Source organism: Sphingobium cupriresistens LL01, assembly GCF_001046645.1.
Taxonomy (GTDB): domain Bacteria; phylum Pseudomonadota; class Alphaproteobacteria; order Sphingomonadales; family Sphingomonadaceae; genus Sphingobium; species Sphingobium cupriresistens.
The window spans coordinates 267698-323108 of sequence record NZ_KQ130435.1 but is presented as its reverse complement, the minus strand read 5'-3'; the positions used below and the strand labels follow the sequence as shown (position 1 = coordinate 323108).

The 55411-nt window shown below is 63.4% G+C and carries 58 protein-coding genes and 4 pseudogenes (1 of these 62 only partly in view); 27 read left to right on the top strand and 35 right to left on the bottom strand.

Annotation, left to right across the window (positions count from 1 at the left end; all coding sequences use genetic code 11):
• The 3 genes from V473_RS14585 to V473_RS14575 form a co-directional block, all read left to right on the top strand.
• A protein-coding gene (locus V473_RS14585; protein WP_066606394.1) for an SDR family NAD(P)-dependent oxidoreductase crosses the window boundary here: on the top strand, window positions 1–128 show its final stretch. It extends 619 nt beyond the left edge of the window; only the last 128 of its 747 coding nucleotides appear in the window; its start codon lies off the left edge, out of view; it ends in the stop codon at window positions 126–128.
• A gap of 22 nt (window positions 129–150) precedes the next feature.
• A complete protein-coding gene (locus V473_RS14580; RefSeq protein WP_066606391.1) occupies window positions 151–921 on the top strand; it encodes an enoyl-CoA hydratase-related protein in 771 nt (256 codons plus the stop codon).
• A 101-nt stretch (window positions 922–1022) separates the two neighbouring features.
• Window positions 1023–1793, top strand: a complete 771-nt coding sequence (locus V473_RS14575; RefSeq protein WP_066607434.1) for an SDR family NAD(P)-dependent oxidoreductase — start codon at window positions 1023–1025, stop codon at window positions 1791–1793.
• A gap of 27 nt (window positions 1794–1820) precedes the next feature.
• Here V473_RS14575 and bktB read toward each other — a convergent pair whose 3' ends face one another.
• From bktB to V473_RS14555, 4 genes are all read right to left on the bottom strand, one after another.
• Window positions 1821–3002 (bottom strand): beta-ketothiolase BktB, encoded by a 1182-nt coding sequence (gene bktB / locus V473_RS14570; RefSeq protein ID WP_066606388.1) that lies wholly within the window; start codon window positions 3000–3002, stop codon window positions 1821–1823.
• Window positions 3003–3126: 124 nt separating this feature from the next.
• Complete coding sequence (locus V473_RS14565; RefSeq protein WP_066606385.1) at window positions 3127–4761, bottom strand: flavin-containing monooxygenase; 1635 nt, start codon at window positions 4759–4761, stop codon at window positions 3127–3129.
• A gap of 141 nt (window positions 4762–4902) precedes the next feature.
• Window positions 4903–7200, bottom strand: a complete 2298-nt coding sequence (locus tag V473_RS14560; protein ID WP_244884429.1) for a TonB-dependent receptor — start codon at window positions 7198–7200, stop codon at window positions 4903–4905.
• 473 nt (window positions 7201–7673) lie between these two features.
• On the bottom strand, window positions 7674–8147 hold the full coding sequence (locus tag V473_RS14555; protein WP_066606381.1) for an Lrp/AsnC family transcriptional regulator: 474 nt from the start codon (window positions 8145–8147) through the stop codon (window positions 7674–7676).
• Between the two features lie 106 nt (window positions 8148–8253).
• On the opposite strand from V473_RS14555, the gene V473_RS14550 reads away from it, so the two are divergent.
• The 8 genes from V473_RS14550 to V473_RS14515 all read left to right on the top strand — a co-directional run bounded on the left by V473_RS14550 (window position 8254) and on the right by V473_RS14515 (window position 14251).
• Window positions 8254–9210 carry a DMT family transporter gene (locus V473_RS14550; protein ID WP_201785537.1) on the top strand — a complete coding sequence of 319 codons (957 nt, stop codon included), beginning with the start codon at window positions 8254–8256 and terminating at the stop codon, window positions 9208–9210.
• 44 nt (window positions 9211–9254) lie between these two features.
• A complete protein-coding gene (gene crcB, locus V473_RS14545; protein ID WP_066606377.1) occupies window positions 9255–9641 on the top strand; it encodes a fluoride efflux transporter CrcB in 387 nt (128 codons plus the stop codon).
• Complete coding sequence (locus V473_RS14540) at window positions 9638–11095, top strand: RluA family pseudouridine synthase (RefSeq protein ID WP_066606374.1); 1458 nt, start codon at window positions 9638–9640, stop codon at window positions 11093–11095. Before crcB ends, V473_RS14540 begins: the two co-directional genes overlap by 4 nt.
• The gene (locus tag V473_RS14535; protein ID WP_066606372.1) at window positions 11092–11709 is read left to right on the top strand and encodes an FMN-binding negative transcriptional regulator; all 618 of its coding nucleotides are present in this window, start codon (window positions 11092–11094) and stop codon (window positions 11707–11709) included. Before V473_RS14540 ends, V473_RS14535 begins: the two co-directional genes overlap by 4 nt.
• Window positions 11706–12365, top strand: a complete 660-nt coding sequence (locus tag V473_RS14530; RefSeq protein WP_066606370.1) for an HAD-IA family hydrolase — start codon at window positions 11706–11708, stop codon at window positions 12363–12365. The genes V473_RS14535 and V473_RS14530 overlap by 4 nt, the downstream gene beginning before the upstream one ends.
• Window positions 12362–12625 carry a hypothetical protein gene (locus V473_RS14525; RefSeq protein WP_066606363.1) on the top strand — a complete coding sequence of 88 codons (264 nt, stop codon included), beginning with the start codon at window positions 12362–12364 and terminating at the stop codon, window positions 12623–12625. Before V473_RS14530 ends, V473_RS14525 begins: the two co-directional genes overlap by 4 nt.
• Window positions 12622–13317, top strand: a complete 696-nt coding sequence (locus V473_RS14520; RefSeq protein WP_066606361.1) for an ATP12 family chaperone protein — start codon at window positions 12622–12624, stop codon at window positions 13315–13317. Before V473_RS14525 ends, V473_RS14520 begins: the two co-directional genes overlap by 4 nt.
• A gap of 100 nt (window positions 13318–13417) precedes the next feature.
• Complete coding sequence (locus tag V473_RS14515; RefSeq protein ID WP_066606360.1) at window positions 13418–14251, top strand: hypothetical protein; 834 nt, start codon at window positions 13418–13420, stop codon at window positions 14249–14251.
• A gap of 77 nt (window positions 14252–14328) precedes the next feature.
• Here V473_RS14515 and V473_RS14510 read toward each other — a convergent pair whose 3' ends face one another.
• From V473_RS14510 to V473_RS14500, 3 genes are read right to left on the bottom strand one after another with little or no spacing between them, the layout of a single operon-like run.
• Window positions 14329–15015 carry a murein L,D-transpeptidase catalytic domain family protein gene (locus tag V473_RS14510; protein ID WP_066606359.1) on the bottom strand — a complete coding sequence of 229 codons (687 nt, stop codon included), beginning with the start codon at window positions 15013–15015 and terminating at the stop codon, window positions 14329–14331.
• A gap of 52 nt (window positions 15016–15067) precedes the next feature.
• Window positions 15068–15382: a hypothetical protein gene (locus V473_RS14505; protein WP_066606358.1), complete on the bottom strand. Its 315-nt coding sequence runs from the start codon at window positions 15380–15382 to the stop codon at window positions 15068–15070.
• A gap of 4 nt (window positions 15383–15386) precedes the next feature.
• Window positions 15387–16835 carry a L,D-transpeptidase family protein gene (locus V473_RS14500; protein WP_066606356.1) on the bottom strand — a complete coding sequence of 483 codons (1449 nt, stop codon included), beginning with the start codon at window positions 16833–16835 and terminating at the stop codon, window positions 15387–15389.
• Window positions 16836–16891: 56 nt separating this feature from the next.
• Between V473_RS14500 and V473_RS14495 the strand changes: the two genes are divergently transcribed.
• A complete protein-coding gene (locus V473_RS14495) occupies window positions 16892–17788 on the top strand; it encodes a histone deacetylase family protein (RefSeq protein WP_066606354.1) in 897 nt (298 codons plus the stop codon).
• Here V473_RS14495 and V473_RS14490 read toward each other — a convergent pair.
• From V473_RS14490 to hisB, 8 genes are all read right to left on the bottom strand, one after another.
• Complete coding sequence (locus V473_RS14490) at window positions 17785–18360, bottom strand: hypothetical protein (protein WP_201785527.1); 576 nt, start codon at window positions 18358–18360, stop codon at window positions 17785–17787. The genes V473_RS14495 and V473_RS14490 overlap by 4 nt on opposite strands.
• 73 nt (window positions 18361–18433) lie before the next feature.
• Window positions 18434–18754 carry a phosphoribosyl-ATP diphosphatase gene (locus tag V473_RS14485; protein WP_066607425.1) on the bottom strand — a complete coding sequence of 107 codons (321 nt, stop codon included), beginning with the start codon at window positions 18752–18754 and terminating at the stop codon, window positions 18434–18436.
• Between the two features lie 39 nt (window positions 18755–18793).
• Window positions 18794–19057: a PEP-CTERM sorting domain-containing protein gene (locus V473_RS14480; RefSeq protein WP_066606351.1), complete on the bottom strand. Its 264-nt coding sequence runs from the start codon at window positions 19055–19057 to the stop codon at window positions 18794–18796.
• 160 nt (window positions 19058–19217) lie between these two features.
• On the bottom strand, window positions 19218–19982 hold the full coding sequence (gene hisF / locus V473_RS14475) for an imidazole glycerol phosphate synthase subunit HisF (RefSeq protein WP_066606349.1): 765 nt from the start codon (window positions 19980–19982) through the stop codon (window positions 19218–19220).
• A gap of 37 nt (window positions 19983–20019) precedes the next feature.
• Entirely contained in the window at window positions 20020–20757 is a 738-nt protein-coding gene (gene hisA, locus V473_RS14470; protein ID WP_066606346.1) for a 1-(5-phosphoribosyl)-5-[(5-phosphoribosylamino)methylideneamino]imidazole-4-carboxamide isomerase, read from the bottom strand.
• A gap of 96 nt (window positions 20758–20853) precedes the next feature.
• On the bottom strand, window positions 20854–21465 hold the full coding sequence (gene hisH / locus V473_RS14465; protein ID WP_066606343.1) for an imidazole glycerol phosphate synthase subunit HisH: 612 nt from the start codon (window positions 21463–21465) through the stop codon (window positions 20854–20856).
• The gene (locus V473_RS14460; RefSeq protein WP_066606340.1) at window positions 21462–21752 is read right to left on the bottom strand and encodes a YciI family protein; all 291 of its coding nucleotides are present in this window, start codon (window positions 21750–21752) and stop codon (window positions 21462–21464) included. The genes hisH and V473_RS14460 overlap by 4 nt, the downstream gene beginning before the upstream one ends.
• Window positions 21753–21775: 23 nt before the next feature.
• A complete protein-coding gene (gene hisB, locus V473_RS14455) occupies window positions 21776–22363 on the bottom strand; it encodes an imidazoleglycerol-phosphate dehydratase HisB (protein ID WP_066606338.1) in 588 nt (195 codons plus the stop codon).
• A gap of 109 nt (window positions 22364–22472) precedes the next feature.
• Here hisB and V473_RS14450 point away from each other — a divergent pair, with 109 nt between their 5' ends.
• The 3 genes from V473_RS14450 to V473_RS14440 all read left to right on the top strand — a co-directional run bounded on the left by V473_RS14450 (window position 22473) and on the right by V473_RS14440 (window position 24837).
• Entirely contained in the window at window positions 22473–22949 is a 477-nt protein-coding gene (locus V473_RS14450) for an SspB family protein (RefSeq protein WP_066606334.1), read from the top strand.
• 105 nt (window positions 22950–23054) lie between these two features.
• Window positions 23055–24443 carry a class II fumarate hydratase gene (gene fumC, locus V473_RS14445; protein ID WP_066606331.1) on the top strand — a complete coding sequence of 463 codons (1389 nt, stop codon included), beginning with the start codon at window positions 23055–23057 and terminating at the stop codon, window positions 24441–24443.
• A gap of 49 nt (window positions 24444–24492) precedes the next feature.
• The gene (locus V473_RS14440; RefSeq protein ID WP_066606329.1) at window positions 24493–24837 is read left to right on the top strand and encodes a hypothetical protein; all 345 of its coding nucleotides are present in this window, start codon (window positions 24493–24495) and stop codon (window positions 24835–24837) included.
• On the opposite strand, the gene V473_RS14435 is transcribed toward V473_RS14440, so the two are convergent.
• Window positions 24834–25403, bottom strand: a complete 570-nt coding sequence (locus tag V473_RS14435; RefSeq protein ID WP_066606327.1) for a DUF2585 domain-containing protein — start codon at window positions 25401–25403, stop codon at window positions 24834–24836. The two genes, V473_RS14440 and V473_RS14435, sit on opposite strands and share 4 nt — an antisense overlap.
• Before the next feature lie 54 nt (window positions 25404–25457).
• On the opposite strand from V473_RS14435, the gene gmk reads away from it, so the two are divergent.
• Entirely contained in the window at window positions 25458–26123 is a 666-nt protein-coding gene (gene gmk / locus V473_RS14430) for a guanylate kinase (protein ID WP_066606324.1), read from the top strand.
• Here the strand turns inward: gmk and V473_RS14425 are convergent.
• From V473_RS14425 to V473_RS14395, 7 genes are all read right to left on the bottom strand, one after another.
• On the bottom strand, window positions 26120–27196 hold the full coding sequence (locus V473_RS14425) for a class I SAM-dependent methyltransferase (protein ID WP_066606321.1): 1077 nt from the start codon (window positions 27194–27196) through the stop codon (window positions 26120–26122). The two genes, gmk and V473_RS14425, sit on opposite strands and share 4 nt — an antisense overlap.
• Window positions 27186–28052, bottom strand: coding sequence for a prolipoprotein diacylglyceryl transferase (gene lgt / locus V473_RS14420; RefSeq protein ID WP_066606319.1), 867 nt, complete (start codon window positions 28050–28052; stop codon window positions 27186–27188). The genes V473_RS14425 and lgt overlap by 11 nt, the downstream gene beginning before the upstream one ends.
• Before the next feature lie 489 nt (window positions 28053–28541).
• Window positions 28542–30182, bottom strand: a complete 1641-nt coding sequence (locus V473_RS14415; protein ID WP_066606316.1) for a recombinase family protein — start codon at window positions 30180–30182, stop codon at window positions 28542–28544.
• 29 nt (window positions 30183–30211) lie between these two features.
• On the bottom strand, window positions 30212–30553 hold the full coding sequence (locus tag V473_RS14410) for an HVO_A0114 family putative DNA-binding protein (protein WP_056683795.1): 342 nt from the start codon (window positions 30551–30553) through the stop codon (window positions 30212–30214).
• The gene (locus V473_RS14405) at window positions 30550–30834 is read right to left on the bottom strand and encodes a toxin-antitoxin system TumE family protein (protein ID WP_066606313.1); all 285 of its coding nucleotides are present in this window, start codon (window positions 30832–30834) and stop codon (window positions 30550–30552) included. The genes V473_RS14410 and V473_RS14405 overlap by 4 nt, the downstream gene beginning before the upstream one ends.
• A 44-nt stretch (window positions 30835–30878) precedes the next feature.
• A complete protein-coding gene (locus V473_RS14400) occupies window positions 30879–31076 on the bottom strand; it encodes a hypothetical protein (protein ID WP_066606307.1) in 198 nt (65 codons plus the stop codon).
• Window positions 31063–31302 (bottom strand): helix-turn-helix transcriptional regulator, encoded by a 240-nt coding sequence (locus V473_RS14395; protein ID WP_066606304.1) that lies wholly within the window; start codon window positions 31300–31302, stop codon window positions 31063–31065. Before V473_RS14395 ends, V473_RS14400 begins: the two co-directional genes overlap by 14 nt.
• Before the next feature lie 1544 nt (window positions 31303–32846).
• On the opposite strand from V473_RS14395, the gene V473_RS14390 reads away from it, so the two are divergent.
• From V473_RS14390 to V473_RS14370, 5 genes are all read left to right on the top strand, one after another.
• Window positions 32847–34613 carry a ParB/RepB/Spo0J family partition protein gene (locus V473_RS14390; RefSeq protein ID WP_066606300.1) on the top strand — a complete coding sequence of 589 codons (1767 nt, stop codon included), beginning with the start codon at window positions 32847–32849 and terminating at the stop codon, window positions 34611–34613.
• Between the two features lie 463 nt (window positions 34614–35076).
• Complete coding sequence (locus tag V473_RS24260) at window positions 35077–36285, top strand: hypothetical protein (protein ID WP_176482667.1); 1209 nt, start codon at window positions 35077–35079, stop codon at window positions 36283–36285.
• Window positions 36282–37205, top strand: coding sequence for a HEPN domain-containing protein (locus V473_RS14380; protein ID WP_066606297.1), 924 nt, complete (start codon window positions 36282–36284; stop codon window positions 37203–37205). Before V473_RS24260 ends, V473_RS14380 begins: the two co-directional genes overlap by 4 nt.
• Window positions 37198–37776 carry an RNA polymerase sigma factor gene (locus V473_RS14375; protein ID WP_082679147.1) on the top strand — a complete coding sequence of 193 codons (579 nt, stop codon included), beginning with the start codon at window positions 37198–37200 and terminating at the stop codon, window positions 37774–37776. The genes V473_RS14380 and V473_RS14375 overlap by 8 nt, the downstream gene beginning before the upstream one ends.
• A 428-nt stretch (window positions 37777–38204) precedes the next feature.
• A complete protein-coding gene (locus tag V473_RS14370; protein ID WP_066606292.1) occupies window positions 38205–39401 on the top strand; it encodes an IS256 family transposase in 1197 nt (398 codons plus the stop codon).
• 575 nt (window positions 39402–39976) lie between these two features.
• Here V473_RS14370 and V473_RS23645 read toward each other — a convergent pair.
• Together V473_RS23645 and V473_RS23000 are read right to left on the bottom strand one after the other, a co-directional pair.
• Complete coding sequence (locus tag V473_RS23645) at window positions 39977–40249, bottom strand: hypothetical protein (protein ID WP_141249454.1); 273 nt, start codon at window positions 40247–40249, stop codon at window positions 39977–39979.
• A 689-nt stretch (window positions 40250–40938) separates the two neighbouring features.
• Window positions 40939–41262, bottom strand: coding sequence for a PilZ domain-containing protein (locus V473_RS23000; RefSeq protein ID WP_082679146.1), 324 nt, complete (start codon window positions 41260–41262; stop codon window positions 40939–40941).
• 329 nt (window positions 41263–41591) lie between these two features.
• Between V473_RS23000 and V473_RS14360 the strand changes: the two genes are divergently transcribed.
• Window positions 41592–41780 carry a hypothetical protein gene (locus V473_RS14360; RefSeq protein WP_066606286.1) on the top strand — a complete coding sequence of 63 codons (189 nt, stop codon included), beginning with the start codon at window positions 41592–41594 and terminating at the stop codon, window positions 41778–41780.
• Between the two features lie 210 nt (window positions 41781–41990).
• Here the strand turns inward: V473_RS14360 and V473_RS14355 are convergent, their stop codons facing one another.
• Together V473_RS14355 and V473_RS14350 are read right to left on the bottom strand one after the other, a co-directional pair.
• Window positions 41991–42239: a conjugal transfer protein TraD gene (locus tag V473_RS14355; RefSeq protein ID WP_066606284.1), complete on the bottom strand. Its 249-nt coding sequence runs from the start codon at window positions 42237–42239 to the stop codon at window positions 41991–41993.
• A gap of 22 nt (window positions 42240–42261) precedes the next feature.
• Window positions 42262–42567, bottom strand: a complete 306-nt coding sequence (locus tag V473_RS14350) for a conjugal transfer protein TraD (RefSeq protein WP_066606283.1) — start codon at window positions 42565–42567, stop codon at window positions 42262–42264.
• A gap of 173 nt (window positions 42568–42740) precedes the next feature.
• Here V473_RS14350 and traA point away from each other — a divergent pair, with 173 nt between their 5' ends.
• Window positions 42741–45677 (top strand): Ti-type conjugative transfer relaxase TraA, encoded by a 2937-nt coding sequence (traA, locus tag V473_RS14345; protein ID WP_066606281.1) that lies wholly within the window; start codon window positions 42741–42743, stop codon window positions 45675–45677.
• Window positions 45678–45694: 17 nt separating this feature from the next.
• Window positions 45695–46453 carry a DUF6118 family protein gene (locus V473_RS14340; RefSeq protein WP_066606278.1) on the top strand — a complete coding sequence of 253 codons (759 nt, stop codon included), beginning with the start codon at window positions 45695–45697 and terminating at the stop codon, window positions 46451–46453.
• 203 nt (window positions 46454–46656) lie between these two features.
• Here the strand turns inward: V473_RS14340 and V473_RS22995 are convergent.
• Window positions 46657–47153: pseudogene (locus V473_RS22995) on the bottom strand (IS3 family transposase); the annotation flags it as partial.
• A gap of 83 nt (window positions 47154–47236) precedes the next feature.
• On the opposite strand from V473_RS22995, the gene V473_RS22990 reads away from it, so the two are divergent.
• Window positions 47237–47997, top strand: a protein-coding gene (locus V473_RS22990) for an IS5 family transposase (protein WP_148648417.1) whose coding sequence is annotated in 2 segments (ribosomal slippage) — window positions 47237–47570 and window positions 47570–47997 — 762 coding nt in all. Because the reading frame shifts where the segments join, the coding sequence is not laid out codon by codon here.
• Window positions 47998–48020: 23 nt separating this feature from the next.
• Here the strand turns inward: V473_RS22990 and V473_RS14325 are convergent.
• Window positions 48021–49130: an IS630 family transposase gene (locus V473_RS14325; protein WP_066607423.1), complete on the bottom strand. Its 1110-nt coding sequence runs from the start codon at window positions 49128–49130 to the stop codon at window positions 48021–48023.
• Between the two features lie 145 nt (window positions 49131–49275).
• Between V473_RS14325 and V473_RS14320 the strand changes: the two are divergent.
• Window positions 49276–49586: pseudogene (locus V473_RS14320) on the top strand (ATP-binding protein); the annotation flags it as partial.
• Window positions 49587–49763: 177 nt separating this feature from the next.
• A pseudogene (locus tag V473_RS24430) lies at window positions 49764–49895 on the top strand (IS630 family transposase); the annotation flags it as partial.
• 206 nt (window positions 49896–50101) lie between these two features.
• On the opposite strand, the gene V473_RS14315 reads toward V473_RS24430, so the two are convergent.
• From V473_RS14315 to V473_RS14290, 6 genes and pseudogenes are all read right to left on the bottom strand, one after another.
• Window positions 50102–50392 carry a GIY-YIG nuclease family protein gene (locus V473_RS14315; RefSeq protein WP_244884428.1) on the bottom strand — a complete coding sequence of 97 codons (291 nt, stop codon included), beginning with the start codon at window positions 50390–50392 and terminating at the stop codon, window positions 50102–50104.
• 117 nt (window positions 50393–50509) lie between these two features.
• Window positions 50510–51031 carry a sterol desaturase family protein gene (locus tag V473_RS14310; protein WP_066606268.1) on the bottom strand — a complete coding sequence of 174 codons (522 nt, stop codon included), beginning with the start codon at window positions 51029–51031 and terminating at the stop codon, window positions 50510–50512.
• Window positions 51032–51113: 82 nt separating this feature from the next.
• On the bottom strand, window positions 51114–52373 hold the full coding sequence (locus tag V473_RS14305) for a mechanosensitive ion channel family protein (RefSeq protein WP_066607422.1): 1260 nt from the start codon (window positions 52371–52373) through the stop codon (window positions 51114–51116).
• 15 nt (window positions 52374–52388) lie between these two features.
• Window positions 52389–53618, bottom strand: a complete 1230-nt coding sequence (gene metC, locus V473_RS14300) for a cystathionine beta-lyase (protein ID WP_066606265.1) — start codon at window positions 53616–53618, stop codon at window positions 52389–52391.
• A pseudogene (locus tag V473_RS14295) lies at window positions 53615–54459 on the bottom strand (sulfurtransferase). The gene metC and the pseudogene V473_RS14295 overlap by 4 nt, the downstream one beginning before the upstream one ends.
• Window positions 54460–54531: 72 nt before the next feature.
• A partial coding sequence (locus V473_RS14290) for a hypothetical protein (protein WP_244884427.1) occupies window positions 54532–55411 on the bottom strand: 880 nt, incomplete at its 5' end.

Below are 55411 nucleotides of genomic sequence, written 5' to 3'. Positions count from 1 at the left end.
AAATTCCGCTCGGGCGGATCGCCGAGCCGATCGAGGTGTCGAACCTCGTTCTGTTCCTGGCGTCCGATGAATCCTCCTACATCACCGGGGCCGAACATTTGGTCGATGCCGGCATGTTGGCGCACTAAGCGACAGACGGAGCCAAAACCCATGGCATCGATCGCGTTTGAGGTGCGGGGAAAGCTGGCGGAGGTCCGCCTCAATCGGCCTGCGGTCCTCAACGCCATCAACGCCGAGATGGACCGGGCGTTGGTCCAGGCATGGGCGCGGATCGATAGCGATCCCGATATTCGCGTCGCGATCCTGACTGGGGCGGGGGATCGGGCCTTTTGCGCAGGCGCGGATATGGCGGACCCGCCCGCTGGGGAGGACGGGCTGTCGTTCGGCGGCGGGCTGACGGGTATTGGCGGACGCCTCGTGCCGTTGCAAAAGCCTCTGATCGCCGTGGTGCACGGCCATGTCCTTGGCCTGGGCTTTGAAATGGCGATGTGCGCCGACATCCTGATCGCGGCCGACGACACGCAATTCCGCCTGCCAGAGGCGCGGGCGGGGGTCATCGACCATTGCGGCGTCGTGCATCGCGCCATCCGCCAACTGCCCCATCATGTGGCGATGGCGATGATCATCGCGAGCGAACCGCTCGACGCGGCCCGCGCTCTGCATTTCGGCCTGGTCAACGAAACCGCGCCAATGGCGGATCTTGCCGCAACGACTGAACGATGGACCCAGAAGATCCTCGCCTGCGCGCCCCTGGTATCCCAAGGCGGGAAGCAAGCCGCGCTGCTTGGTTTGGACCATGGCCTGAACGCGGCGCTCGATCGCCGCTATCCGCTGATCGATGCCTATGCGGCGACGGCCGACTGTGCCGAAGCCGCGTCGGCCTGGAAGGAAAGGCGCACGCCCAAATGGCAAGGCCGGTGAAAGTCAGCCACCCATGCGCCGCGTATGATCTTTAGTCGCGGGACATGATCCCGACAGAAAATCAGGTGCAGCCCAGCTGCGTGGAGAAAGGTACTACTGTCATGGAATTGCACGGCAAGAAGATCATCGTGACCGGCGCGGCGCAAGGTATCGGGGCATCCGCCCTGCGCGCCTATGTGGCGGCCGGCGCGCATGTCGCGGCGTTGGACATCGATGGGGCGCAGGGGGAGGCGATTGCCGCCGCCGCGACTGCCAAAGGGCCAGGGTCCGCCTTCTTTATCGCCTGCGATGTGGGTGATCGTGCCCAAGTGGACGCGGCCTTCGATGCGGCTGCCGTGCGTTTGGGTGGCCTTGACGTGCTGGCGCATATCGCGGGCGTCCATCGTCACGCCCCCACCCACGATGTCCCTGACGAAACGCTGGCCTGGCTTTTCAACGTCAATGTGAACGGCACCATCTATACCAATGGCGCCGCCTATCGGCACATGCCGGACGGCGGCTCGATCATCAATTTCGGGTCTGAATCCGGGCTGACCGCCGAAATCAACAATGCCGTCTATGGCGCGTCGAAGGCGGCGGTTCACGCCTGGACGCGCAGCGTCGCGCGCGAATGGGGCAAGCGCAATATCCGCATGAATGCGGTGCTGCCCTACATAGTAACGCCCATGTACGCGCGCTTTCGCGAGGCCCTGTCTCCGGAAGACCTGGCCGCGCATGACAAGGCGACCGCCGAACAGATCCCGCTGGGCGGAAAATTCGGTGACGCGGACACGGATCTCGCGCCCGTCCTGCTATTCCTGGCCAGCGATGGCGCCCGCTTCATCACCGGGCAACTCATCCCTGTCGATGGCGGGCTGATTTCCGTTCGGTGATCTGGACGGGCATCGCCAGCGGATAGGCTATCCCATCCGCTCGATGACCATGGCGATGCCCTGTCCGCCGCCGATGCACATGGTGATCAGACCGTATCGGCCTCCGATCCGCTCCAGTTCGTAGATCGCCTTGACGGTCAATATCGCCCCGGTCGCGCCAACCGGATGGCCCAGGGCTACGCCGGACCCGTTCGGATTGACCTTTTCTGCATCAAATCCCAGGACCTTGGCGACGGCGCAGGCCTGGGCCGCAAAGGCTTCGTTGGATTCGATGACATCCATCTGCTCAAGCGCAAGGCCCGCGCGCGCCAGGGCGATGGGAACCGCCTTGACCGGGCCGATGCCCATACGGTCCGGCTGCACGCCGGCATGACCCCAACTGACGATTCGGGCCAGCGGTTTCAGATTGGCCGCGTCCACCGCCGCCTGCGACGCCAGGACCAGGGCGGCCGCGCCGTCGTTGATCCCCGATGCGTTGCCAGCGGTGACGGAGCCATCCTTCTTGAAGGCGGGCTTCAGCCCGGCAAGCTGTTCCACGCTGGCATCGGCGCGCACATGCTCGTCGGTATCGAACAGTCTCGTCCCTTTCCGATCCTTGACCGCGATCGGCAGGATTTGCGACGAAAAGCGCCCTTCCTTTTGAGCCCGCGCCGCCCTTTGGTGGCTCTCGACGGCCAGACGGTCCTGATCCGCGCGCGAAATGTCGTGATCGGCAGCCACATTTTCGGCGGTCACGCCCATATGAATGCCTTCGAAGGGATCGCTCAGCACCGCAATGAGCGCATCGACCATTTTGATGTCGCCCATCTTCTGCCCAAAACGGGCCGCCGCGACATGGTGCGGGGAACGGGTCATGGACTCCGCGCCACCGGCGACGGCGAAATCGCATTCGTCCAGCGCCAGCATCTGCGCGGCGGAGATGATCGCCTGGACACCCGAACCGCACAGGCGGTTCAGCGTAAGGGCGGGCACCTCGATCGGAATGCCTGCGTCGACCGCCGCGACCCGCGCCAGATAGGCGTCCTTGGGTTCGCTGGGGATGACATTGCCCATGACGACATGACCGATCTGATCGGCGGCGATGCCCGACCGTGCAATGGCTTCGGCGATGACCGCAGCGCCCAGTTTCGCTGGCGGATAGTCTTTAAGACTGCCGCCAAAGTCGCCTATCGCAGTACGAACGCCCGCCAGAATATATACAGATGTCATAGCCGCTCCTTGAACCGGGTAACGCAATACAGGCTGCCAATATCGCCTGATCGGTCGTGTTCGCTATCGCCGGGTGGATAGCTGTCGATGCGGCCTATGCGCAAGTCGCGACCGTCGCCGGGCATCACGCCAGTTCGAACCCCTCATAGCCGCCATAGGCGACCTCCTCGCATCGCTTGCGATATTCCGGGCCACCGCCGACATAGACCAGAGTGCGGCGCACGGTGGTCCCATCGGGCTTTTGCGTCACCTTGACCCACCACGCATTGGTGTCGGCCATCAGCGTCCTGGCAAAATCGGCATATACCGCGTCGGTCCACTGTTTTTCGGCCGCCTGCGTCGGTTGCGCATAGCTATAATTGCCAGCCTTCATGTAACAAAGCATCTGCGTGACCCATTCAGCCTGAAGCGCGCCGCACACCCCGACATTACAAAATGCCGAGCCATTATGCGGTCCAACCAGCGTATAGAAGTTGGGAAAGCCGCGCGCCTGTAAGCCTAGATAGGTTGACGGGCCATCGACCCAGGCGTCGATCAGTCGCACACCGTCATGGCCCCGGATGTCGATCCGGTCGAGCGATCCGGTGATGCCATCGAACCCGGTCGCAAAGATGATGACGTCCAGATCGTAAATCTCTTCGCCGATCTTCGCGCCTTGCGCCACGAATTCGTCGATCGGCGTCGTCTTTATATCGACCAGATGGACGTTGGGCTGGTTGTAGGTTTCATAATAGTTGGTTTCCATCGGCACGCGCTTCGCGCCGAATGGATGATCGACCGGTATCAGCTTTTCGGCGACCTCTGGATCATCGACCCGCTGCCTGATTTTGCCGGCGACGAAATCCGCCAGGATTTTATTCGATTCCTTGCTTAGCAGCAGGTCGCGGAAGGTGCTTAGCCAGATTCCGTATCCAGGCTTGTCGTAAAGAGCCTCGAAAAATGCGTTTCGCTCCTTTTCCGGCACTTCGGATGTTTTGCGCGTATCGCGATGATAGGGGAAGGCGGTTGGCGTCGTCTTGACATATTCGAGGATGGTGGGGAAACGAGCCTTGATCAGGTCCATCTCCTCCTCGCCCAGCGCCGAATTGCCAAGTGGAGTGCACCAATTGGGCGTGCGCTGGAACACGAACAGATCCTGCGCGGTTTCCGCGACGATGGGGATGATCTGGACGCCGGTGGCGCCGGTGCCGATCACGCCCACGCGCTTGCCTGCAAAGTCGATATTCCTGGGCTTGCCGTCTGCATCCGTGGGCCAGCGCGACGAATGGAAAGCCTCGCCCTGGAACAGGTCCAGCCCTTTGTAATCGGGCATGGCGGATGCCGATAGCGGGCCGGTGGCCGATATCAGATAACGGCAGGTCAGGCAGGCGCCGTCGTCCAGCCTGATATCCCAGACATTGTCCGCTTCATTATAATGGGCCGATACGACCTTGGTCTTGAACTTGTACAGCCGCCTTATATCCATCCTGTCGGCCGCAGCGTTGACGTACCGCAGCATTTCGGGCTGGCCTGCGAAATTCTCGCTCCACCGCCATTCGGGGATGATGCCTTTCAGCGCGAAATAGCCATAGGCATAGCTTTCGGTATCGAGCCGGCAGCCCGGATAGCGGTTCCAATACCAGGTGCCCCCGACATCCTCGGCCGCATCGACGCCCAGCACGCTCATCCCATTCTGGTCGAGCAGATATGTTTGATAGATGCCGGTGACGCCCGCACCGATCACGACTGCGTCATAATCGGGGTTGATAATTGTCGGCATGTCCTGTGTCTTTCCTGACGCGATGCGCCTGTCCCGAACGGGAATAGACTATATGTCGCGCGCTTTGATGGGGTCAGCGGCGCCTGGAAGCTTAGAGGGGGGACAGGGACAAGACATGCCTGCCCCCCTTCAGATTGCGCCTTAGAAGCGGTAGGTCACTTCCGCGCCAAAGGTTTGGGGTTCACCCCAGATGGCCGTGTTGAAGCCGCCGCTGCCGCCTTCGACATAGCCCGAATTATAGTAGAATTCGTCGAGCAGGTTCTTGGCGTAGGCCGCGACCGAGAATTTGCTGCCCATGACGTCGTTCCAACTCAACCGAACATCGACGGTCGCATAGCCAGGCAATTTGGTGCGCGGCGTAATCGAGCCTTCGTTGTTCGAAAAATGGGTCGATGTCTGGCCGAACACATCGGTGCGCAGCTTCACCTTTCCGACGTCTTCCGACAGGGGCATGGTGATTTCGGCAAAGACAGAACCCGCCCATTTGGGCGCGTCGGCATAGGTGTCGAAGGGAATTATCGGCCCGCCCAGCGGCGCGAGGTCAACGATATTCTTGGTGAATTTCGCGTCGGTATAGGCGCCCGAAATGCCCAGTTCCAGCCAGGCGCTGGGTTTTACATTGGCGTCGAACTCGACGCCCTGGATGCGCTTTTCGGGCACGTTTACGGTGAACGCCGACGGGCCTGCGCCCAGATCGACGAACAGCGAATGCTGCGCATCCTTCACGATCTGGCGATAGATGGCCAGATTGATCCGGGTCGGCATGGCGCCGATATAGTCGTTGAACTTATAGCCCAGTTCGAAATCATAGGTATTTTCATTGTCGAAGAAATTGGCGTTGTTGAACGGGCCGACCGCGCCGTTGAAGCCGCCGGCGCGGAAGCTGCCGCGCTGCGCGAAATAGACCATGTTGCCCGAATTGATCTGATACTGGATATTGAACGTCCAGCTCGGATCATGGAGCTTGGCTTCCTGCTTGAATGGCGTGGAGCCGTTCAAATTGAAGAGGCTTCCTGCCTTTTGGCGAAGGCTCACCGTCTCCCAGCTATAGCGTCCGCCAGCGGTTACGCTCAGCTTGTCCGTCACCGCATAGGTCAGCTGGCCAAACACCGCCTTCGATTCGTTCCCGACTTCGTAATTATAAGCGATGTCGGCCAGCGGCGTCGGCAATTCCGCGCCGACGATGACCGGAATATATTCCTGCTTCGTCGTGTCGGAATAGAAGACGCCTAGGATATATTCGAGGCCGCCCGTTTTTCCTTGAAGTTGCAGTTCGTTCGAAATCCGCTCTGTGCTGAATTCCTCGCCGCCCGGAGGGCCGTTGCCCAGGCCGGATCGATTGTAGAGGCTCAGCGAGCCGAAGGGCGAACCGGTCAGAATACCTGGCGTGCGCGCGAAGGCGTCGGCATAGTTGAAGATGTTCTTCAGCACGACATCGTCGCCGATTTCCGCCTCGACAGTGTTGGTGATGAACGCGGTGTGAGCCTTGTGCGGCAGGTCATAGCTTAGCCAGACCTTATAGGGATTCGCCTGCTGCCAGGCCAGATAGCCCGCTACGGCGCCCGGCCATGTGCCGTCGCCCCGTGGCCCATCGCCGATCAAGGGAGCAAAAGGGCTGTTCACGCCATAAAGGGTATCGAGCGTGCTGTTGAGGACATAGCCGTTATTGACCTCTCCCGCCATATGATAGGAATAGAGACCGCCAGCGCCTTCCGATCCGCCGAAGTCGCTGTACTGCGCGACCGTCGTCATCTTGAAACCGTCCCTCGGTTCCAGGACGACCGTGATACGGCCTGACAGCGAATCCGTGTCGCCCAGCGTGTTGCCGGTCTTGATATTGCGGATATAGCCGTCCTGCTTGTTGTAATCGCCGGCGACACGAACCTTGATCATGTCGGATACTGGAATGTCCACGGCGCCCTGCACCTGGATATAATTACGCTGACCACCCTTGATAGTCAGGAACCCGCCAAAGTCGTCACCCGGCTTCGCCGTTTCGTACAAAATCGCGCCGCCCGTCGCATTGCGACCGAACAAAGTGCCCTGCGGTCCTTTGAGGACCTGCACAGAATTGAAGTCGAAAAAGGCCGTCGATGTGTTGCCTTCGGTCGCCGGCGCTTCGTTGATATAGGTCAGAACCGCGGGGCTTGAGCCGGAAAAGGGATCGAGTGTCTGGCCACGCAGGGTGAAGTTGAGTTGGTTGGAGTTCTGACCGCTCTTGACCACCAGTCCGGGAACTAGCGCCGCGAGATCCTGTTCGCTTGCCACATTGCGCGACTGAAGCGTGTCGGCATTGAAAGCCGACACGGCCACCGGAACCTTGGAAAGGGATTGTTCCCGCCTCTGGGCGGTAACAACGATGTCGGCCGGCGAAGCAATTTTTTCATTGCTCTGACTATCGTCCGCCGCCTGCGGGGCATCCTGGCCCAATGCGGGCATCGCAGCCAAAAGCCCAATAGTGGCAATGCCGCAAGCCAATTGTTGCTTCACATTCATAACACTCTCCCATCTTGGCGTGCCCCTGCAGGCATCTTTGAGAACATTAGACTAACTATGATTAGGCAAATGTCAATCGGGAACGCAGGTATTGCAACTGGTCGAACGCAAAAGGTTGCGACGGTAAGATGAGACTGGTTAAATCGCCGTATTTATATATGAATTACAGATAGATAGATTGTTTGGCGAACGTGAGGGTTTCACGTAAAATTCAGATTGTTTTGAGGCATTTTCAAAATTTCAAAACAAACTAAAATTAGGGTGAATTTGTGCCGCAAGGCGCCGGCGATTCTAATTCGCACGCGCACTCGCCACTCTGCGGCGTTCAGCGCGCGCATGTGCCGGCCGAATGCTATATGATTGAAGGCATATGTCTGGCGCGCCATGCGCAGGAATGGGAGGTCCAGCCTCCACCATCACGGAATCACCAACTCCATACCCGCCTTTACCCGATCAAGCGCGAGAAAGCTGTGGAAGCTGGCAATATAGTCCGTGTCCGACAGCAGCCGCCGGGTGGTCGCGTCGTAATGACGCATGTCCGGTGACACGATCAGCAGGATGAAGCTGCAGCCGCCCGTTACATAATAGCATTGCTGCACCGCCGGGTCGGCGCGGAACAAGGCCTTGGCGCGATCGACCGTGGCGGAGCGTTCGTCAGTCAGATGGACCTCCACGATCGCGGTGATGTCCAGGCTTACCGCGTCGGGATCGACGATCGCGGCGTTGCGGGCGATGATGCCGTCCTTTTCCATGGCGGCGATGCGGCGCTGGACCGCTGCGGTGGACAGGTTCACCGCCTGCGCGATGGCGCGCTGCGGCGTGCGATTATCCTGCTGGATGATTCGCAGGATCGCGCGGTCGAACGGGTCGGGAAGGCGAATATCGGGCATAAGCGAGTAATTGTTGCATTTCTGGGGCTAATCAAGAGCATTTTTCCCGCCGTCATGATGATAATGTTCGCAGCCGATACGGGGTCGGACGGAAAGATGGACGATGATGACAAGGGAATCAGGCGGGGCGATGCTGGCGGGCATCGCGTGCGGCGTGGGCGCGGGCGCTCTATGGGGGCTGGTGTTCCTGGCGCCCGAAGTGGTGCGCGGCTTCACCCCGTTGCAGCAGGCGGTCGGTCGCTATCTGGCCTTTGGCGCGCTCTCGCTGATCCTGGTCGCGCCGCGCTGGCGGATGCTGGCCGCGCGGATGACGCCGCGCCTATTGTGGGCGCTGGCCTGGCTCGCGCTGGCCGGCAACCTCTTTTACTATGTGCTGCTGGTGAGCGCGGTGCAGATGGGCGGCGTCGCCATGACATCGCTGGTGGTCGGTTTCCTGCCGGTGGCGGTGACGATCGTCGGTAGCCGGCAGGCGGGCGCGGTGCCTTTGCGCCAGCTCGCGCCCTCGCTGCTGCTGTGCGTCGCGGGCGCGCTGTGCATCGGCTGGCAGGCGGTGGTGATGCCCGGACCGGGGCCGGTGGCGACGCGGCTGCTGGGCTTCGCCTGCGCGGTCGGGGCGCTGATCTCCTGGACCGCCTTCGCCATCGGCAATAATCACTGGCTGCGGCGGCAGGACGACATGCCGGCGCAGGACTGGAACCTGCTGATCGGGCTGGCGACCGGGTGCCAGGCGCTGCTGTTCCTGCCGGTCGTGTTGTGGCTGGGCCTGGGGCGGCATGATGCCGCGGCCTGGACGCAGTTTACTACTGTCTCGGTCGCTGTCGCGCTGCTGGCTTCGATCGTCGGCAATGCGTTGTGGAACCGGGCGAGCCGGTTGTTGCCGCTAACCATGGTGGGGCAGATGATCCTGTTCGAAACCGCCTTTGCTTTGCTCTACGGCTTTGCGTGGGAAGCGCGCTGGCCGACCGGGCTGGAGAGCGCAGCGTTCCTGCTGGTGGTGCTGAGTGTCGTCAGTTGCATCGCGGCGCATCGGCGGCCGGTGGCAGGGCTTGTCACAACCGCCTGATTGCGCGCTTTCCCCTTTGACGGATTCGCTATAGGGCGCTTTGCATGACCAATATGTTTCTTGTGATGGGCGGGGGCGCCGTGGGCGCCGCCTTGCGCTATCAATTGGGGCGCTTCGCCGGGCAGATGGCGCCCGGTACGGCCTGGCCCTGGGGCACTTTCGCCGCCAATCTGATCGGCGGTTTCGCCATGGGGCTGCTCGCCGGATGGCTGGCGCGCGGGGGCAGCGTGTCGGGCGAACCGATCCGGCTGTTGCTGGGCGTGGGCGTGCTGGGCGGCTTCACCACCTTTTCCGCGTTCAGCCTGGAAACCATGCTGATGATCCAGCGCGGCGATATCCTGCTGGCGAGCGGCTATGCGCTGGCGTCTGTGATCGGCGCAGTCGTGGCGCTGGGCGTGGGCCTGGCCGTGATGCGGAGTGTCGTGGCATGAAGGGGCGTCCTCCCGCCAGGCCCGGCGCGGGCGCGACCGGCGGCAAGGGGCCGCGCGACGGCAAGCCTGCGGGCCGTTCCGCCAGCGGCAAGCCGTCGGACAAGCGCTTCGGCGACAAGAAGCCGGGTGATAAAAAGCCCGCTGACCGCAAGTTCGACCGGAAATCCGCCGACGGCAAACCCGGCGCGCCCGGCCGCGCCCGTGGGGGCGCGAAGGCGGCAAGTGCGCGCAAGGGGGACGGCGGCAAGCCGCCGTTCAAGCCCCGTGCGAAAGCTGCTGCGCCCGCCGCAGCCAAGGCCGCACCGGCCGCCGCCAAGCCCGCCGCCGCCAAGAGTAGCGCCGCCAAGGGCGTGTCGCTAGACGTCCGCCAGTTCCGCGTGGCCGCCGACGATGACGGCATCCGCCTCGACCGCTGGTTCCAGCGGCATCTGCCCGATGTCGGCTTCAATATCGTGTCGCGCTGGTCGCGCACCGGCCAGTTGCGGGTCGATGGCGCGCGCGCCGCGCCGGGCGACCGTATCGTAGAGGGGCAGACGATCCGCGTCCCCCCCGCCGAAGCGCGGCCCGATATGCCCGAAAAGGCGAAGCGCGTCCGCGTCATCGACCTGACGCCCGACGAGATCGCCTATGCGCAGGAGATGGTGATCCATCGCGATGCGCAGGCCATCGTCATCAACAAGCCGCCGGGGCTGGCCACGCAGGGCGGGACCAAGACCGACGAGCATGTCGACAAGCTGCTCGACGCGCTGCTGTTCGATTCCGAATCGCGCCCCAAGCTGGTCCACCGGCTGGACAAGGACACGTCGGGCGCGCTGCTGCTGGCGCGGACCAGCCGGTCGGCCGCGCATTTCGCCAAAGCCTTTTCCAGCCGCACCGCGCGCAAGGTCTATTGGGCGCTGGTGATCGGCGTGCCGTCGATCAATGACGGCATGATCGAACTGCCGCTCGCCAAGCAGCCAGGCACCGGCGGCGAGAAGATGCATGTGGACGAGGAAGAGGGGATGCCCGCCCGCACGCGCTATCGCGTGATCGAACGGGCCGGCAACCGCGCCGCCTGGGTCGAGCTGCAACCCTATACCGGCCGAACGCACCAGTTGCGCGTCCATTTGGCGGCGATCGGCCACCCGATCGTGGGCGACGGCAAATATGGCGGCAAGGATAGCTTCCTGACCGGCAGCATCAGTCGCAAAATGCACCTTCATGCGCGGCGCATCCGCGTGGATCATCCCGATGGCGGGCGGGTGGACGTGATGGCGGACCTGCCGACCCATTTCGCCAACAGCCTGGAGGATCTGGGCTTCGACCTCTCCTTGGGCGACATGCCGCTGGACGACGAGATCGACCGGACCCCGACCCGCGAGGACGAAAAGAAGTTCGCGCGCCAGCATGCCAAGCAGGTGCGCAAGGATCGCAAGGGCGAGCGCCGGTCGCGGGGTGGCGGCCGCGGCGAATGACGCCGGGGGCGCCCTATCGCTGGACGGATGAGGCGGCGATCCGGGATTTCGTGGGACAGTCGGGTTTTGGCCTGCTCTGCGTCGCTGCGCCCGACAGGATGCATGTGGTGCATCTGCCTGTCGTCTGGCTGGACGATCGGCGGATCGGCCTGCACATCCATCGCGCCAATCCGATCGTGCGGCATCTGGATGGAGCGGACGCACTGATCGTCGTCGCCGGGCCGCATGGCTATGTCAGCCCGGACTGGTATGGCCTGCCCGACAAGGTGCCAACCTGGAATTACCAGTCGGTCGAGCTGCGCGGGACCATGGCGCGGCTGGATCGGGCGGCGACGATCGCGCAGATCGATGCGCTGAGCGATGAACAGGAGCGGCGGCTGGCGCCCAAACCGGTGTGGACCCGCGACAAGATGGGGGCGGGACAGTTCGAGCGGTTGCTGACGGGGCTGGTCGGATTCGCCATGCAGGTGGAATCGCTGCACGGCACCGCCAAGCTGGGGCAGGACAAGCCGGAGGCGGCGCGGATCGGCGTGGCCGATGCGCTAGACGCCGGTGGCAATGCGGCGCTGGCGGCGCTGATGCGGGCGACTCTGGGCGAAGGGGACGCGGCATGAGCAATCGCCTGGTCGTCTTCGATTGCGACGGCACGCTGGTCGACAGCCAGCACAGCATCTGCACCGCCATGACCCGCGCCTTCGAGGATGTGCAACTGCCGCCGCCCGAACGGCTGGCGATCCTGTCGGCGGTGGGCCTGTCGCTGCCGGTCGCGATGGCGCGGCTGCTGCCCGATGCGGAGGCGGATTTCCACGATCATCTGGCCGATCGCTACAAGCTGGCGTTCCAGGCGATGCGGCGCGAGCAGGGGGTGCAGGAACCGCTCTATCCCGGCATCGCCGATCTGGTGGCGGAGCTTGACGCGGCGGGATGGCTGCTGGGGGTGGCGACCGGCAAGTCGGACCGCGGCCTCAACCTGTGCCTCGCCCATCACGGTATCATCGACCGGTTCGTGACGCTGCAGACCGCCGATCGCCACCCGTCCAAGCCGCATCCCTCGATGCTGATGACCGCGATGGCGGAGGCGGGGGCAGAGCCGGAAACCACGGTGATGATCGGCGACACCAGTTTCGACATCGCCATGGGGCTGGCCGCAGGCGTGCGCAGCATCGGCGTGGCATGGGGCTATCACCTGCCGGGGGAACTGGTCGCAGCGGGCGCCCATGCGGTGGCGATGGACAGCGCGGAATTACGCGGTCATATCGGCGCGCCATGACCGATCTTCCTCCAGAGACACCGCCCAAGACCAACGCCGATTCGATCGCCCGCCAGCGCCATTTCGCCATTGGCCTGTTCCGCCTGTCGGGCGCCTTTATCGTCATGTTCGGCTTCGTGGCCATCATGCAGCGCTTTTCCTGGGTGCAGGGTGACAGCGCCAAGGCGTTCGGCGCGATCATGGTCGTCACTGGCCTGTTCCAGTTCATCGTCGTGCCGCGCCTGTTGCTGGCGCTGTTCCGTCAGAAGCCGCCGCAATGAAGCGTTTCTACAAGGATGTGACCGTCGTGGCCGACGGTGGCGGCTTCGCGATCCAGCTGGACGGCCGCGCGGTCCGCACCCCCGCGCGCGCGCCGTTGGCGCTGCCCACGCCCGCGCTGGCCGATGCGGTCGCGCAGGAATGGCGCGCGCAGGGCGAGACGGTCGACCCCGCCCTCATGCCGATGACCGGCCTTGCCAATGCGGCGATAGACCATGTCGCGCCAAAGCCTGCGGCGTTCGCCGAAGGGATCGCGCAATATGCGCAAACCGACCTGCTCTGCTATCGCGCCGATGGGCCGGAAGCGCTGGTCGCGCGGCAGGCGGCCGCGTGGGAGCCGCTGCTCGACTGGGCGCGGGCGCGCTATGACGTGACCTTTGCGGTGACGCAAGGGATCATCCCGGTGCCGCAGCCGCCTGAAACGCTCGCCCGGCTAGGCGCGGCGGTAGCCGCCTGCGACGCCTTCACGCTGGTCGGGCTGTCAACTTTGGTGTCGCTCAGTGGATCGCTGGTTTGCGGATTGTCGATCGTAGAAGGCGGGCATGACCTTGATCGGGTGTGGCAGGCCGCCGAAATCGATGAGGCATGGCAGGTCGAACTATGGGGCGAAGACGCGCTGGCCGCCTCAGCTGGCGCACGGCGCACCGCTGATTTTTCCATGGCCGGAGCCTTTTGCGCGATGAGCCGCAAATAAGGCGGTAGGAACCCAAGCACGTATTCGTTCATTCTATGGATGGCGAGGGCGCATTGCGTCCATCCGACAACCTGTTTCAACGATCAAGGAGACCCAGACGTTGGCCTCAACGTTCCGCAACACCGCTTTGACCGCTCTTTTGACGCTGTCCGCGCCGCTGGCCCTGGCCGCTCCCGCGCTGGCGCAGCAGGCGCCGGCCGAAACGACGCCCCCGGCAGCGGATGCCGCGCCCCCGGCCGACGCCGCCCCTGCAATCGAGGGCGCAGCAGCGCCCGCCGCTCAGGCCGCTCCCGCCGCGCGTGAAATGACCCCCGCCGAAATCGCCGCCTTCAACAAGGCCGTGACCGACTTCACCGCGGGGCAGGCTGCGCAGCAAAAGGGTGATAATGCCGGGGCGGTGGCCAAATATGATGCCGCGATCCCCGCGATCCGCACTGCGGTGGAGGCCGATCCTGCGAAGATCGACAATGTCAATTTCCTCGCCAATGCGCTCTATGCCGACGCTGCCGCCTATGGCGTGTTGGGCCAGATGGACAAGGTGATGGCGCTCTACGGCGAATCGCTGCCCCACTGGCGCAAGGTGGTGGAAACCAAGCCCGCCGACGCCGCCAGCCGCAACATATTGGCCGGCATCCTCATCCAGATGGGCAATAAGGAATTACGCGACCATGACCGCGCCGGGGCCGACCCCTATTATGAAGAAGCGCTGGCCCTGGCGCGCAAGTCGGTGACGGAGCAGCCGACTGACGCGGTGAGCAAGAATGTGCTGCTGTCCGCGCTCATCGGCGCCAGCCAGACCTCCACGGAAGAAGGGCTGCGTGAAGAAGCGATCAGCATGGGCAAGGCGATGATGGCCGACGGCACCATCGACGCGATGAACAAGCCCTCGATCGAAACGATGACGGGACCTGCGGCGCCGGCTCCTGCACAATAAGTGTTGGTCGTATGACGCGACGGAAGGGCCGGGGCGATGCTTCGGCCTTTTTCGTGCGCCGCGCGCAAGCAGACCCGTCAACCGTTACCGATCTTGTCCGCGTAGAGCATCCGGCCCGGTCCCAACATGCCTAGCACCTGCGGCACCAGATGGGGGGCGACAGCGAAACAGCCTTCGGAACGGCCGCATTTGCCCCAGGCGGCAACATGATCCTCGCTTACATAGTCCGCGCCATGGATAACGATGGCGCGCGGTTCGGCGTTATTATTCTGCGGGTCGAGGCCCAGCAGGCGCATCGACCGGCCATGTTGGCCGAAATACATCTCGCCCGTCTTGAATGCGCCGGACGAGCTGGCGAGCGAATTAAATTCGTTCGAAAAACTATGCAGCCAGCCGGAATGTTCGGGGTCCGATCCGCGACCGTGCGATACCAGATAGCTGCTGGTCTGTCCGCCGATCAAATCGACGATATGCATCCGCGGATTTTTCGATGGGGCGTCGAAATCCACGATCGCCAGTCGATCGCGCAACGCGAAGGCGTTGGCATGACGATCGAGCGCCGCCCTGGCGCGTTCCAGCAGCGCGGAATAGGGCTTTTGCGCCACCGTGCGCGGGGTTGCAGGTACGGTGGGCGCTGGCGGAACCGCAGCGGGGCTGATCGGTTCAGGCCCTGTCGAGGACAGAGCGGCGCGACCGATGCTGTCCGACAAAAACGAAAAGGCGAGTCCGCTTAAAGCGAACTTCGTAAAATTGCGGCGATCCATGACCGTCCTATAGCAAAGCGGACGCCCCGGTCCAAGACCGGGGCGCATGAGTTTACTCGCCCGTTTTGCTCGCTTCATCCGCAGGCTGGCTCTGTTCGCCGCCTTCGGGCAGGCGCGACGTCATGCCGGACGCCTCGGCATCATCCTGAATCTGCTGCAGTTCCGACACCGAGGGCGGCGGCGCAGCCGGAGTCGCGTCAACGTCATTCTGCGGTTCGGGCAGTGGCGCTTCGGGTTCCTCCACAATCACATTTTCGACCGGCGGCTCGACCAGATTGTTGGTGACAGTCGGGGCTTCTTCTTCCTTCTTGCCGCAGGCGGAGAGGAGGAGGGCGCCGGCAAGGGCGGCAAGTACGAATGTGCGCATGGGATCAATCCTTCGATGCGATTGCGGGAGAGGGGGCTGCTGTGGGATCGACGCGGCGGCTGGATGCCTCGATCTTCTGCGCGAGCAGCTTGTCCCAGCCATAGGGATCGGCGCGGAAGCTGACCGTGCCTTCATTGTTGGCGAAGGCCGTCCAGTAGAGCAGATAGACAGCAACCTGACTGGGCAGGGACACGCGCTGGGTCTTGCCTTCGTCGATCAGCGTCTGGATCTGGCCGTTCAGATCGGGATCGGCAGCGACCATCAGTTCGGCCAGCGCCACCGGCTTTTCCAGGCGGATGCAGCCATGGCTGGCGAGCCGGTCGTAGCTGGAGAATTTCCCGCGTGAGGGCGTGTCGTGCAGATAGACGGCGAAGGGATTGTTGAAGTCGAACTTCAAGCGGCCCAGCGCGCTGTTCGGCCCGGCCGGCTGGACGATGCGTTCGCCCCCTTCGGGCGTCTTGACGATCTTGTAGCCCTGCCGCGCGAGCGCGGCTCGCCCCTTGGGGAAGAGTTCCCGCTTGGCGATCGACATCGGCACGTTCCAGGGCGGATTGACCACGATCGAATGGATGCTGGAGGTCAGCATCGGCGTCTGGTTGGTCGGGCTGCCGGTGACGGCCCGCATCGAACTGACCGGCTGGTCGCCTTCGAACACGGTCAGCACGGCGGCGGCGATGTTCACCTGCACGCGGTTGACCGGCAGGCTGCGCGGCATCCAGCGCCAGCGCTCCATATTCGCCATGATCGCGGCGATTCGATCGTCCACCCCGACGTTGAGCGCTTCCAGCGTGCGTGCGCCGAGCGTGCCGGTGGGTTCCAGGCCATAGCGGCGCTGGGCGCGCTGGATCACGTCGACCAGTTTTTCGTTCGGCGTGACGGCCGGGTCTTCCAGCGCGATGCGGGCGCGCACCACGTCGGGCGGGGTGGAGGCGGTCAGCGTCGGCCAGCCGCCCTTGTCGCGGATCGCCTCATATCGGGCGAGGCCCTTGCGCAGCGTGTCATAGCCCGACCAGGGCGGGGTGAGACTGGCGGACCACTGCGCCAGCCGATCTTCACCGACTGCCTTGGCAAGGCCGGGACGCGGATCGAAGGCGGCCGGGCGGAGCGCCCAGACCTGAAGGAAATCGGCCGTATCGACCCGGCCGGTGTTCAGCGCCTTGGCGCGGTCGAGCAGGGCGTTGACCAGCGCGTCGCCGCTCAGCGGGCCGCTTGCCTTCTGCCGCGCCATCAGACCCTGCGCGGCGCCGGTCCTCAGCCAGTCATTGGCCCAGGCCTCCTGCGCTGGCGACAGCGCCGGGATCGGCACGGGCGGCGGCGGAACCGGGATGGGCTGGACGGTCGGCGCAGGCAGCGTGGGCGCGACGATGGGCGGCGGGGTTTGCGCGACGGCGGGGGAAGACGCTACGCCAAGCAGCGCCAGCAGCGGGATACGGATCAGGTTGGGACGGTTCATGCTGGACCAGATAGCGCAAAGCCGTCACGGTTCAAATCGCGATAGCGGAAAAGATCATGCTGCACGTTGTTCACCATCCTGCCTATGTCTCCCCTGCAACAGATGGCGGCCGCTTTCGTTTCGACAAATATGGCCTGGTGATGGATGCGCTGCGCGAAAGTGGCGTGAATTTCCAAACGGTTGAACCTGTGTCGATGCCGCGCGCCTGGATCGAGGCGGTGCATGACCCGGCCTATGTGGCGGAAGTCATGACCCTGACGGTCCCGCCCGGAAAGACGCGGCGGATCGGCTTTGCGGTGACGGAACGGGTGATGCGCCGGTCGATGCTGTCGCCGGGCGGCACCTGGGCGGCGGCGAAGCTGGCGATGGTGCATGGCTATGCCGCCAACGCCGCGGGGGGCAGTCATCATGCGCTGCGCGATACCGGGGCTGGCTATTGCGTGTTCAATGATCTGGCGATCGCCGCCAACCGGCTGATTGCGGAGGGGGATGCGGCGCGCATTCTGATCCTCGACCTCGACGTGCATCAGGGGGACGGCACCGCGTCGCTGCTGGCGGGGCGGGGCGACATTTTCACCCTGTCGATCCATGCGGAAAAGAATTTCCCCGTCAGGAAGGCGCGATCGACGCTCGACATCGGGCTGGAGGACGGAACTGGCGATGACGCCTATCTTATGGTGCTGACGGATGTGCTGCCGCGCGTGCTGGACGATTTCGCGCCTGACCTTATCCTCTATCAGGCCGGTGTCGATCCGCACGGGGAGGATCGGCTGGGCCGGTTGGCGCTGAGCGACGCCGGGCTGGAAGCGCGTGACCGCTTCGTGATGCGGCAGGCGCGCGCGCGCGGCGTGCCGCTCGCCAGTACCATGGGCGGCGGCTATGGCGAGGACCGGATGGCGATCGCCCGCCGCCACGCCGCCTGCATGATCCGTCTGGCTGAAGAAGCGGCTTAGTGGAAGGCGCCGGGATCGGCCACGGCCGCCTCGGCGTTCGTCTCCATCAGCTTGGCCGCGATCAGGCCGGCGAGCGCCAGCGCCACGAAATCGCTGAAGGCGAGGTAGAGAATATAGCCCCAGGGCGCATGATTGAACACCGCCTGGCCGATATGCAGCCATAGCACGGCGCCCAGCGCAAAGAGGATGGTCGCACGCGCCCGGTCCGCAAAGCCGGTCGTCACGAAACGCAGCGCCAGAGCGATCACCACGCCGACGACCAGCGACAGGATCAAGCCGCCGATAAGCGCGCCGCTGTCCATCACCGGGAAGCCGCCTTCATTGTAAAAGATCTGCGCGACTGGCCCCTTGCCGTAAAGGATGGTGCCCTGCGCCGTCGCAGGATCGGGGATCACATAGACGCCGGTGCCGGTGGGGGTCAGCGCCTGCGCCATTGCGGCCTGCAAATTGGCGCTGGCCTGTTCGTCTGTACGGCTGAGCGCCAGCGCCGACAAGGGCGTGCCCCAGAAGATGAAGCCAGTGATGAACATGGAAAGGCCGCCCAACAGGCCGCCGATCAGAGCGCGAACCATAATGCATCCCCCTTTTCCGATATGAAGCTGACGCATCAACGCAGGGCGGGCAACATCTTTCCCGTCCTGGCGGTCAGTCCTTGGGTCGCGCGGCCTTTTCGGCGATGCCCGACAGGCCTTCGCGCCGATCCAGTTCGTCCATCACCGCGTCGAGCGGTATGTCGAGATCGGCCAGCAGCATCATCAGGTGGAACAGCAGGTCGGCGCTTTCGCCGATCACGCCCGCGCGATCGTCCGCCATCGCGGCAATGACCGTTTCGACCGCTTCCTCGCCGACCTTCTGCGCGATTTTGGCGCGGCCTTTGGTGGTCAGCTTGGCGACATAGGAGGCCGACGGGTCGGCGTTCCGTCGTTGGCGGATGGTCTGTTCCAAAGTATGAAGGGTCGCGCGCATGGGCTGCATCAAGCTTTTCGCGCGCGACCCGTCAATCACTTATTTACGCTTGCGGCCAGCAAGGAACATTCGGCCGGCCAATACGGCCGCGCCCATGCCGAACAGCGCCATCTGTTCCGGTTCCGGCACCGGCGTGGGCGTGCCGCCCGACGAGCCGCCGGTGGAGCCGCCCGTGCCGCCGCCGGTGGACGAGCCGCCGCACTTGCCGAACCAGCACCAGAAGCTGGCATTGGCGGGCGCTGGTACGGCAGCGCCCATGAGGCCGGCAGCGCCGGCCATCAGAAGCATCTTAGGAATTTTCATGTCAAATCACCCCGTTTGCGTCAAACCTGTGATGGTGGAACGCGACCCGGAGATGGTTAAGCAGAGTTCATGCCATGCAGCAGAAATCTCGGCATTTCAGCGGTGCGCCATAGTTAACGGCGATTGCGAAAACATGGTTGCTGTAAAGTGGATCGACGCTTCACGCCGACCGCACCGGCACGCCCGCCGCCGCGAGCGCGTGATGGGCCTCAGCGATCGTATGTTGGCCGAAATGGAAGATGGACGCGGCCAGCACCGCGCTGGCATGGCCCTGCACCACACCCTCGACCAGATGGTCGAGCGTGCCGACCCCGCCGCTGGCGATCACCGGAATCGATACCGCGTCGGCGATGGCGCGGGTCAGCGCCAGGTCGTAGCCCGCCTTGGTGCCATCTCCATCCATCGAGGTGACGAGCAGTTCGCCCGCCCCCAGGTCCGCCAGGCGCAGGGCGTGTTCCAATGCGTCGATGCCGGTCGGCTGGCGACCGCCATGGGTGAAGATTTCCCACCGGCCTTCGCTCACTTTACGCGCATCGACGGACCCGACGATGCACTGGCTACCGAAGCGGTCGGCGATGTCGGCTACCAGTTCGGGGCGGGCGACCGCCGCGCTGTTGACCGCGACCTTGTCCGCGCCCGCCAGCAGCAGCGCGCGCGCATCGTCCGGCGTGCGCACCCCGCCGCCCACGGTGACGGGCATGAAGCAGACTTCGGCGGTGCGGCGCACCACGTCGAGGATGGTGCCGCGCGCTTCATGGGTGGCGGTGATGTCGAGGAAGCAGAGTTCGTCCGCCCCGGCCGCGTCATAAAGCTTCGCCTGCTCGACCGGATCGCCGGCATCCTTCAGATCGACGAAATTGACGCCCTTGACCACGCGCCCATTGGCGACGTCGAGGCAGGGGATGACGCGGGTGCGGACGGTCATGCGACTGGTTTCCAATGCCCGTGGGATGTCACGTTACTCACGCCGCCGCCTTGGCGACCGCCAGCGCGGTCTTGAGGTCCAGCCGCCCGTCATAGAGGGCGCGGCCGGTGATGACGCCTTCGATCCCTTCGTCGGCATGGAGGCTGAGGATGCGGATGTCCGCGATCCCCGCCACGCCGCCGCTGGCGATCACCGGAATGTCGGTGGCGCGGGCGAGATCGACGGTCGCGTCAATATTGCAGCCCTTGAGCATCCCGTCGCGGCCGACATCGGTGAAGAGCAGCGATGCGACGCCGGCATCCTCGAACCGACGGGCCAGGTCGATCACTTCCATATCGCTCTTTTCCGCCCAGCCGTCGGTCGCGACGAAGCCGTCGCGCGCATCGACCGCGACGACGATGCCACCGGGAAAGTCGCGCGCCGCCGCCTTGACGAAGGCGGGGTCTTTGAGCGCTGCGGTACCGATCACGATGCGCGAGACGCCGAGGTCGAACCAGCGCTCCACCGCTTCGCGATTACGGATGCCGCCGCCCAACTGGACATGGCCGGGAAAGGCTTCGACGATCTTCTCGACCGCCTGCGCATTGACGGCATGGCCGGCGAAGCTGCCGTCGAGGTCCACGACATGGAGATGCTGCGCGCCCGCTTGCGCGAACAGCAGCGCTTGCGCGGCGGGATCGTCGCCATAGACGGTGGCGCGGTCCATATCCCCCTCGGCGAGGCGGACGACCTGGCCGTTCTTCAGGTCGATGGCGGGAAAGACGATCAGGGACATTATGCGACTTCCAAAATTCCGGTCGGTTCGAGCTTGTCGAGAACCTGTTGCGCGAGGGTTCTCGACAGGCTCGAACCGAACGGATGTTGCATTATATCACGGCTTCCAATCCAGAAACCGCGCCATAAAGGCCAGCCCGTAACGCTGGCTTTTTTCGGGGTGGAACTGGCAGCCGATGATGGTGTCGCGCGCGACTGCGGCGACGAGAGGCCCGCCATGGTCGGTCGTCGCGGCGACATGGGCGGGATCGGCGGCCTCATAATGATAGCTGTGCAGGAAATAGGCCTCGCCCGCCTCGATGAGCGGCGGCGCGCCGTTCAGCACCACATCGTTCCAGCCCATATGCGGCACCTTGACGGCGGCGTCGGCTGGTTCGATCAGACGGACGGTGCCGGGAATCCAGCCCAGCCCCTCATGTCGGCCGAACTCCTCGCCCGCATCGGCCAGCAATTGCATGCCCACGCATACGCCCAGGAACGGCGCGCCGCGCCCGTTCACCGCCTCGTTCATGGCGTCGACCATGCCGGGGATCGCGACCAGCGCATCGCGGCAGGCGCGGAAGGCGCCCACGCCCGGCAGGACGATGCGATCGGCCCTGGCCACGACATCGGCGTCGGCGGTGATGGCGACATCGTGCGCGCCGGCCTTGCGCAGAGCATTATGGACCGAATGGAGATTGCCCGCGCCATAGTCGATCAGGGCGATCATGCGAGCAGGCTCTCCAGAGTGACGCCCGCCGCCGCGCGCACCGGGTTGAATGCGATCACCTCAGCCGTAGCGGCGCCGTTGACGACGAAGGGATCGGTCGCGGCCTTCGCCTCGATCGCCGCGCGATCGCCACGGGCCAGCAATATACCGCCGGTTCGCGGCTCACGGCGGCCGGCCAGAAGCAGCCAGCCATCGGCAATGCCGCGGTCCAGCCAGGCCCGATGATCCGCCAGATGGCCGTCCAGAATATCGGCCGGAGCCGTGTAGGTCAGCGATATGATGAACATGGGTCCGGCCTTTCGTTGCGCTGTTACAACATGCCCTTGGTCGAGGGAATCGCGTCCGCCTTGCGCGGGTCGATCTCCACCGCCTGGCGCAGCGCGCGGGCCAGACCCTTGAACGCGCTTTCGACGATATGATGGTTGTTGCTGCCATAGAGCAGCTCGATATGCAGCGTGATGCCGGCTGCCTGGGCGAAGCTGTGGAAGAAATGCTCCACCATCTCCGTGTCCCATTCGCCGACCTTGGTGACGGTGAAGGGCAGCTTGCACACCAGCCAGGGGCGACCCGAAATGTCGAGCGCAACGCGGCTCAGCGTCTCGTCCATCGGCGAATAGACCGATCCGTAGCGGCTGATCCCGCGCTTGTCGCCCAGCGCCTTCCCCAGCGCCTCGCCGATCGCGATCGCGGTATCCTCGGTCGTATGATGCTGGTCGATATGCAGGTCGCCGACCGTCTTGACGGTCATGTCGATCAGCGAATGGCGCGACAACTGCTCGATCATATGGTCGAGGAAGCCGATGCCCGTCGACACCGTATAGAGGCCAGTACCGTCGAGGTTGACGGTGACGTCGATCTGGGTTTCCGCCGTGTTGCGGTGAATCTCGGCCGTGCGCATGGCCGCCCTATAGCGCGTAGCGCCCGTCATGCAATCTGCCATGCAATCTGGGCGTGCAATCCGCCTGCGGGGGTTGACCGCCTGTTTCGGGCCGTTAGGACATTGCGCCATGAGTGAAGATCTGCCCGACAGCCTGATTCCCTATGACGAAATCGTGCAGGAGGCCCTGCGTGCAGTCGTCGGCCGCGTGCTGGGCGAGGTGCAGCAGTCCGGCGGCCTGCCGGGCGCGCATCATTTCTACATCACCTTCAAGACGAACGCGCCGGGCGTCGACATCCCCAAACATCTGGTGGAGCGCTTCCCGGACGAGATGACGATCGTCCTCCAGAATAAATATTGGGACCTGAAGGTCAGCGACCATCATTTCGAAGTCAGCCTGACCTTCAACCAGGTCGCGGCCCACCTCAACATTCCCTTCAGCGCGATCACCGCCTTCGTCGATCCGGCCGTCAATTTCGCGCTCCAGTTCCAGGTCGCGGCGGACGAATTGCCGCAGCCGCACGAGGAGGCGGAAAATGACGGCCCGCAGGTGACGGCCGAAGATGGCTCCAACGTGGTGACGGTGGACTTCGGGAAGAAGAAGTAGAGCTGTCCGTCCGCGGGGCATGTCGCGCCGTTGGTCATTGGAATTTTGCAGCCCTGCCTTACATGACAGTCTCTTGAGATTCTTTCTCAAAAGGAGACTATCTGCATGTCCGCCACTACCCGCACCGAAACCGACAGCATCGGCGCCATAGAGGTGCCTGCCGCCGCCTATTGGGGGGCGCAGACGCAGCGGAGCATCGAGAATTTCCCCTACGGCGACACCGAACGGATGCCGCTCGGCATCGTCCATGCGCAGGCGATCGTGAAGCAGGCGGCGGCGCGGGTGAACGGGACGCATGGGCTGGACGCCAGCCTCGTCGCCGCGATCGAGGATGCGGCGCAGCAGATCGTGTCGGGCGCGCTGGACGACCAGTTTCCGCTCGTCATCTGGCAGACCGGGTCGGGCACCCAGACCAACATGAACGTGAACGAGGTGATCGCGGGTTTCGCTAATGAGCAACTGGCGGGCACGCGCGGCGGCAAGAGCCCGGTCCATCCCAACGACCATGTGAATATGAGCCAGTCGTCCAACGACAGCTTTCCGACCGCGCTGCATGTCGCAACCGTGATGGCGACGCGCGACCGGCTGATCCCCGCGCTCGAAAAGCTAACGGCGGCGCTGACCGCCAAGGCGCAGGCCTGGAGCCATATCGTCAAGATCGGCCGCACCCATACGCAGGATGCGACGCCCCTGACGCTGGGCCAGGAATTTTCCGGCTATGCCGCGCAACTGGTCAGCGGCCGCGCGCGGATCGAGGGGGCGCTCAACGGCAATATCCGCAAGCTGGCGATCGGCGGCACGGCCGTCGGCACCGGCCTCAACGCGCCCCAAGGTTGGGCCGAGGATATGGTCGCGGCGATCAGCGATATCGCGGGCGCCCCGTTCGAAAGCGCGCCCAACAAGTTCGAGCAGCTCGCCGCCAAGGATGGGCTGGTCTTCTTTGCGGGCGCCTTGAGCACGCTGGCGGTGTCGCTGACGAAGATCGCCAACGACATCCGCTTCCTGGGATCGGGGCCGCGATCGGGTCTGGGCGAACTGGACCTGCCCGCCAATGAGCCGGGCAGTTCGATCATGCCCGGCAAGGTCAACCCGACCCAGTGCGAATCGCTGACCATGGTCGCGGCACAGGTGATCGGCAATGCGCAGGCCGTGACGATCGGCGGGATGCAGGGCCATTTCGAACTCAACGTGTTCATGCCGCTGATCGGCGCTAATGTGTTGCGCTCCATCCATCTGCTGAGCGTCGGCATGGAGAGTTTCGCGGAGCGCTGCGTCGAGGGTTTGGTCGCGAATGAAGCGCGGATCGCCGAGCTGGTCGATCGGTCGTTGATGCTGGTGACCGCGCTGGCCCCGGAGATCGGCTATGACAATGCCGCCGCCATCGCCAAGCACGCCCATAAGACGGGGCAGACGCTGAAAGAGGCAGGGCTGAAACTGGGGTTGGTGGACGAGACGACCTTCGACCGGCTGGTGCGGCCGGAAAATATGGTCTGATCCAGATCAACATGGCGGAACCGGCGGGCATCCGGTACATTAACCCTGTATGAAGAAAAAAGCCCTCACCCCCTCCGCCCCGTTGGTGACGATCCGTCCGCCCAAAAAGGCGGGCCTGCTGCGAAAAGCGGCGCGGGTCGGTGCCACGGTGGTCGCTGCGCGGGTCGCGGCGGCGACGGGCAAGAAGGGCGTGTTCGGCCTGATCGCGGGCGCAGGCGCCAAGCGCATCATCATGCGCTACCCCGCCGGCGCGCTGTTCGTGACAGGCGCCTATATGGCGGGCAAGCTGTATGAGGCCAAGCGCGAGGCGGAGCGTAAAAAGAACCTCAAACTGCTGCCCGACAAGAGCGGCGAGCCTATTCCGATCGAAAGCGCGCGCAAGGCCAAGGCCTAAAGCGCCGCCTGCCATTCGCGCACCGCGTCGATGGGCCAGGTCAGCATCAGGACGTTGAGCGTCAGATTGTCGCGGATCACCGCCAGCGCCAGCAATTCCAGCACGATCGCGAGCATGACCGTCACCCAAGTTGGCGCGCGGGCAGCGAACAGGAAGCCAAGCGTCATCATGCCGATATCGCTCATCGAATTCAGGATGGTGTCGCCGGAATAGCCGAGCGCGATCGTCGCGGCGCGATAGCGGTCGATGATGATCGGCGAATTTTCCAATATCTCCCATGCCGATTCGATCAGCACGGCCAGCGCCAGCCGAGGCCCGATCGGCCGGCGTTTCAGCAACAGGTGTGCGCCCGCGTAGAACAGGAAGCCGTGGATCACATGGCTGAGGCTGTACCAGTCGGCGATATGCTGGCTGTTGCCGCTGTCGAGCGCGCCGTGCCACAATTCGACATAGCCGCAGGTGCAGATGGGGGGGCGGCGCATCAGGAACAGGATGACGCAAGCGGCCAGTGCGATCAGGGCGGCGGCGATGAGGCCGCGCCGGTTGATCCTTTGTGTGCGTCGCATCGTCTCTCCCCAGCCCCCTCTTGCAAAATCGCGTTTCAGGCGTCACTAGCGGCCATGGCCGACACCCTTCCTTCAGAGACTCCCGATTTCAAGCGGCGGGGCGTTCTTTTCGTCCTTTCCTCCCCCTCCGGCGCGGGCAAATCCACCATTGCGCGCAAACTGCTGGCGGCCGAACCGGACCTGTCCATGTCGGTATCGGCGACCACGCGGCCGATGCGGCCGGGGGAGATCGAGGGCAAGGATTATCATTTCGTCGATCTGCAAGAGTTCCGCCGGATGACGAGCGACCATGAGTTTCTGGAATGGGCGCATGTGTTCGGCCAGCGTTACGGCACGCCACGTGGCCCGGTCGAGGCGATGTTGAAGGCTGGCCAGGACGTATTGTTCGACATCGACTGGCAGGGTGCGCAGCAATTGCACCAGATTGCCGGCGGCGACGTCGTCCGCATCTTCATCCTGCCGCCGTCCATGGAGGAGCTGGAGCGTCGCCTGCGCGGGCGGGCGACCGACAGCGAGGCGGTGATCGAGGGTCGCATGGCGCGCGCCGCGGGCGAGATCGCGCATTGGGACGGCTATGATTATGTGCTGTGCAATGTCGATGCCGAGGACTGCTTTGCACGGGTCCAGACGATCCTGCACGCCGAACGGATGAAGCGCAGCCGACAGACCGGCCTGATCGGCTTCATCCGCAAGCTGGGCCGTTACCACCAGGACGATTAAACCCGATCAAACCCGGCCGGGTCCGCCCAGTCGGGATGAGTCCAGGTCATCGCCTTGAACAAGCTGCCCATTTCCGCTTCGTCGGTCAGGCGGTGGCGGGCGGCGCCTATCTCCGCGGCGCGGGTGGGGGCGGTGCGGGCGAGCTGGTCGGCGCGGGCGTCGATGCCGAGCTGGCGCAGATAATCGCCCTGGCCGACCGGGCCATGGACACGCAGGCCCGCCTGGCGCGCCATATTGCCCAGCACGGTGAAATCGACATGGGTGGTCAGGTCCACTTCGCCCGGATCGGTGAAAGGATCGGCGAACTGGTGTCCCTTCACCGCCTGGAGGGTGTCGCCCAGCGCCGGGCCTTCATGGCCATAGTCGATGATGATGACGGCGCCGCCCTGCTTGGCGATGCGGTGGGCCAGCGCATAGGCGATGCCGGCGCCCACGATCGGCGATTCGAGGATCGCGCCTTCTGGGGCTTCCACGGCGAGCGGCGGCAGGCCCGATTCGATACGACGATAGCCGGGGACGGGCAGGAAGCGGCCCTCCGCCTCCCGGCTGACGACGACGCGCTCGCGCCATTCGTCCCCGACGCGGATGCACTGGCGGACGGGCAGGGCATCGAAAAATTCATTGGCGACGACCAGCAGCGGGCCGGTGTCGGGCAGGCTGTCGATGCTGTCATGGTGGACGGCATGGGGCAGCAGGGCCAGCTGGCGGCCGCGCAGCGCCGGGCTGGTTTCGACCAGATGCACTTTGGGCGCGAGCGCCGCCCGCTCCATCGCCCGCAGCGCGTCGGCCGCCAGGGTGCCGCGGCCCGGCCCCAGCTCGGCATAGACGGCTTCGGGGCGGCGGCCCGATCGCATCCAGACGTCGGCCAGCGCCAGGCCGACCAGCTCGCCGAACATCTGGCTGATTTCCGGCGCCGTGGTGAAATCGCCGTCCGCGCCTAGCGGATCGCGGGTGGCGTAATAATGCTGGTTCGCCTCCGCTATATAGTGCGCGACCGAGATCGGCCCGCCTGAAGCGATCTGCCGCGCCAGCCGATCGGCCAACGGCAGATCGGCCAAGGGTTTAGGCGACACTGTTCATCCCGGCGATCGGTTCCACCCGGACGCGGCGGCGGCCGGCGGTGACGATCAGGTAGAGGCCGCCCAGGATCATCGGCACGCACAGCCACTGACCCATGTGCAGGCCGGTGCGCGCGGCGAACTCCATCAACTGGGCGTCGGCTTCGCGGACATATTCCACGCCGAAGCGGAAGCAGCCATAGCCCAGCAGGAAGAGGCCGACCAACATGCCCGGCTTGTAGCGCGCGCGTGTCTTCCAGAAGGCGAAGGCGAGGATGAGGAAGAGGACGACGCCTTCGAGCGCGGCTTCATACAACTGGCTGGGATGGCGCGGCAGATCGCCGCCGGTGGGGAAGATCATACCCCAGGGCACGTCGGTTTCCTTGCCCCACAATTCGCCGTTCACGAAATTGGCGAGTCGGCCGAAGAACAGGCCGAAAGGCACGACGCAGGCGACATAATCATGGATGCGCAGCCAGCTCAGCTTTTCCTTCCACGCCATGTAGAGGATGCCGAGCGACACGCCGACCGCGCCGCCATGGAAGGACATGCCGCCATTCCACAGCTTGAAGATATCGAGCGGGTGGGCGAGGATTTCGGGCTGGTAGAAGATCACATAGGCGAGCCGCCCGCCGATGATGATGCCCAGCGTCGCATAGAAGATCATGTCGTCGGCATGGCGGCGGCCCATCGGCGAACCGGGCTGGGCGACCAGTTTGAGCAGATACCAATAGCCGATCAGGATGCCCGACAGATAGGCGAGGCTGTACCATTTGAGCGTGAAGAAGCCCAGATTGAGGGCGACGGGGTCCAGCCCCAGATCTTCAAAGCGAATGGCGCCCGAAGCGGCGGCGGCAAGGTCCAGGATCAAAACAACGTCCCCTTGGGAATTGGATTGCGGGCATAGAACAAGCGGCGGCCAAGATGAAGGGGGGACGGGGATTTGGTGATGTCGGCGCGTCGCGCAGGGTCCGATTGCGCTCCACGGCCGAAGTTCACACCGTTGTCGAACGATTTGCGCGAAAAGCGCCGCCGACGCGCCTGCGACGCTATCGCGAGGCTACAGGTGGGTAAGTTCGGGGTCAGGATTGGGTCACATCGACGCCACACCGACGCGCCGGGTTCGCGCCATCTTTGCGCCATGGGTGCGATGGGCCAGCGGTTGGCAGGCCTGGGGAGTGGCTGGTCCATCGGTGAGGGTAAACCAGAGAATGGCGGAATAGGAAAGACTGTGGCGTGGGGGAGCGAAAACGGACTGGATGCCTGTCCGCTGACGGGGTGAGTGATGGCCATAGGCGACCATTTGCGGTTTTCAAAATATGCGGGCGCCATTACTTGGAAGCGGCCATTCCACTTATCGTCACCCCAGCGAACCCTGAGCCACCTTTGTCGTAACAACGGGGGCGGGTCGAGGGGTTTCCTTTGCAAAGTCGAGGATGCCCATGAGGGCGCCGTGTAGCGTGGCATGGATTTCGCCCCACTTGTCGCCAGGATGCAGGACAATCCGGTGAATGAGCGACCGAATGGCGTCGGAGGCGTCGAGCCGGGTTTCCGGGTCTTCGAGCGCTTGGGAGAATCGCTCTACCTCCCGTTCGTAGATTCCAGCGATGCCGGGATGAACGTCTGGAACAGCCTGCGGGGCCGACGCCATGCGGGTAGCGATTTCGGCCTTCTGCCGCTCCAGTTCCGCCATGCGGGCCTTCATCGTGGGCTGGTACAGCCCGTCCTCGATCGCTGTCATGATCCCGGCAATGGCGCGCTCGATCTTGTCCAGCGCGCGGCGGTCGGCTTCGATCTGCACCCGCTGTTCACGGTTCTCTCGGTTGATATGTTCGGCGTAAGCGGCGACCGCCGCCTGCACCTTCTCCGGCGACACCAGCCGTTCGCGCAGACCCGCAAGCGCCCGCTCTTCCAGCTTTTTGCGAAGGATAGTGCGGTTGTTGGCGCAGATATGGCGGCGATGGTGATTGATACAGCCAAACCGCCCGTTGACCGCCAAGCCGACCGTGCCGCCGCAAACGCCGCATTCGACAAGGCCCGATAGCAGAGTGACGGGACGACGGGCACGGTGCATCCGGCTCGCCTGCGCCGCACGAAGGCCATCGAGCAGCGGCTTATATTGCTCGACCAGCACATCTCGCCGCCGCTTCACCGCCTGCCACATATCGTCACTGACTATTCGCAGGCCAGGCACTTCGACCCGGACCCATTCGGATTCGGGATTGGGACGCCGCACGGTCTGTCCCGTGCGCGGGTCCTTGACGGCCTGCTTGCGATTCCAGACCCGCACGCCGACATACATCTCGTTGTTGAGGATGCCGATGCCCAGCTTGGGCTTGCCGCGTATGGTCGTGTCGCTCCAAGGGCGGCCGGATGGACCGGGAATGCCGTCCCGGTTCAGGTCACGCGCGATGCCGCGCGGACTCTTGCCCGCCGCGAACTCGCGGAAGATGCGCTCCACAATGGGCGCCTCTGCCGGCGCGATCCGGCATTCGCCCCTCACCAGCTCGCCTTCGCTCGAGAGCCGCCGCACCGTGCGGTAGCCATAACCCACCGGCCCCGCCGAAAACCCCTTTTCGACGCGCCCGCGCTGCCCGCGATGGGTCTTCTTCGCCAAGTCCTTGAGGAACAGCGCGTTCATCGTGCCCTTGAGGCCGACATGCAATTCGCTGATCTCGCCTTCGGCCAGCGTCACCAGCGGCACGCGCGCAAACTGAAGATGCTTGTAGAGCGTCGCCACATCCGCCTGATCGCGCGACACACGGTCGAGCGCTTCGGCAATAACGATGTCGAACTTACCCGCCTGTGCGTCCTGGAGAAGCGATTGAATGCCCGGACGCAGGATCATGCTCGCACCCGATATCGCGGCATCCTGATAGCTGTGGACGACATGCCAGCCCTCACGCTCGGCGCGCTCGCGGCAGATGCGAAGCTGATCCTCGATCGATGCGGCGCTCTGCTGGTCCGAGGAGTAACGGGCATAAAGGGCAATGCGGGTCATGAGAAAAGCTCCTGCGATCCGTTCCGCCGTCAGGCAGCCTTGGTCAGCATGAAATCGACATGGACGCCGTCATAGGGAAAGACGATGCCGCGCCCTTCCTTATGGATTACACCAGCGCCGATGAGTGCCTGCACGTCGCCATGCACCGCCTTCATGTCCCGGCCCACGCGCCGCGCAGCCTCACGGATCGACATGACGCCTTGCCCGGTCATCGCCTGGATCAAATCCCAGCGCTTGCGGGTGAGCGTCTGCCACAACAGATCGGGACTGGCGAAGCTATGATGCGCGCCCTGGGCCTCGCCCCCGAAAGCGGCAAGCGCACGGCGCGTCACATCGTCGCGGCTGGCGACGGAGAGCGTTACGATGTTCATTTTTGCCTCCATTGGTCCACGTCCTTCCAGAAGTCCGCCAGCAATGCGGCGGGCGTCGTGAAGGCATAGGCCGTTTCGCTCTCGCCGATATGCCGATGATCGCTCTTGCCGGCCTCATTGTCGTAGCGCAGCACGCAGACGCCATCGACAATATAGGCGAGGGCATATTTGAGATCGTGTATCGATCCCTTCACCGGCTGCGGCACCCGCCAGATACGAAGCTCTACAAAGGACTTCGCATCAAGCTGGTGACGTTCGTTGAGCAACGGTTCCGCCTTCATGATGGATTATATGCCATCGAATGGCATTGATGTCAATAGCTCCATCAATCCGTTCCTTCCGGCTCATTGTCATTGGCGGCCCTGCACGCGCGGATATGTTGGCGCGCAATATGGCGACCGATAGACTCCGCGATGCGGATCAGCGCCGCATCTATGTCCACGCTGGGCGGCTCAGTGCCCGTCCCGTTATCGTTGGCGGCGGCCAATCGATTGGGCGGCGCGGCGTTGTCACCCTTCTCCATGACTGGACTTCCCAAGCGATGGAGGATTGTCGTTGTCCGGCCGGTAAGCGCCGGGATCGGCGACCCAGCGATTGACGGCGGACTCATGCCAGCCAGCGCCATGGACGCTGATTGGCACTTGCCGGGGGAATGTCCCTTCCGCGATCTTGCGGTAAATGGTGGACCGGGAAAGGCCGGTGCGGTCGAGAACGGTTTTGAGGCGAATGATACGATCGGTGTTGGGCATAAGAGAGCTTTCAAGTCATGCGTTGCCAAAGCCCCCTAAAGCCAGAATTGGCGGAGTTTCCGCGCAAGACAAGACATCCATTGCAGCCTGTCAGGCCGCCCGGATACATGTCGTAGGGCTGTAGAGGGACGGTGAGGGACATCGGCGGACGTAGAGGGAATTGGCGGGGATTTGCCTGCCTCATCATCCATGCGCATTTTCTCAGGCACTGTTGCCTGATTGCCACGATTTTTACGCTCGCCGGTCCCCGCAGATCGTCTGAGCTATGATGTATTTAGCATATCCATCGTCCTTTTCGATGGCCTGCCCGTCGCGAATCAATCTGCCTCAAACGATCCCACCCCGCAAGGGCGCGGGTACTGAAGTGCCGACTGCGCCAATATCGCGCTAATTCTTCCAATTGTGTTTTAAAACTGCCGAGGCGCGCCTGCTATGTTGGCATGATGGGGGCGCTTCCTGCCTTACAGCCGCGCAGGCCGAATTGACGCGCCGAAAACGTCCGACTGCGCTATTGCTACGCGTCGCTGTAGAATGATGTGTCCCCACCACCATCGCCGCGATAAAAGAGATGTGGCGGGAACCGGTAAAAGCTATCGACGCTGCAAGCAGGCGTCGAGGTTGCGCGGGTTAAGGGGCCTTCCATTCACCGCCACAAAAGAACGGGTGATCTTCACCGCAGTTGCCACATAATCATGTGGTCAAAAATGGCCCGCCTCATCCGCACATAGATGATCGAGAAGAATTGCGGCTTGGCGGGTTCCTAGACAGGTGCGACCTCCAATCCTGCTGTGAAAACGAGGCATGAGGGTCATCACTCCATCCAGCTTAGCCCATTTTCCCGACATACGCCGCCCGCAGACAGCGCATTGAGCCTGTCGCGCTCGCTTCGGTGGCCGCTTCACATCCAACAGTTCCAATCTCCTTTTGGGCGACACGGTGCTGCAAAGTGCCATTACTGTCCCAAACCGTCGCCCGCTCAGCCGTATCCGTGCGATGCAACGCAGATGAAATGCCAATCTATTCCGTTGTGGCTCCCAGCGGGGTAAGCCTACGTCGGGGATAGTGGCATGTTCGCGCCCGCCTGACTTTAACACACAGGGCTTTCTGCCAACATGGAATTGATTGGAAGCCCCCCTTACAACAGCTCGCTGCAAGGTCGCCATGGCAGGGCTTGTTCTCATGAACCGATGGCGGGCGTCCCCGCGCATTCCGCACGGGCCGCGCTCTATTCCGCTTCGCTCCACCGAGCCACCGCTGCGCGCCGTCTCGTCGCCTTCGGCGTCACGATCGCATGACGCGGGGATTGCCAGGTCAATCCCCATGGGGACATCGCGGCGACCGCGATGGCGTTAAGCGGCTCCGGCAAGCGGTGTGGGCGTCGCTACCCTCTAGGCCCGTCGCGGCGGACCGCAACCCGGCGGTGCCGGGTCTTCCTCTTCGTTTCAGCCTTGCAGGTGCAGCCCGCCTCTGCCGACGCGCCTTCCGGTCGCTCTCGCCGCCCACCCCGCTCTTCGGGGCCGGTGTTTTGGCAAGGAGTAAGGACAATGGAACTCAAGCATATCGATATCGCCTGCCTCTCGGTCTCGCCTGCCAATATGCGGGGCATCAGGAAGGCACCGGACCTCACCAATATCCTCCCGTCCGTTCGCGCGCGGGGCATCCTTGTGCCGCTGATCGTGCGGCAGAATGGATCGCCAGACACCTATGAAATCGTGGCAGGCAAGCGGCGCTATCATGCAGCGCTGGCCGTGGCGGAGGAAAGCGGGAGCATCGACCCGTTGCCCTGCGCCGTCATGGAAGCGGGCGACGATGCGGCGGCGCTGGAGGCCTCGCTTATCGAGAATATCGCCCGGCTCGACCCCGATGAAATGACCCAATGCGAAACCTTTACGCGGCTGGTCCGGGAAGGCCGCAATGTGGAGGACATTTCCCTTACCTTCGGCCTGACCGCATTGCAGGTGAAGCGCACCCTTGCGTTGGGCAATCTCATGCCCCGCATCCGCAATCTCTATCGGGCCGAGAGGATAGATGCGCTCACCGTGCGGCACCTGACCCTTGCCACCAAGGGGCAACAGCGGGACTGGCTGGCATTGTTCGACAGTGAGAACGATCACGCCCCCATGGGTCAGAATCTCAAATCATGGCTGATGGGCGGCGCGGCCATTTCCACCAAGGTCGCGCTATTCGACCTCACCAGCTATTCCGGCGAGATCGTCTCCGACCTGTTTGGGGAGGACAGCTATTTCGCCTCTCCCTCCGATTTCTGGACGGCACAGATGGCGGCGGTCGAGGAACGAGCCGCAAGCTATCGGGAGGCAGGATGGCCGGAGGTCGTCGTCATGGAACGCGGTGCGTATTTCCACACATGGGAGCATGAGCGCTGCCCCAAGAAGAGAGGCGGACGGGTTTATGTCGCCATCAGCCATCGCGGCGAAGTCACCTTCCATGAGGGGTATCTGACCACCAAAGAAGTCCGGAGGCGCAAGAAGCATGTTGAAGGGGACGACGCCGGAACCAAGCCAGTGCGCCCAGAGATTAGCGCGCCGATCCAGAACTATGTCGATCTTCACCGCCATGCCGCTGTGCGCGCCGCCTTGCTCTCACAGCCTGCCATGGCGCTACGCCTGATGGTGGCTCATGCCATTGTCGGTTCGCCGATGTGGCGGGTGGACGTGGAGAAGCAGCGCGCCAGCACGGACGCCATCGCCGAGAGCGTGGAGGTCTGTGTTTCGGAAGCGATGTTTGACGCCGGACGGCGCGGGGTTCTGGCGTTGCTGGGCTTCGATACCGAAACGCCTACCGTGACGAACGGCTATATCGGGGATGATGGACTGCCGGGGCTGTTCTTGCGCCTGTTGAAGCTGCCCGACGAAGCGGTGCTGTCGATCCTCGCGATCGTGATGGGCGAGACGCTGACGGCAGGAAGCGCAATAGTCGAGTTGGTGGGCGCGTTGCTCCGCGTCGATATGGCGGCGGTCTGGCAGGCCGATGATGCACTGCTCGATAGCATCCGCGCCAAGCAAGTGATCGGCCGTATTGTCGGAGAGGTCGCTGGCGATGCCGTAGCGACGGCCAATGCCGGGGAGAGCGTCAGGGTGCAGCGCCAGATCGTGCGCGATTGTCTTGCGGGAACGGGCGGACGCACCAAAGTGGATGGCTGGGTGCCGCGCTGGATGGCCTTTCCCCCGTCAACCTATACCGACCGGGGCGGCGTCGGCAGTGCCGAGCGGTGGAATGCGATTGCGCCACTGTTCGATACCGCCAAAGCCGCCGATGAAAAGAAGGCGCAGCCAATGGCCAAAGCCGCCTGACCTTGCCCGACCCGGAGGCGGCTTCGCCTCCGGGTTCCTCGCGTCCGCAAGCGCGCGACCGGGACGGGCACGATCGATCCCGATTTGAAAAAACCGCCCCGGCCAAGCCGGGGCGGTTCGTTTCTTGCTGGAACCAAAGAACGACATTCCACAGACGGTTGGCTACAAACCGCCAATCCTGTCCCCTCTTTGTTTCGCACCCATTTTTTGATAAGCTGTCCGCGCGTTGCGCAAAAGGCAGCGCCAGGACTGCTAATCCTGCCCAGAGAACCAACTCGGAAACCTCGTTTTCCGGGATGCCGTCGCGTATGTCCAAACCTTCGGGTCAAAGGCGGCGGCGCATGTCTCTGGCATGTTAGCAGTTCCGGCGGCTCCCGCGCCCAGCGCGCGGGAGTTCGGGACCAATGCCGCATCCACCCCGTCGCTTCCGCCTCATCCGCCATGGATGCGGAGTGGAGGTCTTATGGACGACAACCATGATGCGCTGGCCCATGGTGCGGACCAACGGCGCGCGACGCGCGATCACAATGAGATGCGCGAGCGCGTCCTGGCACGCGTGCTTCATCTCGATGCCTTCGGCCGAATGGCGATGGAACGCGCTGTACGGATATTGCGCGCCTACTTCGTCGATCGCCGCAGCAGCGCGCCGAGGCGCGGGACGCTGCACTGGTTGATGCTGGTAGGCGACCATGCCGACACGGGCAAGCCGGTGAAATGGGGCAACGAACCGCTCGTCTTCGACATCTGGGGCTTTGTCGATCATGAGGCCTATAAGGGACTGGAACGCTACTGGGGCCGCGCCCAGGCCGTGCTTAAATCGGAACTGGGTCGGGCAATAGCCGTCGAGCTTTCCGTCTTCACCATTGCCGAGGCCGGACGCTTTCATCTTACCAATCCCTGGCTGGCCAAGCGCTATGACGGTGGGATCATTCTCTTCGACCGGGCGATGGACCCGCCAAGTGCCGAACGCCAAACGATCCATGACCGGATCACGGCGGGGGCCGACGCGCTGGACGAGCCGCAGAGCGCGGCGTTCGCCCAATACCGCCGCCGTGGTTTTGACCTCGCCCGGATCGCCAACAAGCTGCACGCCAGCGCCGCAGAAGCCGAAATGCATCTGTCGGAGGCGTTCGGCGCATTGCTGGCCCGCCTTGGCGACGATGCACAGCCCCAGTCCCTGCGTCCCGGCCTTGGCCAGCATCCCCGCCATAATCTCGACCTCTATCACCGTCCCGGCGACTTCGACCGTATCCTGGCCGTGACATTTTATCGCCGCGCGGTGGATTTCGTGGGGCTGATGGTGGAAGGGCATGCGCGTGATCGTCCCTCGCTCGTCGTGCGCGAAGCGGCCAATGCGAGCGAGTTTGCGCTAAAGACGCTCCTGCTTCGCGCAGGTTGTTCCGACGAGTGGAACCGCCAGCATATCGGCCTCGATCTTGAGCGGGAGCTGGAAGAGGCGCAGGCAAACGGAATGCCGCCGCCCTCGCCGGAACTGGCGCGGCTGATCCCGCCGCTGTCGCGCTATCACCGTCAAGGACGAACGCCCGATCAGGCGCGCGCCGTGCTTGCCGTCATTCCGCCCGCCGAGATCGTGGAGACGGTCGCGACATTGCTCAACGCTGTGGGACGGATCACCGGCTACACCGGCCTGCCGGGGGAGAGGGGTGCATGATGTTGCGCACCGATCTCGACCATCTGCCATTTGCCATGCAGCAGGAGGTCCGCCGAATTGCCGCGCTGCTGTTTGAGGGGTTCGACGCCATGCTCGCGGGCAAGCGCACTGAACGCTACAAATCAGGCCATATCGTCAAGTTGATCCTTTATGGCCATCATGCGGCGCAGAATTGGGCATTCGCTCCTCCCGCCGCGCCGATTCGGTTGCTCGCGATCGTCAACCACAACAAGCTTGCTGCCCGCCGCGGCGATTGGACGGCGGTGCGCGATCGGCTCCGCCGGGGGTGGGAATTGGGTGAAATCACGCATCCGGTGCGGCTCTGCGTACACAGCCTGAGCCACGTGAACCACGCGCTCGTTCATGGCGTGCCATGGTTTGTCACGATCGCGACCGAGGGCATCGCGCTTTATGAGGCGAGCAGCGCGCGAATGGAGTCGCCACGCACATTGCCTGCCGCCCGTCATCATGAACATGGAAAAGCGGAGTTTGCCCGTTGGCATGGGCGTGCGACGGAATTCCTGTTGGGTGCAGCATTCTATCAAAGGCGGGACAATATGCCGATGGCAGCGCTGCTGCTGCATCAGGCCTGCGAGCATCTCTATCAGTGTGTGGCTTGGTCACTCGCCCTGCACGGGCTACGCACCCACGCACTCGACGAATTGCGCGAGGTGGCTGAAGAACTTGATAGGGAACTTGCCAAGGCATGGCCGCGCGACACCCTGTTCGAGCGCCGTGTTTTCGGCTGCATTCGTCGCGCTTATGTCGAGGTCCGTTACGGCCGGAACTTCCGCATCAGCCGGGAGGAATTGGCATGGGCGATGGAGCGTGCCGCAACGCTGAACCATCTGGTGGAAACCAGATGCCGCGAAAGACTTGACGCAATAGCTACCGCTATCGGGGAGACTGCGCATGGGTGAGCCATCCCACCAATTGCGTGCGGCCTATGACGCCGCCGTGGCGCGACTTCCGGTCGTGACGCGCGCGATATTCCTGATGCACCGCGTGGACGACCTCTCTTACGCCGAAATCGCTCATCGCTTGTCCATCAGCGACAGCGCAGTTCAGGCATGCGTGGCTGAAGCGCTGGGCATGATCGCCGCGATCCTGGATGGCGGCGTGTCGAAGCGTTGGAGAAATACGGACATCGCGCCTGCCGAAAGCGACCTGCGCCGCCGTTATCGCGCCTCGTGCCAGGAGCGCTTGCGCGCTTTGGGCCATAGCGAACCGCTGGCCTGGGATAGCGGGTGCGATGACGACCTGATCGTCAACATCGCCTTTCTCCAGACGCTGCCCGCGCCGGTTCTCGAAACCTTTCTTCTCAGTCGCGTCGATGGCCTCAACTACCGGCAGATAGCCAAACGCATGTGGACACTGCCCTTCGTCGTCCGCCGCAGGATGCTGTATGTGGTTCGCTCCCTCGATCGGCAGCCCATGACGTTCGAGCAATGGTTGCGCGCAGGGGCATTGGCAAAGGATCTGACGACCTGAGCGACATATATCACGGAAAAGGCGAGGCGAGGCTGCTCGTCAGGCATCACACTGCGGGCGATGCCGCGAATTATCAGCGATGCATGATGACTCCTCAGTGTGGGGCGTTTGCTCCCTTCGGCGCTGCAAGGAACGAGGCCCCACCGGATGCAGTCCTCAAGTTGTGGGGCCTCGCCGGACCTCTTTTAGCTGCCGTGCATGAATATTGAATGACCGGGAATGAACGATAGGCCCATAGCGAGCAATATCGCATGCATCATGCTAGAGGGTATTTTGGTCTGGATCACCGACTTGTGCGGCTGGAACGTGAGCACCGCCGATATCGGTCGTGTCCCACGGGGTGGTGTAGGAAGGTTTCCCTGAGAGGGTGGCCACCGTCGATCTTCTGGTAGGGTTCGGATGCGAACTCGAACCTGGAGAAGAAGACGATGACCGATGACAGAATGGCCCTTGTTGAGCTGATCGAGCAAGGGGCTGACAGCGATTTGGTGCGCGAGATGCTGGCTTTTGCCGCTGAGCGCATGATGGATCTGGAGATTGAGGCCAGAACCGGTGCGCCCGCCGGCAGTCGCAGCCAGTCGCGACTGAACCACCGCAACGGCTACCGCGAACGGGGATGGGACACCCGTGCCGGTCGGATCGATCTGGCGATCCCGAAGCTGCGCAAAGGCAGCTACTTTCCGAGCTTCCTGGAGCCGCGCCGCACCGCCGAGAAGGCCTTGGCAGCGGTGATCCAGGAGGCCTATGTGCACGGCGTCTCGACCCGTTCGGTCGACGATCTGGTTAAGGCGATGGGCGCCAGCGGCGTATCGAAGAGCCAGGTCAGCCGCCTGGTTGCCGAGATTGACGAGCGGGTGAACGCCTTCCTCACCCGCCCGATCGAGGGCGAGTGGCCCTATTTGTGGATCGACGCCACCTACCTCAAGGTGCGTGAGGGCGGACGGATCGTCTCGACGGCGACGATAATCGCCGTTGGCGTCAACACCGATGGCCGCCGTGAAGTTCTGGGCGTCGCCACCGGCCCTTCGGAGGCGGAGCCCTTCTGGAAAGCCTTCCTGCGTTCGCTGGCGGATCGCGGACTGCGCGGGGTGAAGCTGGTCATCGCCGATGATCACAGGGGACTGCGCGCTGCCGCCAGCAAGGTGTTTGCCGCGAGCCAGCAACGCTGCCGGGTGCACTGGATGCGCAACGCGCTGGCCCATGCCGCGCCCAAACAGCGGCCCGCCGTGATTGCCATGATCAAGACGATCTTCGCGCAGGAGACGACCGAAGCGGCGCACCAGCAGTGGGAGCAGGTCGCCGATGCCCTGCGCGAGAAGTTCCCGAAGCTGGCCGACATGATGGACGCATCGCGCGAGGATGTGCTTGCCTACATGGCGTTCCCGAAGGATCACTGGGCGCAGATCGCGTCCACCAACCCGCTGGAAAGGGTGAACAAGGAGATTAAGCGAAGGGCCGATGTCATCGGCATCTTTCCCAATGATGCCTCGGTCATACGCCTCGTCGGCGCGCTGATGCTGGAGCAGAATGATGAATGGGCGGTGTCACGCCGCTACATGACGCTGGAAACAATCGGCGCGGTGAGCCATAACCCCATTGTCAGCCTGCCAGCTCTGGCTGCCTGACCCGAACCCGATCCCGATCCTGCCGTGGATTGACGGTTCCTACACCACCTCCTGGGACACGACCCCGATATCTATCGCCAGTATCTGAGGGCGATCGGGAGCCGATGCCAGTTTCATGATAGCGCGGCGTTCGATCTGGAAGTCCCGATCGCCCCATCGCACCCATATACAAAACTTTATCCGCATGGGGTGGCTGGGGTTCATAACATGATCCAATGCCTGGTTGAGCGACAGGCCGACCAGTTCGGGCGTATACTCCCCTTCCCGTGATCGCCTTACGCCAACGATGGCCGAAGCATCCCATGGCACTGGTAGTTTTTCGCATAGCTTCGGCATCTCTCACGCATATAGCGGTGTCATGATCGAGGCAAGCTGGGCAGTATCGAATTATCGTGGTGCCGGAATCGGTTCGCCACCTTTCATAAACGGTTCATCTGCCGTCTTCTAGGGGCGCTATCCCGGCGCTAATGCCCCCCGCTCTATGCCGGGCTGCGAAGCCTTGCTTTGTGACTGACCCCGCAAAGAAAGACTTCGCAGAATCTCGCCGATCCTGTCAACACGGGCACTTATTGGGTCTATAAGCAGCCGGGGAGATTCAGCAGGGCATCTATCGCAAACCCATCACTCAACACAAGCCTTCGCGGTTTCTCAGCCACTTCAATCCGGACGAGATTGGCGCCGATTTGTAGCCAGAAGCTGTCATCCCCCTTTCGGATCAGGTCGATGACCATAGAGACATCTCGGTTCCACCGTTGCATGGTTTCGTGATCTCGACCACCGAGGCGGTACAAAGGGTGATTCAGTTTTGTTAGATCGCGCTGAACGCAGGAAACAAGATATTCGGCCATCAATTCCACATCGGTTAACCCCGACGCCACAAAAGGGGGGGGCGCCGGGGTCTGATCGAAGCACGCCCTGGTGGGGACCGTAAGGACGCATTAATGGTTTTGCGTATAATCATGAAAAAGTGATTAACGAAGCGTTGTTATCAGAGATCGGCCAGCGCTATTTCCGCAGTTTGCCGGACGGAGTAACCCCGCTACTGTCGCCTTGACACGTCGAACGCCATAGTCGCTCGGCTTCATCGACAACAGGCAGCAAGTCCTGATCGGCCCAGACCGATTGAAGGCGGGAGCGCACGGCGTCGGGTTCGCCATCGCGTGGGAACAGCGGATCGGCCCTGGAAAACATGATCAGACTATGCAAGTCGCCATTTATCTCGGCAATCTCGGCGAGCCATTGTCCGAATGGCAGTCCAGGGTTGGGCGGCGGCGATGTCACAGGCATACCTCAATAAGATAGCAAAATGGCCGATTTCACCGGCTGACCTTCCATCCCGCTCCTATGTGTTCTTTCACCGCTATGCGATGCAATTGTTACACAACCGTGCCGTTCCTTCCATCGGAATAGGGGCCGATGGAAGCAGAAAGCGACGCTTTGTTCGGACGGCTCGGCGAATTGTTCGTCTACATCCTTCCCGCCTGGCCTTCCCTGGTTCCGAGGACGTCACCACGGGGAACCGAGCAGCACATTGGCATCACCCTTGGCTGAATTTGCCGCGCGGTGGACTGGCCTGGCCTCGCGTTTTCGCGTCCAGCGGATCGATGTCCTTGGCGAACCGCAATCCTGCCAGTTCATCCCTAACCCAAACGGTCGTGGCCGCGATTTCTTCCAGGCGCCCGATGTCGAGTAACAGCGTCTGTCCAACCTTCAAGTGTCCGGCGCCATCGATGCAAGCGCCTCCCGCCGATATGTTCCGCACGCGATGCACCGACGGCTCGGCGGCAGTGAATCCGGTCGCCCTTCCCCGAAGGAACACGCTCTCTCGCGAAGCTACACGGCGATTTATTCGGCTGGGCATGCTTCCTTTTTACCGATCGAGGCTTACCAACTGATTGAAGCGTTGCCGGACAGCTTTGAGCTTTCGATCTAGGGCAGCGCGCTGGCCTCGCATGTGACCGATGCGCCGGAGTATGCGGCAGAGATGCTTTATCCGTCGCATAGTCGCTTGCCATGACGAATGCTGCCATCAGGGAGCGGCCGATTGCGATGGTACGACGCTAGTTTTACCTGCGACATGACAACGGCTATGATTGGCGATCAACCATGTTGCACAGAGCGGCGAGAGGTCACTGCGACGCCTCGCCATCGGCTGCGGGGTAATGGATCATCAACTTGCGAGGTGGAAACATGAGCGCCGCCGATTTCTACCACCAGAACGCCGCCAGCGAGCGTCTCGCGGCTTCGAAGGCAGATCTCCCCAACCGGCGACGGCAGCATGAGCAGTCCGCTGAACGTTGGGAACAAATGGCGCGCGCTGCGGAGGAGACCGAACGGCGCACGTTGATCAATGAGGCCCAGAAGCGCGCCTTCCGATAACCGTTGGTCGCCATGCGCGAGTGAACGCAACGGCTGGATATGCAGGCGCGTATCCTACGCTGGCTAGGCAGCTTCGACCATCACTGGCAGGAAATCATTGCCGATGTGCCCGGAACCGGGAAGCTTGCGTGCATTCCGGCAGTCATCGGCAGCCATGCAGTGGAATAGTTCAGTTTCATGCCACTGCACAATCGTCGGGATGGCCCCGCCTCAGCGATTTATTTCTGCGTTTGCTCGGGCGTCCTCTGCGGTGAACCCGCGCTTCCCCTTGCGCTTCCAGAGGGCAAGCGCGTTGGCGCGTTCCTCTCCGCGCAGCCGGTCGGCAAGGGTGAGGAACGCGCCGTAGAGCGTCGCGCGATCATCATCGGTCAGATCGACCAGCCCCGCCTTGATGACGAGGCCGCCCAGTTCGATCAGATGCCGCGTTCTCTCCCGCCGCTTGACCTGCCAATCCCGCATGTCGGCTCGTGCCTTCCGAGCCTCAAGTCGATGACGCGCCGCCGTCGAGTGGGAGAGTACCGCTTTGCTGGCCAGAAGGTCCGCCCGCAGACTTGCCGCCTTTGCCAAGAAAGAACGCCACGCCCGCCTTGCGCCAGCCCTCCTTTGTCGCGGCGTCCTTCACCGTGGCAACATGGAGCAGTGCCCCGGCCAGTATATCGGCGTCGAGCGCATCGGCCCCGGTCGCGGCCACCAATTCGCCAAGTTGCCTCACACGCCGCTCCTTGAGCGCCTTGGCCTTGTCAGCCAGGGCTTTGAGTTCCGAATCAAAATCGCGGGGCTTGCGCATCGCAAAGTCTCCATTGAGTGTTGATGGCGCTATGATAAGATGATCTCTCACGCCGCGCAGTAGAGTCGCCGGGACAGCCTGACACCGCCTAGTCCCGTCCGAGAAATTTTCGAGAAGGGCGCGCTTATACGTCGTTCCGACGTGCGCTTGAGCGTAGTAGATGGACGATCGTCATGGCGATCTTCCATTTCTCCGTTCAGGTCATTTCTCGCGCGGCGGGCCGCTCCGCCGTCTCTGCCGCTGCCTATCGTGCAGGTGAGCGCCTGCACGATGAGCGCCTTGATCGGCCCCAAGATTTCCGCGCCCGCTCCGGCGTCGAGCATAGCGAAATCCTGTTGCCGGAAGGCGCGCCCGAACAATGGCGCGACCGCGAACGCCTCTGGAACGATGTCGAGGCATTCGAGAAGCGCAAGGACGCCCAACTTGCCCGCGAGGTCGAGTTCGCCATTCCGCGCGAGATAAACAAGGCCGAAGGCATCGAGCTAGCCCGTGATTTTGTGCAGGCCGAGTTTGTGGATCGCGGCATGATCGCCGACCTGAACGTGCATCGGGATGTTGGGCCGGACGGCATGGAGAAACCCCATGCCCATGTCATGCTCACCATGCGCGAGGTTGGCCCGGATGGGTTCGGCCAGAAGGTGCGCGAATGGAACGATCATGCAAATGTCGAGCGCTGGCGCGAACGCTGGGAGACCCACGTCAACACGCGGCTGGCTGAACTCGACATAGACGCGCGCATCGATCACCGCAGCCTTGCCGATCAGGGCATAGACCTTGAACCGCAGAGCAAGATCGGCGGCCCTGCGCACCGAATGGACGCCCAGGGGCTGGAAGCCGATCGCGCCGAGATGCACCGCGAGATCGCGCGGGAGAATGGCGAACGCATCATCGCTGATCCGGGTATCGCCCTTAACGCTATCACCCACCAACAGGCGACATTCACCAAACGCGATATGGCGATGTTCATCCACCGGCATAGCGACGGGCAGGAGCAGTTCAACGCTGCCATGCAGGCGGTGCGCGGCTCGCCAGACCTGATCGCCCTGGGCAAGGACGGGCGCGGCGACGATCGGTTCACCTCGCGCGAGATGATCGAGACCGAGCAGCGGATGAGCCGTGCGGCGGACAGGCTTGCGATGGACCGGAGCGATGGTCTCTCGGCGGCGGCGACCTACGCCATTCGCGCCGCCGAGAGTGCGGGCCTTACCCTGGGGGCAGAGCAAGACTCCGCGTTGCGCCATATAACGAACGGGCGCGAATTGTCACTGGTGCTGGGATATGCCGGGACCGGCAAAAGCGCCATGCTGGGCGTGGCGCGCGACGTGTGGGAAAGCGCGGGGCTGAATGTTCGCGGCGCGGCGCTTGCGGGCATCGCCGCCGAGGGCCTTGAGAATGGAAGCGGCATTGCGTCCCGCACCATCGCCAGCTTGGAACATAGCTGGGCGCAGGGCCGCGATTTGCTCAGTGCCCGCGATGTGCTGGTGATCGACGAGGCGGGCATGGTCGGCACGCGCCAGATGGAGCGCGTGCTGTCCCATGCCGCCGATGTTGGCGCTAAGGTCGTTCTTGTCGGCGATCCCCAGCAATTGCAGTCGATCGAAGCGGGCGCGGCGTTCCGCGCGATCCATGAACGCCATGGCGGCGTGGAGATAACCCAGGTTCGCCGCCAGCATGAAGGATGGCAGCAGGATGCCACGCGGCATCTGGCGACCGGCAGAACCGGCGAGGCGATTGCCGCCTATGCCGACAAGTACATGGTGCATCAGGCCGAGACGCGCGAAGATGCGCGCCGCGATCTTGTCGAGCGCTGGGATAGCGAACGGCTAGCCGATCCGGACGCCAGCCGCATCATCCTCACCCACACCAATGCGGAGGTGCGTGACCTCAACGAGGCTGCGCGCGCGGCGATGCGCAATGCGGGCGAATTGGGCGACGAGCGCCAGGTGAAGACCGAGCGCGGGGACCGCCTATTCGCGCCGGGCGACCGCATCATGTTCCTGCGCAACGAGCGTAGCCTGGAGGTGAAGAATGGCACGCTGGGCACCATCAGACATGTGGACGAAGGCCATATGTCTGTCCGCACCGATGACGGACGTTCCGTGTCGTTCAACACTAAGGATTATCGCGACCTCGACCACGGCTATGCCGCCACCATCCACAAGGCGCAGGGCATGACCGTGGACAGGGCGCATGTGCTGGCGACACCGGGGATGGATCGCCATGGGGCGTATGTCGCGATGTCCCGCCATCGTGACGGCATGGCGCTCCATTATGGCCGCGACGATTTCCGCGATCAGTCCCGGCTTGTCCGCACGCTTTCGCGCGAGCGCGGTAAGGACATGGCGACCGACTACAGACAAGCCGACCCGGCAAGGGAATATGCCGAGCGGCGTGGCATTAGCTTTGGCGAACGGGTCGCGGAAATCGTCAGGCCGATTGTCGAGAAAGCGCGCGGGATCTTTGACAATTTCCGGCCCAATATCCCTCAGCAGGACCGCGACATTTTCGCGGGCTTCCAGCCGAAGGCCGAATACGATACGCAGCCGATGCGCGCAGGCGGCGTGCGCGGTGCGGTGGAGCGCTATGCCAAGGCGCTGGACGCGATCCAGCAGACGCGGGCGCAAGGTCTGGGTGCCATGCCCCACCAGCGCGAGGCGTTCGACAGGGCGCGCGATGCTCTGGACGCGATCCGGCCCGAAGGTTCGTCGGACCTGAACAGCGCGTTCCGCAGCAGCCCGGAGCTTGTCCGCGAAGCCGCTGAGGGGCGCGGCCAAGCGGCAGTGCGGGCGATGCAGTTGGAGACCGAAATCCGCATGGACCCGTTCCAGCGCGCCGATCGGTTCGTGGAGGGGTGGCAGCAGTTGCAGCGCCATCATGCCGAGCTTGTGCGCGACGGCAATTTCAGGGGCGCGAAGAGCGCCGCGCAGCAGATGGCGGGCATGGCGAAAAGCCTTGAGCGCGACGCCCAACTTGAATCGGTGCTGGGTCTGCGCAGCGGCGAGCTTGGGCTTGAGATCGGGCAGCAGATGGGTCGCAGCCTCTCCCGCGACCTCGCATCCTCCATCCCCTTCGACCACGGACGCGACATCAGTCGCGGCATGAGCCGCTAACCCCAAGGAGACACGACATGGACGACGAACAGAGCCTTTTGAACGAACCGGAGCCGGACCCCCGGCCCAATGCCGCCGCCGAGGCGTTCGCGCGCCTCTCGGAGCGCGTCGCAGCTATGGAAGAGCGGTTGGACGGGCGCATGGCGGTGATGGCCCGCGCGCTTGAGCATATCGCCATCGAGAAGCAGAGCCTTGAATTCCCCGACTACGGGCCGACTCTCGCCAAGATGAACGGCTATCTCGCCACGTTAGCGGGGCAGACGAAGACAATCATGGACGCACCCGCCATGCAGTTGACGCCGGAGAGCATGGCGGAGCGGATTGATGTGGCGGCGGATGCCGCACGAGCGACGGACAAGGCGACCATCAAGAAATCGCAGGAATTGCATCATCAAGTTCATGTGGATCAGATGCGCGCGATCGGCACCATTCGGACCAAGCAGGAACAGCGCTGGCACATGCTCTATTGCGGCGGCGGCACGGCACTGGCCACGGCGCTTCTGTGGCTGATATATCCCGGCTGGGCGGCCAGCATCGGCCCGCAAAGCTGGCTCTGGCCGGAACGGGTGGCCCGTCGAACGCTGGGCGAGGCATCGCTATGGGATGCCGGTATCCGACTCATGCGAACCGAAAACCCGGAGGGCTGGCAGGTGATCGTGGACGCCGTCGACCTGGCGCGGGAGAACCGCGACAGCCTCGCCGCATGTCACAAGGCAGCCGCAAAGGCTAAGGAGTCGGTAAGCTGCACGGTCAGGGTAAGGATGTCGCAATTTTGAGCGGTCGGGTTTCCAGCACTGCCGTCTCATTCCCGAAACCCGTCATTCGTTCATATTCTGCAGCGAATAGGCAACTAAGCAAATCTGCAGGTCGGCCGCCGACCATTTTTGTCGTTCAAACCTGATAGTAGCGTGCTGCAACCCAGTCAGTCGACACGATATTTGGCCTGCTGCCGGTTTGGTGGACACCACGATAAGCTCATTCAAGCTACACCAGATTCCCGCTCGAAGTCGATGGGGCTGAGATACCCCAAGGTCGAGTGTCGGCGTGTCGGATTATAAAATCTCTCGATATAATAGAGCACATCGGCTCAGGCTTGGTCTCGCGATCGGTAGACCTTACTCCTGATCCGCTCGGTTTTGAGGGGTGGAAAAAGCTTTCCATCGCGGTATTGTCCCAACAGTTGCCCGACCGGCTCATGGAACAGGTGACGCCGTTGTTCTTCTTCGTACGCTGGAACTGCTCACTGGTATATTGGCTACCGCGATCCGAGTGATGCAACAGGGCATCGGGCTTTCCACAACGCCAGATCGCCAATATCAGGGCATCCGTCACAAGTTGGGCCGTCATTGTGGCGCTCATCGACCAGCCCACCACCCTGCGTAAAAACAGGTCGATGACGGCAGCGACATAGAGCCAGCCCTCGGCCGTCCAGATATATGTGAAGCCTTCCACCCATTTCTGGTTCGGTCTGTCGGCAGCGAGCTAGGGTCAGGACCTGTTAAATTGCTTGCGCATTGGGTGATGGGTTGATTCAATAGCAGCGTTAGGAGGCGCTGCCGATGGATGTTCCGTTTCTGCTGAGTGAGGCGCAGATGCGCCGGATCGAGCCGTATTTTCCCTTGTCTCATGGGGTGCCAAGAGTGGATGATCGGCGGATAGTGTCTGGGATCATTTACGTCATCAAGCACGGGCTGATGTGGCGCGACGCGCCCAAGGAGTATGGCCCACACAAGACGATCTACAATCGTTTCATCCGCTGGAGCAGGCTCGGTGTGTTCAACAAAATCTTCGCTGGCTTGGCAGCAAAGGGCGGCAAGCCCGACCAGTTGATGATCGATGCAACCCACCTGAAAGCACACCGGACGGCGGCAAGCCTGCTTAAAAAGGGGATGTTCCCCGACGTATCGGACGCACCAAAGGCGGCCTGAACTCCAAGCTACATGCCGTATGCGATGGCAAAGGCCGACCGCTCATCATGCTGCTCAGTGAAGGGGAGATGAGCGATTATAAGGGCGCCGCACTGATGATCGATGCCTTCCCGAAGGCAAAGGTCCTGCTGGGCGACAAGGGCTATGACGCCGACTGGTTCCGCGCGGCACTGGCCGACCGCAAGATCACGGCCTGCATCCCGTCAAAGGGGAACCGGAAAGTGCCCATTCCACACGACACGGCGCTCTATAGACAGCGGCACAAAGTCGAGAATATGTTCGGCAGGATCAAGGACTGGCGGCGCATCCACACGCGCTACGATCGTTGCGCCCATACCTTCATGTCCGCCATCTGCATCGCCGCGACCGTTATATTCTGGATCAATCAATGAGTCCTGACCCTAGTCACGTGAATCTAAAGTTCGCCACATAAGTTTTGCTCGGTTTTCTGGCAGAACCGCTTGACCGAGGCGAGGATTTCGTCGGCGGATTTGGTCCACCTGTATGGCTTTGGGCTTTCGTTATGCCGGTCGATGAAGGTGAGGATGTCGGCTTCGAGCTGGCCGGTCGAACGGTGGACGCCTCGCTGCAGCTGCTTTCTGGTCAACTCGGCGAACCAGCGCTCGACCTGATTGATCCATGACGCCGATGTCGGTGTGAAGTGCACGTGATAGTGTGGACGGCGGGCAAGCCAAGCCTTCACTTTGGCAGTTTTGTGGGTAGCGTAATTGTCCATGACGATATGAACGTCGAGTCCATCAGGTGCTGCCCGATCGATCTGCTTGAGAAAGTCGAGGAACTCTGTTGCGCGGTGCCTTTTGTAGCATTTGCCGATGACGAAGCCCGAGGCGATATCAAGCGCTGCGAACAGCGATGTCGTCCCGTGCCGCACATAGCTATGGGTCCGGCGCTCCGGAATGCCCGGCATCATAGGTAGAACCGGCTGCTCGCGGTCGAGCGCCTGGATCTGGCTCTTCTCATCGACGCTGAGGACGATCGCGCGGGTCGGCGGCGACAAATAAAGCCCGACGATATCGCGCACTTTGTCAACAAACAGCGGGTCGCTCGATAGTTTAAAGGTCTGACTACGGTGCGGTTGCAACCCGAACGCGTTCCACATCCGGCGGATCGTCGTGTGCGAAAAGCCCGTCTCTGCCGCCATCGACCGGATCGACCAGTGGGTTGCATCGACAGGTGTGGTGCGCAGCGTCCGCTCAATGACCGCCGCGACCTGATCGTCATCGATCGTGCGCGGCCTGCCGGGGCGGGCTTCGTCGAGCAACCCATCGATACGGTCGGCTAAAAAGCGGCGACGCCACTTGCCGACCGTGTGCTCGTGAACGCCAAGCTCGACCGCTACGACCTTGCTCTGCAAACCGTCGGCGCAGCGCAGAATAATCCGACATCGTTCCGAAAGCGAGCGCGATACCCGGTGCCGCCGCACCTGCCGCTCAAGGTACTCACGCTCCTCTGCCGTCACCACCAACGGCTCAATCGGACGACCCTTCGAAAACACGTTCGCCATCAACGCCTCCCTCTCGGAAAACGCTTTATACAATGTAACTTACTTCAGTTCCAGATGATTAGCGATCCAGGACATTGTCACCGATAACTGAACGCTCGCCATTGTCCTTGGGCAGACCACGGCGGCGCGGTCGTGCCCGAAGACCCGCCTCGAAAAGGAGGCCAGGATGGCAAGAGTGGCGCTCTCGCCGCCCAGCTATCCCTTCTCGATCTGATCGTACTCGACGAACTGGGCTGTCTGCCGTTCGCTCGATCGGGCGGCCAGTTGCTGTTCCACCTGATCAGCAAACTCTATGAGCAGAACAGCGTCATCATCACCACCAACCTCGTCTTTGGCGAGTGGCCCACAGTGTTCGGCGATCCCAAGATGACAACCGCGCTCCTGGATCGCGTCACCCATCATTGCGACATTGTCGAGACCGGCAATGATGCCTGCCGCTTCAAAAACCGAAGCTAATCCGTCACAGCGGCGATCAATTAAAAGATAGTTTGCGCTACGCGCTCCTCCGGTCGGGCTACGCTCTCTCTACGCCGCGCGCAGCGCAAGGGAGTGCCTCACATCACGCTTGCGCCATCTGGACAGGGGATCCCGTTTGCGCGCCGATAAGGGGGCCAGTTGGGACGCCGATTGACACTTCAGTCCGCCATCAACCGCATCCTGGCCGAGCTCAGCGAGAGCCCAAAACCCTTCGTCTGGACCGCCTATTCCGACAAAATCATCGCCGCCGTCCGACGCGGGCACCAAGTGTTAAATTCCAATCGATAGCCCTATCCGTGCCGAGGGCGATCGGCCCGGTTTCGACCGGATCCACGATGCTCCATTGCCTTATTTGAAAGACTGAACGACTGCATCCGTTTGCGGTCATGCTTATCCAGGCGCCCCAAGGTAACAGTCAGATTTCATTCGATAAGATTTCTATATGCAACGAATTACAATAAAGGCGGGCCCGCGAAGGCTGGGGTCTCAGGCGGTCAGAAAATAACGTCTGACATATCGCGCCAACCTGGATTGCTCTCTTCCACAAGCCGGATTTTCCATTCCCGCTTCCAGGCTTTGAGTGCTTTCTCGCGGGCGATAGCGAGCGTGATGTCATCATGTGGCTCGACCAGAACCAGGCGGGTCAGCCCGTATGTCTTGCAAAAAGCCGATCCAGTGCCGTTTCGATGTTGTTCGGCGCGCGCAGCGATGTCGGCTGTGACGCCGATATAAAGAACGCCCCTCGGCTTGTTGGTCATGATGTAGGTGTAGCCGCCCCGCGCCATGTCCCACCGTAGCGCACCGCCGCCTGAGACCCCAGCCTTCGCTGGGGTGACGGTGAATTTTATGCTCGCTCTACGGCATTTGCGCCCGTAAACCCGCCATTCCCCTCTGCACCCAAATCAGTCCCTCGCGCCCGCATCCTCCAGCCCCTTCGCCGCGCGCACGCCCTGGCGGCCGCGCTGTGCCAATGCTTGTTTCAGCGCGGTTGGATGTGGAGCGATCAGGAAGCCGAAGCTGACCGTACCATGTTTCGTTTCGACGGCATGGTGCAGGCGGTGGGCCTGGACGATGCGCTTCATGTAGCGGGAGCGGGCGACATAGCGGTGCTTCACCCGCTGATGCACGATGATGTCGTGAAAGCCCAGATAGATGGCGCCATAGGCGGCGATGCCCGCGCCGACCGCGGTCGCCCAACTGCCCCAGCCCCATTGCACGCCACCGAGCAGCAGCAGGATGGAGGGCAGGGCGAAGATCACGAAATAGAGGTCGTTCGCTTCCCAAAAGCCGGTACGCGGGCGGTGGTGGCTGGCGTGGAGGAACCAGCCGGGGCCGTGCATCACCCAGCGGTGCATGACATAGGCAAAGCCCTCCATCGCGGTGAGCGTGGCGAGGAAGATGAGGCAGAGGGCGATGGGCGACATGCTGACGCATATAGGCGCTGTGGCGGGACGAGGCGACCCTCCTATCATTCCTATGGACAAATTGCGTTATGGCCAGTCGGTCCTAAGGCGGGCTGGATGGCGTGTCCGGGGCGTGGTGGATGACGCGCTGCGGGTAGGGAATGGCGATATCATTGTCGCGAAACAACTGCCAGACGCGGCCCAATACGTCCGACTTCACATTGCCCACGCCGCCTTCGGGATCGCTGATCCACACCAAAATGTCATGCTCGACCCGGCTTTCGCCAAAGCCGGTGAGCCAGACATTGGGCTTGGGATTGCGCAATACGCGGGGGCTGTCCTGCGCGGCCTGGAGCATGAGTTGCTGGGCGAGTTGCAGATCGGAGTCGAAGGCAATGCCGATAGGGATGCGGACGCGGACGTTGCGGTCGGAATAGGACCAGTTCTCCACCTCCTGCGTCATCAGATTCTCGTTGGGAATCAGATGTTCCTTGCCGTCGCGGGTAATGACGGAGACGGCGCGGACGCCGATCTTGTTCACCCAGCCGAAACTGTCGCCCACGACGATGACGTCGCCCGGCTTGATCGATCGGTCCATCAGCAGGATGATGCCGGCGATGAGGTTGCCGAAGGTTTTTTGCAGGCCGAAACCGATGGCAAGACCCAGTGCGCCGGAGAATACCGCGAACGCGGTAAGGTCGATGCCCAGCAAGTCGACGCCGATGAAGAAGGCGGCGACGACCACGGTGATGGCGGCGAGTTTCTGCGCCAGCAGCTTTTGCGTCGGATCGAAGCCGTCGGTCTTCTGGATCGAGCGGCCGATCACCCGGTTGGCCAGGCGCACCGCGGCGAATAGCGCGACGCAGGTGGCGGCGATCGAGAGCAGGCCGAGCAGGGTGATGCGCCGCTTGCCCAGGGTGACGCCGATCCGGTCGAGCATTTCGCCCACCGGGGCGATGCCGCCGCTGCTGCCCGACACGATCAGGATGAAGAGGATGAGCGCGAGTGGGGCGACCGCCCAGCGCGGGATGGCGAGGCCGCGCAATATATGGGTGGCGAGCAGCGCCACCGCGCCGCCCAGCATGGCGCCGACGACGAGATGGGCGATAGAGCCGGTCGGCCAGAGGATGAGCGCCAGCGCCAGCAGCAAGGCGGCGACGCCGTGGCGCAGGATGGCGCGGACATGGCCGGCCAGCGCGTCGCCCAGCGGCGGCAGGCGATGGCGCAGGCGCGGGGCGAGGGCGCGGCCGATGGCCCAGGCGGCGGCATAAAGCACAATGGCGAGCAGCAGCGCGACCATCGGGTGGACGATGTCCGGGTCGCCGGGCAAGAGCGCCAGCAAATGGGTGGCGCCAGGGGTCATCGGCGGGGTCATTTTCTAGCCGGCGTCCCGTATCGCCCGGAAGCGGTCGAGGCCGGCGTCGAGGTCCGCGATCAGATCGGCCGGGTCTTCCAGGCCGATATGGAGGCGGACCGCCGGGCCTTCGGCGTTCCATATCGTCGTGCTGCGGTAGCGGGCGGGATCGACGGGCAGGGCCAGGCTTTCGAAGCCGCCCCAGCTATAGCCGATGCCGAAATGGGCGAGGCCGTCGATCAGGGCGGCGCGAGCCGCATCGTCGCCGCCGTTCAGGATGACGGTGAAGAGACCGGTCGAGCCGCTGAAATCCCGTTGCCACAGCGCGTGGCCGGGGCAGTCGGGGAGCGCCGGGTGGAGGACGCGAGCGACGTCCGCCTGGGCGCTGAGCCATTGGGCGATGGCAATGGCGCTGTCCTGATGCTGTTGCAGCCGCAGCCCCAGCGTGCGCAGGCCGCGGCTGGCCAGCCAGGCGTCGTCGGGGCTGACCATCTGGCCGAAGACATAGGCGGTCTGGCGGATTTTGGCGAACCAGTCGGGGGTGGCGGTGACGGAGCCCATCATCACGTCGCTATGGCCGACGATATATTTGGTGCAGGCGAGGATGGAGATATCGACGCCATGGCTGAGCGCCGGGAAATAGAGCGGCGTCGCCCAGCTATTGTCGAGCAGGGTGACGACGCCGTTCGTCTTCGCCCAGGCGGTCAGCGCAGGGATATCCTGCACCTCGAAGGTCAGGCTGCCGGGGCTTTCGAGGAAGAGGGCACGGATCGGGCCGCCTTCAAGATAGACATCGAGTGAGACGGCTGTGGGATCATAATAGATCGTTTCGATACCGTAATTATCCAGCAATTGCGTGCAGAAATTGCGGGTCGGGTCATAGGCGCTGTCCACCATCAGCAGCCGGTCGCCGGGCTTGAGGACGGCCATCAGCGCGCAGGCGATCGCCGCGACGCCCGACGGGTAGAGCATCGTGCCTTCCGCGCCCGGCTCCATTTCGGTGAGCGCGTCGGCAAGGGACCAGGCGGTCGGCGTGCCCTTGCGCCCGTAGAAGAGCCGTTCGTGGGTGCTGCTGCCCGCGGCTTTGCGCAGATGGGCGACATCGTCATAGAGGATGGTCGAGGCGCGCCAGACAGGCGGGCTGACGATCGCGCCGGGCTGGCCGGGCATCCCGGTCCATTCGGGCTTGCGGCCGGCTTGCGCGAGTTTGGTGAGGGGCCTGCGCCCATCCTTGCCGGAAGCGTCTTCGCTCATGCTGCGCCCGTCGCCTTGGGCGTGACCGGGTCGAAGCCCCATTCCGACCAGCTCCCGTCATAGAGGGTGACGGCGTCGTTGCCGAGCGTTTCGAGGCCCGCGAGCAGGATCGCGGCGGTGACGCCGCTGCCGCAGGTTGTGATGACCGGAGCGGCCGGGTCGATGCCCGCGCCCTCGAACAGCGCGCGCAGTTCGTCGCCCGCCTTCATGCTGTTGTCCGGATTGAACAGCGCGGAGGAGGGGAGGTTGCGCGATCCGGGGATGTGGCCCGACGCCATGCCGGGGCGCGGTTCGGCCTCTGCGCCCGTGAAGCGGCCCGCGCCGCGCGCGTCGAGCACTGTTCCGCGCCGCTGGCGACATTGGCGATCAGGTCCGCCTTGGTGCGGACCTGGCCGGCTGCGCGACGGGCGATGGCGGTGCCGGGGGCGGGCGTTGCCGCGCCGCTCTGCGTCGGGCGGCCCTCCGCCAGCCATTTGGGCAGGCCGCCGTCGAGGATCGCTGCGGATGCGCCCAGGCCGTAAAGGCGCATCATCCACCAGCCGCGCGCGGCGCTGTGGGTGGGGCTGTTGTCATAAACGACGATGCGGCTGTCGGGATGGATTCCCAGCGCCTGGACACGCTGCGTCATGAGATCGTCGGAGGGCAACATGCCGGGGGTCGGGTCCGCGGGATCGTTGAGCGTCGGCAGGTCGAGAAAGACCGCGCCGGGGATATGGGCGGCTTCATATTCGACGCGCGGGTCGCGGGGGGTGCCGGGCAGGAACAGGCTGGCGTCGAGGATGACGAGGTCGGGCTGGCCAAGCTCTGCGGCGAGATCTGCGGTGGACAGGAAAATGGTCATGCGGCATCCTTCGGCCCTTGTTCGCGCCTGTCTTAGAGCGGGACGGCAAGGGATTAAAGGGCGTTGCGCGTATCAGGCCGGCGTAAGTTCCGCCGCGGCGCGGGCGGCGGGGCGGCGATATTGGCGTGGCCCCTGGTCCAGGCGGAGCGGGGCGAGGCGTTCGGCGGGCGGCTCCTGCTCCTGCCCGACGATGAAGGCGCGGGCGGTGCGGCCCTGTTCGACCGGGTCGCCATCCTGCGGCCCCCAGCGATAGGCGGCGTCGAAGGCGGCGAGCGGGATGAGCAGGCTGCGCTGGCCCATCGTCACCGGTACGATCTGGTCGGGCGGCAGGCGCAGTTCGCCCGCCAACTGGAGTGTTTCGCCCGATGCGATCGATACGACGCTATGCAGCGGCAGGCCGTCATCGCCGGTGAAGAAGCCGTTGAGCAACGCCTGCTGCTGCGCGCCGCCATTGCCCAACAGGCCGCGCACCAGCACGTCCTGCGCCGGGCGGTCGCCGCGATTGTGCAGGATCAGGCTGTAGCTGATCGTGACGCCCATCAGCGAATAGCGCGCCTGCGACACGGTCATGTCCATGTCGAGCCAGGGACGCTCGGCCGGGGCGGAAGCGGGTGCGCGCGCGGCGGCGGCGGCGGGGGTGAGTCGCACGGTGTCGGCAGGCGGTGGTGGCGCGGCGGGCGGGGCGACTGGATCGGCTAAGGGTTCCGCAGCCGGTTCGGCCAGCGGTTCCGCGGTCGGACGGCGGCGGCGTAGCAGAAAGGCGGCGGCCAGCACGGCCAGGGCGAGCAGGCCGCCGATGATCCAGGGCAGGGACAGGGGGCTGGCGTCTTCCGCCGTTGGGGCGGGCGCGGCGGCCGGTTCCGGACTGTCCGTGGCATTGGTCGCGGGCGTGGGCGGCGGCTGGAGCGTTGGCGCGCCCGCGGCGCTGGCGTTGGCCGGGGCGTCGTCGGGC

Excerpts from the sequence above, each read along its gene's own strand:
- V473_RS14580 (WP_066606391.1), top strand. The coding sequence starts at position 151 with ATGGCATCGATCGCGTTTGAGGTGCGGGGAAAGCTGGCGGAGGTCCGC.
- V473_RS14575 (WP_066607434.1), top strand. The coding sequence starts at position 1,023 with ATGGAATTGCACGGCAAGAAGATCATCGTGACCGGCGCGGCGCAAGGT.
- bktB (WP_066606388.1), bottom strand. The coding sequence starts at position 3,002 with ATGACATCTGTATATATTCTGGCGGGCGTTCGTACTGCGATAGGCGAC.
- V473_RS14565 (WP_066606385.1), bottom strand. The coding sequence starts at position 4,761 with ATGCCGACAATTATCAACCCCGATTATGACGCAGTCGTGATCGGTGCG.
- V473_RS14560 (WP_244884429.1), bottom strand. The coding sequence starts at position 7,200 with ATGCCCGCATTGGGCCAGGATGCCCCGCAGGCGGCGGACGATAGTCAG.
- V473_RS14555 (WP_066606381.1), bottom strand. The coding sequence starts at position 8,147 with ATGCCCGATATTCGCCTTCCCGACCCGTTCGACCGCGCGATCCTGCGA.
- V473_RS14550 (WP_201785537.1), top strand. The coding sequence starts at position 8,254 with ATGACAAGGGAATCAGGCGGGGCGATGCTGGCGGGCATCGCGTGCGGC.
- crcB (WP_066606377.1), top strand. The coding sequence starts at position 9,255 with ATGACCAATATGTTTCTTGTGATGGGCGGGGGCGCCGTGGGCGCCGCC.
- V473_RS14540 (WP_066606374.1), top strand. The coding sequence starts at position 9,638 with ATGAAGGGGCGTCCTCCCGCCAGGCCCGGCGCGGGCGCGACCGGCGGC.
- V473_RS14535 (WP_066606372.1), top strand. The coding sequence starts at position 11,092 with ATGACGCCGGGGGCGCCCTATCGCTGGACGGATGAGGCGGCGATCCGG.
- V473_RS14530 (WP_066606370.1), top strand. The coding sequence starts at position 11,706 with ATGAGCAATCGCCTGGTCGTCTTCGATTGCGACGGCACGCTGGTCGAC.
- V473_RS14525 (WP_066606363.1), top strand. The coding sequence starts at position 12,362 with ATGACCGATCTTCCTCCAGAGACACCGCCCAAGACCAACGCCGATTCG.
- V473_RS14520 (WP_066606361.1), top strand. The coding sequence starts at position 12,622 with ATGAAGCGTTTCTACAAGGATGTGACCGTCGTGGCCGACGGTGGCGGC.
- V473_RS14510 (WP_066606359.1), bottom strand. The coding sequence starts at position 15,015 with ATGGATCGCCGCAATTTTACGAAGTTCGCTTTAAGCGGACTCGCCTTT.
- V473_RS14505 (WP_066606358.1), bottom strand. The coding sequence starts at position 15,382 with ATGCGCACATTCGTACTTGCCGCCCTTGCCGGCGCCCTCCTCCTCTCC.
- V473_RS14500 (WP_066606356.1), bottom strand. The coding sequence starts at position 16,835 with ATGAACCGTCCCAACCTGATCCGTATCCCGCTGCTGGCGCTGCTTGGC.
- V473_RS14495 (WP_066606354.1), top strand. The coding sequence starts at position 16,892 with ATGCTGCACGTTGTTCACCATCCTGCCTATGTCTCCCCTGCAACAGAT.
- V473_RS14490 (WP_201785527.1), bottom strand. The coding sequence starts at position 18,360 with ATGGTTCGCGCTCTGATCGGCGGCCTGTTGGGCGGCCTTTCCATGTTC.
- V473_RS14485 (WP_066607425.1), bottom strand. The coding sequence starts at position 18,754 with ATGCGCGCGACCCTTCATACTTTGGAACAGACCATCCGCCAACGACGG.
- V473_RS14480 (WP_066606351.1), bottom strand. The coding sequence starts at position 19,057 with ATGAAAATTCCTAAGATGCTTCTGATGGCCGGCGCTGCCGGCCTCATG.
- hisF (WP_066606349.1), bottom strand. The coding sequence starts at position 19,982 with ATGACCGTCCGCACCCGCGTCATCCCCTGCCTCGACGTCGCCAATGGG.
- hisA (WP_066606346.1), bottom strand. The coding sequence starts at position 20,757 with ATGTCCCTGATCGTCTTTCCCGCCATCGACCTGAAGAACGGCCAGGTC.
- hisH (WP_066606343.1), bottom strand. The coding sequence starts at position 21,465 with ATGATCGCCCTGATCGACTATGGCGCGGGCAATCTCCATTCGGTCCAT.
- V473_RS14460 (WP_066606340.1), bottom strand. The coding sequence starts at position 21,752 with ATGTTCATCATATCGCTGACCTACACGGCTCCGGCCGATATTCTGGAC.
- hisB (WP_066606338.1), bottom strand. The coding sequence starts at position 22,363 with ATGCGCACGGCCGAGATTCACCGCAACACGGCGGAAACCCAGATCGAC.
- V473_RS14450 (WP_066606334.1), top strand. The coding sequence starts at position 22,473 with ATGAGTGAAGATCTGCCCGACAGCCTGATTCCCTATGACGAAATCGTG.
- fumC (WP_066606331.1), top strand. The coding sequence starts at position 23,055 with ATGTCCGCCACTACCCGCACCGAAACCGACAGCATCGGCGCCATAGAG.
- V473_RS14440 (WP_066606329.1), top strand. The coding sequence starts at position 24,493 with ATGAAGAAAAAAGCCCTCACCCCCTCCGCCCCGTTGGTGACGATCCGT.
- V473_RS14435 (WP_066606327.1), bottom strand. The coding sequence starts at position 25,403 with ATGCGACGCACACAAAGGATCAACCGGCGCGGCCTCATCGCCGCCGCC.
- gmk (WP_066606324.1), top strand. The coding sequence starts at position 25,458 with ATGGCCGACACCCTTCCTTCAGAGACTCCCGATTTCAAGCGGCGGGGC.
- V473_RS14415 (WP_066606316.1), bottom strand. The coding sequence starts at position 30,182 with ATGACCCGCATTGCCCTTTATGCCCGTTACTCCTCGGACCAGCAGAGC.
- V473_RS14410 (WP_056683795.1), bottom strand. The coding sequence starts at position 30,553 with ATGAACATCGTAACGCTCTCCGTCGCCAGCCGCGACGATGTGACGCGC.
- V473_RS14405 (WP_066606313.1), bottom strand. The coding sequence starts at position 30,834 with ATGAAGGCGGAACCGTTGCTCAACGAACGTCACCAGCTTGATGCGAAG.
- V473_RS14400 (WP_066606307.1), bottom strand. The coding sequence starts at position 31,076 with ATGGAGAAGGGTGACAACGCCGCGCCGCCCAATCGATTGGCCGCCGCC.
- V473_RS14395 (WP_066606304.1), bottom strand. The coding sequence starts at position 31,302 with ATGCCCAACACCGATCGTATCATTCGCCTCAAAACCGTTCTCGACCGC.
- V473_RS14390 (WP_066606300.1), top strand. The coding sequence starts at position 32,847 with ATGGAACTCAAGCATATCGATATCGCCTGCCTCTCGGTCTCGCCTGCC.
- V473_RS24260 (WP_176482667.1), top strand. The coding sequence starts at position 35,077 with ATGGACGACAACCATGATGCGCTGGCCCATGGTGCGGACCAACGGCGC.
- V473_RS14380 (WP_066606297.1), top strand. The coding sequence starts at position 36,282 with ATGATGTTGCGCACCGATCTCGACCATCTGCCATTTGCCATGCAGCAG.
- V473_RS14375 (WP_082679147.1), top strand. The coding sequence starts at position 37,198 with ATGGGTGAGCCATCCCACCAATTGCGTGCGGCCTATGACGCCGCCGTG.
- V473_RS14370 (WP_066606292.1), top strand. The coding sequence starts at position 38,205 with ATGACCGATGACAGAATGGCCCTTGTTGAGCTGATCGAGCAAGGGGCT.
- V473_RS23645 (WP_141249454.1), bottom strand. The coding sequence starts at position 40,249 with ATGGCCGAATATCTTGTTTCCTGCGTTCAGCGCGATCTAACAAAACTG.
- V473_RS23000 (WP_082679146.1), bottom strand. The coding sequence starts at position 41,262 with ATGCCCAGCCGAATAAATCGCCGTGTAGCTTCGCGAGAGAGCGTGTTC.
- V473_RS14360 (WP_066606286.1), top strand. The coding sequence starts at position 41,592 with ATGAGCGCCGCCGATTTCTACCACCAGAACGCCGCCAGCGAGCGTCTC.
- V473_RS14355 (WP_066606284.1), bottom strand. The coding sequence starts at position 42,239 with ATGCGGGATTGGCAGGTCAAGCGGCGGGAGAGAACGCGGCATCTGATC.
- V473_RS14350 (WP_066606283.1), bottom strand. The coding sequence starts at position 42,567 with ATGCGCAAGCCCCGCGATTTTGATTCGGAACTCAAAGCCCTGGCTGAC.
- traA (WP_066606281.1), top strand. The coding sequence starts at position 42,741 with ATGGCGATCTTCCATTTCTCCGTTCAGGTCATTTCTCGCGCGGCGGGC.
- V473_RS14340 (WP_066606278.1), top strand. The coding sequence starts at position 45,695 with ATGGACGACGAACAGAGCCTTTTGAACGAACCGGAGCCGGACCCCCGG.
- V473_RS14325 (WP_066607423.1), bottom strand. The coding sequence starts at position 49,130 with ATGGCGAACGTGTTTTCGAAGGGTCGTCCGATTGAGCCGTTGGTGGTG.
- V473_RS14315 (WP_244884428.1), bottom strand. The coding sequence starts at position 50,392 with ATGGCGCGGGGCGGCTACACCTACATCATGACCAACAAGCCGAGGGGC.
- V473_RS14310 (WP_066606268.1), bottom strand. The coding sequence starts at position 51,031 with ATGTCGCCCATCGCCCTCTGCCTCATCTTCCTCGCCACGCTCACCGCG.
- V473_RS14305 (WP_066607422.1), bottom strand. The coding sequence starts at position 52,373 with ATGACCCCTGGCGCCACCCATTTGCTGGCGCTCTTGCCCGGCGACCCG.
- metC (WP_066606265.1), bottom strand. The coding sequence starts at position 53,618 with ATGAGCGAAGACGCTTCCGGCAAGGATGGGCGCAGGCCCCTCACCAAA.